General features: G+C 41.5%; 43 protein-coding genes and 2 pseudogenes (1 of these 45 running past the window's edge). 32 read left to right on the top strand and 13 right to left on the bottom strand.

Annotated features, from left to right (window positions below):
- The 8 genes from V7L29_RS31600 to V7L29_RS31565 form a co-directional block, all read left to right on the top strand.
- Positions 1-56, top strand: the final stretch of a protein-coding gene (locus V7L29_RS31600) for a hypothetical protein (RefSeq protein WP_334737969.1). The gene continues 163 nt to the left of window position 1, outside the view; 56 of the gene's 219 nt are visible here — the last part of the coding sequence; its start codon lies beyond the left edge, outside the window; it ends in the stop codon at positions 54-56.
- A 446-nt stretch (positions 57-502) separates the two neighbouring features.
- Positions 503-1,570: a response regulator gene (locus V7L29_RS31595; RefSeq protein WP_334737968.1), complete on the top strand. Its 1,068-nt coding sequence runs from the start codon at positions 503-505 to the stop codon at positions 1,568-1,570.
- 66 nt (positions 1,571-1,636) lie between these two features.
- Positions 1,637-2,014, top strand: a complete 378-nt coding sequence (locus V7L29_RS31590) for a response regulator transcription factor (RefSeq protein WP_334737967.1) — start codon at positions 1,637-1,639, stop codon at positions 2,012-2,014.
- A gap of 4 nt (positions 2,015-2,018) precedes the next feature.
- Complete coding sequence (locus tag V7L29_RS31585; protein WP_334737966.1) at positions 2,019-2,516, top strand: chemotaxis protein CheW; 498 nt, start codon at positions 2,019-2,021, stop codon at positions 2,514-2,516.
- Between the two features lie 60 nt (positions 2,517-2,576).
- Positions 2,577-5,405 carry a methyl-accepting chemotaxis protein gene (locus tag V7L29_RS31580; RefSeq protein ID WP_334737965.1) on the top strand — a complete coding sequence of 943 codons (2,829 nt, stop codon included), beginning with the start codon at positions 2,577-2,579 and terminating at the stop codon, positions 5,403-5,405.
- 97 nt (positions 5,406-5,502) lie between these two features.
- A complete protein-coding gene (locus V7L29_RS31575; protein ID WP_334737964.1) occupies positions 5,503-8,643 on the top strand; it encodes a hybrid sensor histidine kinase/response regulator in 3,141 nt (1,046 codons plus the stop codon).
- A 440-nt stretch (positions 8,644-9,083) separates the two neighbouring features.
- A complete protein-coding gene (locus V7L29_RS31570) occupies positions 9,084-9,686 on the top strand; it encodes a Uma2 family endonuclease (RefSeq protein WP_334688048.1) in 603 nt (200 codons plus the stop codon).
- A gap of 83 nt (positions 9,687-9,769) precedes the next feature.
- Positions 9,770-10,468 (top strand): hypothetical protein, encoded by a 699-nt coding sequence (locus V7L29_RS31565; protein WP_334737963.1) that lies wholly within the window; start codon positions 9,770-9,772, stop codon positions 10,466-10,468.
- 140 nt (positions 10,469-10,608) lie between these two features.
- Here the strand turns inward: V7L29_RS31565 and V7L29_RS31560 are convergent, their stop codons facing one another.
- A complete protein-coding gene (locus V7L29_RS31560; protein WP_334688046.1) occupies positions 10,609-10,893 on the bottom strand; it encodes a DUF427 domain-containing protein in 285 nt (94 codons plus the stop codon).
- Positions 10,894-11,972: 1,079 nt separating this feature from the next.
- On the opposite strand from V7L29_RS31560, the gene V7L29_RS31555 reads away from it, so the two are divergent.
- On the top strand, positions 11,973-12,374 hold the full coding sequence (locus V7L29_RS31555; RefSeq protein ID WP_334688045.1) for a hypothetical protein: 402 nt from the start codon (positions 11,973-11,975) through the stop codon (positions 12,372-12,374).
- Between the two features lie 484 nt (positions 12,375-12,858).
- Here V7L29_RS31555 and V7L29_RS31550 read toward each other — a convergent pair whose 3' ends face one another.
- On the bottom strand, positions 12,859-15,054 hold the full coding sequence (locus tag V7L29_RS31550; RefSeq protein WP_334737962.1) for a lytic transglycosylase domain-containing protein: 2,196 nt from the start codon (positions 15,052-15,054) through the stop codon (positions 12,859-12,861).
- Positions 15,055-15,560: 506 nt separating this feature from the next.
- Between V7L29_RS31550 and V7L29_RS31545 the strand changes: the two genes are divergently transcribed.
- Positions 15,561-16,172 (top strand): hypothetical protein, encoded by a 612-nt coding sequence (locus V7L29_RS31545; protein WP_334737961.1) that lies wholly within the window; start codon positions 15,561-15,563, stop codon positions 16,170-16,172.
- 420 nt (positions 16,173-16,592) lie between these two features.
- Here V7L29_RS31545 and V7L29_RS31540 read toward each other — a convergent pair whose 3' ends face one another.
- Together V7L29_RS31540 and V7L29_RS31535 are read right to left on the bottom strand one after the other, a co-directional pair.
- Positions 16,593-17,987: a carotenoid oxygenase family protein gene (locus V7L29_RS31540; RefSeq protein WP_334737960.1), complete on the bottom strand. Its 1,395-nt coding sequence runs from the start codon at positions 17,985-17,987 to the stop codon at positions 16,593-16,595.
- Between the two features lie 334 nt (positions 17,988-18,321).
- On the bottom strand, positions 18,322-20,316 hold the full coding sequence (locus tag V7L29_RS31535) for an MASE1 domain-containing protein (protein WP_334737959.1): 1,995 nt from the start codon (positions 20,314-20,316) through the stop codon (positions 18,322-18,324).
- A gap of 225 nt (positions 20,317-20,541) precedes the next feature.
- Between V7L29_RS31535 and V7L29_RS31530 the strand changes: the two genes are divergently transcribed.
- Positions 20,542-21,162 (top strand): Uma2 family endonuclease, encoded by a 621-nt coding sequence (locus tag V7L29_RS31530; RefSeq protein ID WP_334688040.1) that lies wholly within the window; start codon positions 20,542-20,544, stop codon positions 21,160-21,162.
- Here the strand turns inward: V7L29_RS31530 and V7L29_RS31525 are convergent.
- The 3 genes from V7L29_RS31525 to V7L29_RS31515 form a co-directional block, all read right to left on the bottom strand.
- Positions 21,144-22,421: an FAD-dependent hydroxylase gene (locus tag V7L29_RS31525; protein ID WP_334688039.1), complete on the bottom strand. Its 1,278-nt coding sequence runs from the start codon at positions 22,419-22,421 to the stop codon at positions 21,144-21,146. The genes V7L29_RS31530 and V7L29_RS31525 overlap by 19 nt on opposite strands.
- A 187-nt stretch (positions 22,422-22,608) precedes the next feature.
- The gene (locus V7L29_RS31520; RefSeq protein ID WP_334737958.1) at positions 22,609-22,788 is read right to left on the bottom strand and encodes a hypothetical protein; all 180 of its coding nucleotides are present in this window, start codon (positions 22,786-22,788) and stop codon (positions 22,609-22,611) included.
- Between the two features lie 239 nt (positions 22,789-23,027).
- Positions 23,028-23,786, bottom strand: coding sequence for a YebC/PmpR family DNA-binding transcriptional regulator (locus tag V7L29_RS31515; protein WP_334737957.1), 759 nt, complete (start codon positions 23,784-23,786; stop codon positions 23,028-23,030).
- A gap of 56 nt (positions 23,787-23,842) precedes the next feature.
- Between V7L29_RS31515 and V7L29_RS31510 the strand changes: the two genes are divergently transcribed.
- Entirely contained in the window at positions 23,843-24,067 is a 225-nt protein-coding gene (locus V7L29_RS31510) for a hypothetical protein (protein WP_334737956.1), read from the top strand.
- A gap of 64 nt (positions 24,068-24,131) precedes the next feature.
- On the opposite strand, the gene V7L29_RS31505 is transcribed toward V7L29_RS31510, so the two are convergent.
- Positions 24,132-25,700: a metallophosphoesterase family protein gene (locus V7L29_RS31505; protein WP_334737955.1), complete on the bottom strand. Its 1,569-nt coding sequence runs from the start codon at positions 25,698-25,700 to the stop codon at positions 24,132-24,134.
- Between the two features lie 583 nt (positions 25,701-26,283).
- On the opposite strand from V7L29_RS31505, the pseudogene V7L29_RS31500 reads away from it, so the two are divergent.
- Together V7L29_RS31500 and V7L29_RS31495 are read left to right on the top strand one after the other, a co-directional pair.
- Positions 26,284-29,001: pseudogene (locus tag V7L29_RS31500) on the top strand (beta strand repeat-containing protein); the annotation flags it as partial.
- 165 nt (positions 29,002-29,166) lie between these two features.
- Positions 29,167-29,370, top strand: a complete 204-nt coding sequence (locus V7L29_RS31495) for a hypothetical protein (protein ID WP_334737953.1) — start codon at positions 29,167-29,169, stop codon at positions 29,368-29,370.
- 142 nt (positions 29,371-29,512) lie between these two features.
- On the opposite strand, the gene V7L29_RS31490 is transcribed toward V7L29_RS31495, so the two are convergent.
- Together V7L29_RS31490 and V7L29_RS31485 are read right to left on the bottom strand one after the other, a co-directional pair.
- A complete protein-coding gene (locus tag V7L29_RS31490) occupies positions 29,513-29,938 on the bottom strand; it encodes a type II toxin-antitoxin system VapC family toxin (RefSeq protein WP_104906391.1) in 426 nt (141 codons plus the stop codon).
- Between the two features lie 7 nt (positions 29,939-29,945).
- The gene (locus V7L29_RS31485) at positions 29,946-30,161 is read right to left on the bottom strand and encodes a hypothetical protein (protein WP_334692910.1); all 216 of its coding nucleotides are present in this window, start codon (positions 30,159-30,161) and stop codon (positions 29,946-29,948) included.
- Between the two features lie 507 nt (positions 30,162-30,668).
- On the opposite strand from V7L29_RS31485, the pseudogene V7L29_RS31480 reads away from it, so the two are divergent.
- From V7L29_RS31480 to V7L29_RS31425, 12 genes and pseudogenes are all read left to right on the top strand, one after another.
- Positions 30,669-31,823 (top strand): annotated as a pseudogene (locus V7L29_RS31480) (sulfate ABC transporter substrate-binding protein).
- 85 nt (positions 31,824-31,908) lie between these two features.
- A complete protein-coding gene (locus tag V7L29_RS31475) occupies positions 31,909-32,910 on the top strand; it encodes a PstS family phosphate ABC transporter substrate-binding protein (RefSeq protein ID WP_334692912.1) in 1,002 nt (333 codons plus the stop codon).
- 48 nt (positions 32,911-32,958) lie between these two features.
- Entirely contained in the window at positions 32,959-33,900 is a 942-nt protein-coding gene (gene pstC, locus V7L29_RS31470) for a phosphate ABC transporter permease subunit PstC (RefSeq protein WP_334737952.1), read from the top strand.
- Positions 33,901-33,906: 6 nt separating this feature from the next.
- Positions 33,907-34,806: a phosphate ABC transporter permease PstA gene (gene pstA, locus V7L29_RS31465; protein WP_334737951.1), complete on the top strand. Its 900-nt coding sequence runs from the start codon at positions 33,907-33,909 to the stop codon at positions 34,804-34,806.
- A 51-nt stretch (positions 34,807-34,857) separates the two neighbouring features.
- Complete coding sequence (pstB, locus tag V7L29_RS31460; RefSeq protein WP_334737950.1) at positions 34,858-35,685, top strand: phosphate ABC transporter ATP-binding protein PstB; 828 nt, start codon at positions 34,858-34,860, stop codon at positions 35,683-35,685.
- 615 nt (positions 35,686-36,300) lie between these two features.
- Entirely contained in the window at positions 36,301-37,089 is a 789-nt protein-coding gene (locus V7L29_RS31455; RefSeq protein WP_334737949.1) for an AraC family transcriptional regulator, read from the top strand.
- Positions 37,090-37,098: 9 nt separating this feature from the next.
- The gene (locus V7L29_RS31450; protein WP_334737991.1) at positions 37,099-37,296 is read left to right on the top strand and encodes a helix-turn-helix transcriptional regulator; all 198 of its coding nucleotides are present in this window, start codon (positions 37,099-37,101) and stop codon (positions 37,294-37,296) included.
- Positions 37,297-37,568: 272 nt separating this feature from the next.
- Positions 37,569-40,268: a TonB-dependent receptor gene (locus tag V7L29_RS31445; protein ID WP_334737948.1), complete on the top strand. Its 2,700-nt coding sequence runs from the start codon at positions 37,569-37,571 to the stop codon at positions 40,266-40,268.
- 463 nt (positions 40,269-40,731) lie between these two features.
- Positions 40,732-41,040, top strand: coding sequence for a TonB-dependent receptor plug domain-containing protein (locus tag V7L29_RS31440; RefSeq protein WP_334692921.1), 309 nt, complete (start codon positions 40,732-40,734; stop codon positions 41,038-41,040).
- Positions 41,041-41,841: 801 nt separating this feature from the next.
- The gene (locus V7L29_RS31435) at positions 41,842-42,810 is read left to right on the top strand and encodes an AraC family transcriptional regulator (protein WP_334737947.1); all 969 of its coding nucleotides are present in this window, start codon (positions 41,842-41,844) and stop codon (positions 42,808-42,810) included.
- A 69-nt stretch (positions 42,811-42,879) separates the two neighbouring features.
- On the top strand, positions 42,880-45,636 hold the full coding sequence (locus V7L29_RS31430; protein ID WP_334737946.1) for a TonB-dependent siderophore receptor: 2,757 nt from the start codon (positions 42,880-42,882) through the stop codon (positions 45,634-45,636).
- Between the two features lie 257 nt (positions 45,637-45,893).
- Positions 45,894-48,005: a single-stranded-DNA-specific exonuclease RecJ gene (locus tag V7L29_RS31425; RefSeq protein WP_334737945.1), complete on the top strand. Its 2,112-nt coding sequence runs from the start codon at positions 45,894-45,896 to the stop codon at positions 48,003-48,005.
- 102 nt (positions 48,006-48,107) lie between these two features.
- Here V7L29_RS31425 and psb30 read toward each other — a convergent pair whose 3' ends face one another.
- Positions 48,108-48,251: a photosystem II reaction center protein Ycf12/Psb30 gene (gene psb30 / locus V7L29_RS31420; protein ID WP_069068686.1), complete on the bottom strand. Its 144-nt coding sequence runs from the start codon at positions 48,249-48,251 to the stop codon at positions 48,108-48,110.
- A gap of 275 nt (positions 48,252-48,526) precedes the next feature.
- Between psb30 and V7L29_RS31415 the strand changes: the two genes are divergently transcribed.
- The gene (locus V7L29_RS31415; protein WP_334737944.1) at positions 48,527-49,156 is read left to right on the top strand and encodes a hypothetical protein; all 630 of its coding nucleotides are present in this window, start codon (positions 48,527-48,529) and stop codon (positions 49,154-49,156) included.
- A 484-nt stretch (positions 49,157-49,640) separates the two neighbouring features.
- Here the strand turns inward: V7L29_RS31415 and V7L29_RS31410 are convergent, their stop codons facing one another.
- The gene (locus V7L29_RS31410; protein WP_334737943.1) at positions 49,641-51,404 is read right to left on the bottom strand and encodes a mechanosensitive ion channel family protein; all 1,764 of its coding nucleotides are present in this window, start codon (positions 51,402-51,404) and stop codon (positions 49,641-49,643) included.
- A 237-nt stretch (positions 51,405-51,641) separates the two neighbouring features.
- Here V7L29_RS31410 and V7L29_RS31405 point away from each other — a divergent pair, with 237 nt between their 5' ends.
- The 3 genes from V7L29_RS31405 (at position 51,642) to V7L29_RS31395 (ending at position 52,960) form a co-directional block, all read left to right on the top strand.
- A complete protein-coding gene (locus tag V7L29_RS31405) occupies positions 51,642-51,992 on the top strand; it encodes a YkgJ family cysteine cluster protein (protein ID WP_334689131.1) in 351 nt (116 codons plus the stop codon).
- Between the two features lie 124 nt (positions 51,993-52,116).
- Entirely contained in the window at positions 52,117-52,545 is a 429-nt protein-coding gene (locus V7L29_RS31400; RefSeq protein WP_334689132.1) for a TMEM165/GDT1 family protein, read from the top strand.
- Positions 52,546-52,657: 112 nt separating this feature from the next.
- Positions 52,658-52,960, top strand: coding sequence for a TMEM165/GDT1 family protein (locus V7L29_RS31395; protein ID WP_323201043.1), 303 nt, complete (start codon positions 52,658-52,660; stop codon positions 52,958-52,960).
- A 31-nt stretch (positions 52,961-52,991) separates the two neighbouring features.
- Here the strand turns inward: V7L29_RS31395 and V7L29_RS31390 are convergent, their stop codons facing one another.
- The gene (locus V7L29_RS31390) at positions 52,992-53,918 is read right to left on the bottom strand and encodes a cobalamin-binding protein (RefSeq protein ID WP_334689133.1); all 927 of its coding nucleotides are present in this window, start codon (positions 53,916-53,918) and stop codon (positions 52,992-52,994) included.
- A 713-nt stretch (positions 53,919-54,631) separates the two neighbouring features.
- Here V7L29_RS31390 and V7L29_RS31385 point away from each other — a divergent pair.
- Complete coding sequence (locus V7L29_RS31385) at positions 54,632-56,824, top strand: hybrid sensor histidine kinase/response regulator (RefSeq protein ID WP_334737942.1); 2,193 nt, start codon at positions 54,632-54,634, stop codon at positions 56,822-56,824.
- Positions 56,825-57,138: 314 nt separating this feature from the next.
- Positions 57,139-57,636, top strand: coding sequence for a hypothetical protein (locus tag V7L29_RS31380; RefSeq protein WP_334737941.1), 498 nt, complete (start codon positions 57,139-57,141; stop codon positions 57,634-57,636).
- Positions 57,637-57,671: the final 35 nt, after the last annotated feature.

The raw sequence follows: 57,671 nt of genomic DNA, 5'->3' as shown, positions 1-57,671 counted from the left end.
AAGCTACGCGCAGCGTCTCTAAGAGTTGCTATGCCGTAGGCTTTACGCTGCGCTAACACCAACGCAGTGGCTCCCCAACCTACGTAGATTAAGGTTTTTGGTTTTAACCCAAGCGTATTGAGTTAAGGACTAGATTTTACTTAAGTGTAAATACAGAAGTTCAAATATATTACTGTTTACAAAATCAGTATTATTCCTGTGGTCAGATTGGGGTTACTCAATGGAAAGTGGCTTCATCTACTCTTAGCATTTTTATGTCTTATTCTCGAAAAATGTTTATAAATCTCAGTAACAGTAAGTAAATTAATCACGATTTACGAATTTACTAAGATTTGCTCATCTGAAAATAACGCTACTGTCGTTAAGCTTCACCACAAAGCTAGATGTCAACTGATGTACATGAAAATACAAAAGTTTGATGCTTTTTACTTGATTTAAATTGTGGAATAACTCTGCACGAATTTAGCTTACACATATTGAATTTAGCTGAAGTAAAAGCAAAATGAGCACAACTCCTATAGGTAGCTACAGGTTGTTCCAGAAACTACATCCGCTATCTCTGTTGGCACAATTAACCAGTCGGCGTGCTACAGGTTGCTTAAGCGTATTTACCGGGATAATTTCTTGGTCAATCTATCTAGAGGACGGTAAACTTACTTATGCCTCCTATTCAGATAAACTGTTTGAGCGCCTTGACAGTCACTTGCGACGCTTGAGTCAGCAAATTCCTGCTCTCAACAGCGCCACTCGCGTGCAGATGCGGCTGATGTTTGAAACGAAGAATGAACATCAATCAATACCAAATGCGGATTACCAAGCTATTTGTTGGTTAGTAAATCAGGATTATATTACCTCTGTGCAAGCAGCAAGCCTGATAGGCGAATTGGCAAAAGAAGTACTGGAATCATTTCTGTGTTTAAAAGAAGGTAGCTATGAATTCAGTCCAGAAAACTCTTTGGATGAACTACCAAAGTTCTGTCGTCTGGATTTGCGGTTGCTTGTTGAACATTGTCAAAAGCAGTTACGAAATCGGCAAAATATTCAATCATCAATTCCCGCTGGTGGGGGTTCCCAAGTTTTGTCTACAACACAATCGTCTCCAGTTCAGCCACAACTGCAAATAAAACTTGGGCAAAAACTACCAAGACTAATCAATTTTGATATTCCTGAGAATAATAAAAATACTCAGCTACCTGTTGAGAAAAAACTGTATACAATTGCCTGCATTGATGATAGCCAAACAGTTTTGAATTCTATCAAACATTTTTTGGATGAAAATACATTTTCAGTTGTGATGATTAATGATCCGGTAAAAGCTTTAATGCAAATTCTCCGGAATAAGCCCGATTTGATTTTGCTAGATGTTGAAATGCCAAGTTTAGATGGCTACGAACTATGTTCCTTATTACGGAAACATTCAGCTTTTAAAAATACACCGATCATTATGGTGACTGGTAGAACAGGATTTATTGACAGGGCAAAGGCTAAGATGGTCAGGTCATCAGGATATTTGACCAAGCCTTTTACACAATCAGAATTGTTAAAAATGGTTTTTAAGCATCTTGGTTAATTTAGTAAAAACCAATAACTATAACCAAATTTAATCGCCTTAAGTTACTTTTTAGGAGATTTAATAGTGAGCCTGACTTTGCTTGGCACAATTCTGATTGTAGAAGATTCTCCCAGTGAATTGGAATTAATGAGCCATTATCTTAAAGAGAGTGGTTACAACGTAATTAAAACTTCTGGTGGAAAAGAAGCTTTAGAAAAAGCTGTGTTAGAAAAACCAGATGCGATCGTTAGTGATGTAGTAATGCCAGAAATGAGTGGATTTGAATTGTGTCGTTCTCTAAGAAGAAATCCGATTACTGCAAAAGTGCCGATTGTGATTTGTAGTTCCAAAAATCAAGAAATTGACCGTTTGTGGGCGCTGCGACAAGGTGCAGATGCTTATATAACTAAACCTTATACCCGCGAACATCTCCTACGTACTATTAAATCAGTAGTAATTTGAATCAATGACTAGTACAAACATTACTCTTTCTTCAAAACCAACCCCAAATAACTTAGCAGATGCTTATCTGAAGTTTCAGTTAAATCAACAAACTACTGCTGTTTTATCAATGAGGCATACGCAAGAAGCAATTATTGTGCCTGTTGAATCTATTACCTCAATGCCTAATATGCCTCCTTGCATATTAGGATTAATGAATTGGCGGAGTCGGATAATTTGGGTAGTTGATTTGCCAAGAATGCTCAATTTAGAATCTCTAGATTATCGACTGCGGCAGTACAATGTAATCGTTATCCGAATGGAATCATTGGTGTTGGGCTTAGTTGTGCAAGAAATAAAAGGTACAACCAAGTTTGTCGCCGATGATATTCATTCTCCTATAGGACAAGTGGCATCCAGTTTAGTTCCTTATTTATGTGGGTGCGTTGTGCAACAGAAAGAAATATTATTGATATTAGATGCACAAGCGATTGTGCAGTCTTCTATTCTCCGCAGTGATTAGGATGTACTACTAAAAAAGATTTTTAGTGTTCTTATTCACAGACTTAGGAGAACTACTTTTATGTTTAATAAAACCAACACAAATCAAAATAATGGCGCTCAAAATCGAGCATCACTGATTTCATCCCAAAAAGCCATTGGGACTGTAGTAAAGCTATCAAGTAAACCGACTACTGAAACTGCTAATAATTCTTCTTTGAATCAAGCTATTGCCTATTTTACAAGGCTGGGATTAGTTAAGAAAGCGACTATTTTAGCGATCGCAATCGGTACAATACCAGTATTGGGCATAGGCGCGATCGCTTTTAGTTTTGCCAACAAGTCGATTATTAAGCAAATTACTCAATCTCAACAAGCCGAAGCCACTGGCTTAAGTGATAAAGTAAACCGTTTCATGCTGGGACGCTACGGTGATATTCAGGTAATATCAAGTTTGCCATTTTTGACGAATCCCCAAGCTAGTGTCAGTATCACCACTCAAGAAAAGCAAGCAGTCCTAAATCGCCTTGTTGAAGCTTACAAAGCTTATGACAGTGTTGGTGTTTTTGATCGCCAAGGTAACTTGATTGTGCAATCTACTGGCGAACCCCTGGATAATCAAAAAGACCATAACTATTTTCAAGACGCTTTGCAAAAAGATACTCCTGTGATCAGCAAACCGGAAGCAGCAAAAAATACTGGTGTAGTGAGTATCTATATAGCTGCACCTGTAAAAGAGACAGGAACGGGCGAAACTATTGGCGTGGTACAAGCACGTATGCCCGTAAAATCTTTAGAGGAAGTAATCAAAAACTACGTAGCTAATGGACAACAATATCATTTGCTTGATGCTTCGGGAACAGTTTTCTTAAGTCCACAAAAGGAATTATTGGGGAAACAGGCAAAGGGAGAGTATTCTAGTTTAGCTAAACTGCTAGCAGCCAAAAAGGTAGATAGTTTTATAGAAGTTCCCAAAACTCACAAAAAACAAGAATTAGTCAGCTACGCACCAGCTAGTAAGCTAGATGGCCTGCCAAATTTAAACTGGCAGGTACTTTTATCCACAGACACAGCAACTGTATTTGAACCGCAAAGACAATTGTTGTGGACTATAGCCATCGGCACAGCACTGACAGCATTTATTGTAGCTGCGATCGCATCTCGGTTAGCTAAACTTACTACACAGCCAATTCTGAATGCGACTGCGGCATTAGCAAAGCTTGGTCAAGGAAAATTCAATACCCGTCTGGAAATCGAAACAGAAGACGAATTAGGGTTATTAAGTGCAAATATCAACCAGATGGCCGAACAATTGCAGGTTTTAGTTAAGGAACAAGAACTGGACGTTGAAGGGGCAAAATTACTAGCAGATATTACCCTACGAATTCGGAGAATTCTCAAAACTGAAGATATTTATCACGCAGCAGTGAAGGAAGTTCAGCGAGCACTAAAAACAGACCGGGTAATTATTTATAGTCTGAATCCAGATACTTTGGATGGCGTTGTCGTTGCTGAATCGGTAACTGGTAATTGGCCGAAAATGCTAGGAGTGCAAATTGACGACCCCTATTTTCGGGAACGTTATCTAGAAACTTATCACGATGGAGAGGTGCAAGCAGTTGCCAATATTCATCAAGATCAAAGCCTGAAAAATGCTGACAGTTACATTCAACTTTTGGAAAAATTTGCCGTCAAAGGTAATTTGATCGTACCAATTCTTGTCCAAGACCAGCTTTTATGTTTATTAATTGCTGATCATTGCGAAACTCCTCGTGTTTGGCAACAGCCAGAAGTTGACTTGTTTCAACAAATAGCAACTCAAATCGGCTATGCCTTAGAACAAGCCAAGTTATTAGAAAAGATAGAACAAGCCAGAAGTATTGCTGTAACAGGGTCAGACGAAGAACGGCAAGAAAAAGAAACACTTCAACAGCAACTTTTAGAACTGCTCAATGACGTAGAAGGTGCAGCTAAGGGTGACTTAACAGTACGTGCAGACGTGACAGCTGGGGAAATCGGCACTGTTGCCGACTTTTTTAACTCCATTGTCGAAAGCCTCCGGGATATTGTTACTCAAGTTAAACAAGCTGCTACCCAGGTGAATACTGCCATTGGCTCTAACGAAGGAGCCATCCGCGACTTAGCACAGTCAGCACTTACACAAGCTGCTGAAATCAACCACACTCTTGATGCTGTTGACAAAATGACCGAATCCATGCAATCCGTAGCCGAAAGTGCCGAAAAAGCTGCCTTCATTGCCAACCATGCTGCTCACACCGCTACCAAGAGTGGACACGCGATGGATTTGACAGTACAAAATATTCTGTCTTTGCGGGAAACCGTTGGTGAAACTGCTAAGAAAGTGAAACGTTTAGGAGAGTCTTCTCAACAAATTTCCCGCGTAGTGTCCTTGATTAACCAAATCGCCATCCAAACTAACTTACTAGCCATCAACGCCGGTATTGAAGCAGCGCGTGCGGGTGAAGAAGGTCAAGGTTTTGCCGTAGTTGCTGAAGAAGTCGGCGAACTAGCAGTACGCAGTGCCGCAGCAACTCAAGAAATTGAACAAATTGTGGAAAATATCCAACGAGAAACCAGTGAAGTGGTGCAAGCGATGGAAATAGGAACTACTCAAGTGGTGGAAGGTACCCGCATTGTAGAGGAGGCTAAACAAAGTCTGAGTCAAATTTTGGATGTATCGCGTCAAATTGACTCCTTAGTGCAGTCAATTTCCACTGCAACTACATCTCAAGTGGAAACATCGCAAACTGTTAGCCAATTGATGAAAGATATCGCTGCTGTATCACAACGCACCAGCGATTCTTCTTGCCAAGTTTCCAAATCTCTGCAACAAACTGTGGAGATTTCCCAGCAGTTGCAAGAGACTGTCGAGACTTTCAAAGTTAGTTAAGTTTGTCATTAGTCATTTGTCCTTTATCCTTTGTCTAAAACTAATGACCAATGACCAATAACCAATGACCAATGACTAATGACTAAGGACAAAAACTATGCCACAAAACAAAGAACTAGAAATCCAGATGCAGTTTCTGGAAGAAGCAACTGATTACTTAAATACTTTAGAAGGGATATTGCTGGAAATCGATACTACTAACCGCATCGATTTAGATAAAATTAATGCTGCACTCCGGGCTACTCATTCTATCAAAGGTGGCGCGGGGATGATGGGATTTAGATCACTAAGTGATTTAGCTCACCGTCTGGAAGATTCCTTTAAAGTTTTAAAAACTAAAAAAAATTCTCTAGAAATTGATACTCAGTTGCAAAGTTTATTGCTATCTGGAGTTGACTGGCTGCGTCAAATTGTAGAATTGCTTGCAGAAGGAAATGTTGTCGAAGATCAGTGGTTAGCAACCTTTTGTTTCCCAATTTTTGATGAGCTGCACGATCGCTTGGGCGACCCCACCCCTGAGGATGCCTCAACCATGCTATCCCCAGAAGATGGGCAAGACGTTATCCCCTTGCTATTTGGAACAGAAGTAGAAGAGTGTTTGCAGCGTCTAGAATCTGTATTGGCAGATAGCCAACAGCCCGGTTTGCATGAAGAAGTTGTGATCATGGCAGCTGAATTGGGCGGTTTAGGGGAAATGCTCCAGTTGGCAGCTTTTACCAAACTTTGTGAGTCAGTAACGCAGCAATTAGAAACTGTTAGCAGCTCACGCATTCCAGAAATTGCCCAGTTAGCATTGCAAGCATGGCGGCGATCGCAAGCTTTGATACTGACAAATCAACTAGATAACTTGCCTACAGAACTTGACTTAAATATTTATACGCAATCTCAGCCACTATTACAAGCAGAAATAATACCACAGTTTATCGCTACAGATATAGATAACACAGATGTCCTCGATCCAGAAGTAGTGTCAACATCTGTTTTGCAACCAGAAATAACTAAAGATGAAGTGTTGGCTGCGCCAACACTTCGACCATTCTCTACGAGAGGTTCCGCCAACGACAAATCTCAAGGCAACGCAGGCTCAGTCACCGCCGCAGGTATCGCTGCCAATTTTACATTTTTGGATGCAGAATTTACCGATGACGTTAATGCTGTCAATGTCACAGAGGATAATATAATATTTGCTAAAGAAAATAATCCTCCAGATGCCAGATTTGACGAAGGTAAAGGAGAGCCAATTGGCGTTGGTAAAGAGCGGGAAAGTTATGAAAATAGCGTCCGAGTTCCTAGCAAACAACTAGAGCAAATTAATGATTTATTTGGGGAACTGATTGTTCAGCGGAATGGATTAAACTCACAACTAGAAAGATTACGTAAACTCGTTCATAACCTGAAGGGGCGAGTACAAATTCTCGACCGAGAAAACCAGAATTTACGTACAGCCTACGACAAAATTTCTACTCAAGCTGCCATGTCTAGTGGGGTGCATAGACAAGAAGCGGCTTTTCAACAGACATCGCTAGCTGAAAATAGCCACCAAACACAAGGCACACACAGGGAATTTGATGCCTTAGAAATGGATCGCTATAACGATTTAAACCTGCGATCGCAGGAAGTTATGGAAACCATTGTTCAGGTACAGGAAGTCACAACTGATGTGCAACTCAGTGTAGATGATACAGATCAAATTGCTCGGAAACTAAATAAAACATCGAAACAGTTACAGACCAAACTAAATCACATCCGAATGCGACCGCTGTCCGATTTAGTCGAACGTTTTCCTAGAGCTTTACGCGATTTAAATGTAGAGTATGGGAAAAATGTCCAGTTAAAAATTGAAGGTGGCAACACTTTAATTGAACGCAGCATTTTAGAAGTATTAAATGAACCTTTAATGCACCTGTTAAGGAATGCCTTTGATCATGGGATCGAAGACTCTGCCACTCGCCGCCTTTTGGGTAAACCAGAACAAGGATTGATTGAAATTACAGCTACCCACAGCAGTAATCGCACCCTGATTACTATCCGTGATGATGGTTGGGGCATTTCTCTGGAGAAAATTCGCACCCGCGCCCTAGCTATGGGATTGGATACTTCTCTACTTGCTAATGCTAATGATGAAGAACTGTTATCACTAATTTTTGAACCAGGTTTTAGCACTTCCGAACAAGTGACAGCATTATCTGGTCGCGGTGTCGGTATGGATGTGGTTCGCAACAACCTCAAACTAATTCGAGGAGATGTCAAAGTTGATACGGAGCCAGGAGTTGGTACTACTTTCACCTTATCAGTACCGTTTACACTTTCTGTCGCGCGAGTTCTGCTGGTAGAAATCAACAAAATGCTGTTGGCATTACCCACAGATGTCATTTCAGAAATATCCTTACTCCAAAACGAGCGAGTTTTCCAAATGGCTGGTAGCGAAGTCCTAAATTGGCAAGGAACGATGCTACCACTGATTCGCCTGACTCACTACTTAGAGTTTAATTGCCTGCGCTACGATATCTCAGAGTTAGAGATTCCGGCAGCAATTAATGCTAGCAGTGTGTTAGTAGTCAAAGGTAATAATCAGCCAGTAGCAATCCAAATAGACCGTTGCTGGGGTGAACAGGAAGTTGCTATTCGCCAAGTCGAGGGAAATATACCTTTACCTGAAGGCTTTAGCAACTGCACAATTCTCGGTGATGGTCGAGTAGTGCCATTAGTTAATGTCAATGAGTTGCTGTATTGGATTGCTACAAATCGGCGAACTTCCAAAGGCACTCAATTACCATCAGCAAGGTTAAAAACACCCTTCCTAATCTTTGATGAAGACAAAATATCAGCAGCGTCTGTTAAGCATAAAGGTACAATTTTAATCGTAGATGACTCGATTAATGTTCGCCGCTTTTTAGCCCTGACCCTTGAAAAAGGAGGGTATCAAGTAGAACAAGCTAAAGATGGTCAAGATGCCTTAGATAAACTCCATAGTGGATTGAGGGTTGAGGCAGTAATTTGTGATATTGAAATGCCTCGCCTTGATGGTTATGGCTTTTTAGGTAAGGTAAATTCAGACGTGGATACAAAAAATATTCCAGTTGCGATGCTGACTTCTCGTAGCAGCAATAAACATCGCCAACTAGCTATGCAATTGGGTGCTAGGGCTTACTTTTCTAAACCTTATAACGAACAAGAATTACTCCAAACGCTAGAGGAAATAATTCGTACTGTAGCAGAAAAGGCAGCGTCTAATTAAAAATTAATAATTGATAATTGATAATTCATAATTAGGTTTCAGATATTTGTTTTGTTACGAATGCTTATCCGTTGGTAACGACAACTTATGCGTTTATTATCAATACAACTTGTTTCGTTACAAATGTTTATCTATTTGTGACAAACATTTATGCGTTTGTTATCAATACAACCTGTTTCGTTACGAATGCTTATCTATTCGTGACAAACACTTATGCAATCATTAACAACACAACTTGTTTCGTTCAGAATGCTGATCTATTTGTGCCAAAGCTTATGCGATTGTTACCACAGCTTAAGCAAAACTTATAAATACAAGTCCTAACCACAGCTTACAGCTATTTTTAGGTAAGCAGCAACATCAAGAAGAATAGACTCGTTCCCAAAAATCCAAGGACAGAAAATGCTAAGATTCCAATCAAATATGGCATTTGCACAGCTATGAAAACCATGCTGCACAAATCAATCTCCTTAGTAGAGTTCCTCAAACTGCCAGAAACCCAGCCTGCTAGTGAATTTATCGATGGTCGTATCTACCAGAAACCAATGCCACAAGGCAAACATTCTCGACTACAACTAAAACTTTGTAACGCAATTAGCCAAGTTGCTGAAGAACAAGAAATTGCCTTGGCTTTTCCAGAATTACGTTGTACCTACCCTGCGGGAAGCCGCTCTTCGAGCGTCTATGGCGGACGTTCGATTGTCCCAGACGTGAGTGTATTTGCTTGGGAACGGATTCCCTTTGATGCTAATGGGGAAATTGAAAATACCTTTGTAATTTATCCTGATTGGACAATTGAAATTCTTTCACCAGAACAGAATACAACCAAGGTAATTATAAATATTCTTCACTGTCTAAAACACGGCACTCGATTAGGATGGTTAATCGATCCAGATGAACGCTTAGTATTGGTATTTTTGCCAGGTCAGCAACCTATAGAAATGATTGGGGATGAAGTATTGCCTGTACCTGAATTTTTGCAACTTAATTTAACAGTTACGCAGGTTTTTGCATGGCTAAAACCAACAAAAATTAATTTATGAAGATGATTAATATTTAGTTAAAAGATATAAGACTAATATCGCAGACTTTTTGAATTTTGAAAAATTAATCCAAGGAGTTTTAAGTGGTAAAAAACAATAGAAAAAAGGCTGTAGCTCAAGCTATTTCCACAGCCGTTGCTCTGGGCTGGGTGATAATGCAAGTAGAATCAGCACAAGCTGCTACCTTGACGGTTAACAATAGCACTATCAGCAGCAAGAATAATATTGAGATTAATGCTAGTCGAGTGAGTTTCAATGATCATAGTAACCTAGTCGGCGGCGACATAACTATTACAGCCGCCGATAGCATTGAGGTGATAAATCCGGGTACTCAGGTAACGATTCCCATCAGCACCGTTAAAGGCAATTCTGGGCAAATTAGCAGTGGTAGCAAGAATTTAGGAGCAGGAGGCGACATAACTATTACAACCAGTCGTCTTACAGTGAGACCCGGTGCTTTTATATCGAAACCAGTAACCGAACCTAGTGCGATCGCTGCTAGTAGCAATCATTCAGGAGCAGGAAGTAACATAACTCTTACAATCCCTAACCTCATTATATTGAAACCAGTACGCAAACCAAGCGCGATCGCTGCTGGTAGCAATAATTCAGGAGCAGGAGGCAACATAAGTATTCAGGCTGATTTTTTACTACTGAAAAATGCTACTTTTATACCGAAATCAGTACCTGAACCTAGCGCGATCGCTAGTAGTATACTTGCTGTTAGTCTGGCTTGGCTGGCGAAGAGAAAGCAAGCAGCATTTCGCAAGGCGAAGGTATAATTACGTCTTAGAAGAAATTTGCAAATACTTTAAATACGAAGCCCGCTCAGACTTCTCTCTGTGCGGGCTAATTATTTTATAGGCAATTAGCCGGACATAATATCAATTCCCTGAAACTAAAATACTTCCAGGAACCTCTATTAAGCCTCAACTTTTACACCCTTCCAGAAAGCTACATAACCTTCAATATTCTTAGCTTTCTCTTTGGCGCTGGGATAGTACCAAGCAGCATCTTTGTTGATTTGCCCATCAACGTCGATACTGTAGTAGCTGGCGACACCTTTCCAAGGACAAGTACTGTGGGTGTTACTGTCTGTGAAGTACTGCTTGTTAATGGTGTCAGCAGGGAAATAATGGTTATTTTCCACAACTACGGTATTATCACTCTCAGCTAAAACTGCGCCATTCCAAATTGCTTTCGGCATAAGTGAGTTTGCAAATAAACTATACACTTAACATTTTGACACTATCAGCTTATTTTATCCTCCTGAACCGCTAACTTACACGAGAGTTCATCCAAGCTCAAATGAATGGTCAGTAAGGTTTATAGAAAACATTGCGATGCCAGGATTAATTGTAATCACTTTTATTTATCAAATTAAGAATTAAATGTATTTGTTTTTATCAGAAAGGTTTTCTAGCATATTGGTATGCAAAATTAATTAGTCAAAACACAGTCGGATTTTAGTTTATAGCCTAAAGCAAAAAATATATAGAAGAGAAGACCATAATTACACATATGTGAGCGATCGCACCTTCTATAAATGCTTGCGAATAAGAGATTTTATGTGGCGCAACTTGGCATTTTCTGAGTTTTTAGTTACTAAATCTTCTACGAATTCCCAATTTATGATATTTTGGTCAACTTGACTCAAATGTTTAGCTAATTAAGAATCAAGCTAGAAAATGAACTGAGTGTAGAAGGTTGAAATTTATAAAACAGTGGACTCTATTACTAAAGAACACTGATTGATTGTAATTTGTTCTAGTTGAGGATAACTTTATTAAACTTACAAACTTGATAAATTATGTACATATTCTTGCTGGGATTAATTCTATGCCTAAAATCACTAGCTTTCATATAGCCAATAATAACAGTGGCGCATCAATAAACACAGCCGTCAACTCTGACACTTTATATAGCTATTCCACGAATGTAAATTACCTCAAACCTTTTGATACTGCTTTTCTTGCGTATCACATGATAGGTCTTAGTAATTTTAAATGATCTAAGTTTACCTCTATGCTTTTGAGTTGTAAATTACATCCTTTTACAAATTGCAATTTTCTTGGAGTTTAGAAATATTTTATAACCTGTTGAATTACCCTATATCTACTTTATTAAAATCTTAATTATTAAACCTTTAGCAAATCATTTAGACCAAATTAATGAAAAATAAATGAATTGATATAGTGACCTAATATCCAAGACTTTAGATTGCTAAAAAATAGAATTTTATTAATAGTTAACAATAATTAAGCTAGTTTAATCGAGGAGAAAATTATGAAAATTACAAACTTGGTAAATTTTGCACTTCTCGTTGCTTGTATTGCTTTTATACCTGGAATTGTTGGCGCTCAAACAGTTAAGAACAATAATGCCGGACAAATCAACACAAATGTAAACTATAATACTTTACGTACTAATTCCGCAAATGCCAGCTATCTCCAACCTTTCAATACTACCTTTTTAGCTTATCAAGGTTATTTCAAAGAGCAAGGTATTCCTAGTGGGGGCGCTTTGATATCTGAATTCCAAATAGGAAAACTGACTGCCAAAGATGTGGTTCAGGCTGCTGTCAAGGCTAACAAGTTACCAGCACAAGTTTTGGATGATCGAAGTTATCTCTATGCGGTCGAGTCGCAGTTGACATCATTGAGCAATATTGATAATTTAAATAACTAACTATAGATGGGTCAAAGTTTGTAGATACTTTATTAGGACTTACGCATCAAGTACGAAATTTAGGGGCAATTCCTGAATTGCCCCTACGGTAAATCAAGGCTTTCACTGCCTTTTTGCGTAAGTCCTGTTTATAAAAAAAGCGGTCGCTCCTGCCTCTTCATAGCAAAACAAGCGATCGCTGTACTAAAATTTTTGAGTGTAATGTCTGGCGACATGTTTAAGAATTTTTTTAGCTATTTCAATTGCTTGACTATAATTCGGCATTGATTTTGTCACAAAATATTAGCGATGTCTACGACGGGCTGCGCCTACGCCTGACCCTCTCAATAGAGATAAACAGCGTTGCAAAACAGTGGAATGAATTGGGGGAGCAGGGGAGGCAGGGGGAGAATTTTGGAAGTGCTGGTAGGGAGTTATTAATCTTCCCCTGCTCCCTCTGCCCAAGAGATCCCTAACTCCTCATTTCTACCTTCATACAGCAAAATCACTGGGTCGGTAGTTTTGGGTGTGTAGTCGAGTACTTTGCGACGATGCCAGAAATCTCAGGGTTGTAAAGCCTCAGATAATTCCAGTAGTTGCCAAATACTTGACGCACATAATTTTTAGTTTCATCAAAGGGAATTTCTTCAACAAACTCGTCTGGATCTTGTGTAGTTTGAGTTTGCAGCCATTTGGAGACATTGCCGGGACCAGCATTGTAACTGGCGATCGCGAGCAAGGAGTTATTGTTATATTGCTGATGGGTATGATCCAAATACCATGTACCCAGCATGATATTGTCGTTGGGATTTTCGAGGTTTATTGTTTTGATATCCAACTTAATTTGTGGGGCGATCCATTTAGCTGTAGTCGGCAACAATTGCATTAAGCCAATAGCGTTAGCGACGGATTTGATTTTTGGCTCAAACCGCGACTCTTGACGGATGAGAGCGGTGACTAGCAGAGGATTGAGTTTACGCTCAATAGACCACTTTTGAATCTCTCGCTGATAGGGAAACGGATAACGCGCTTGCCAGTAGGTGATCTGTTTACTCAGAGTCTGATATTGGGCAAGTTCAGCTGGTATTTCTCGATCTTCCAATTTAGAAATTTTATCAATTCCGATGAGATTTTCTCCCTTTGCCTGCCGGACTAACCCTTCAGTAAATTGCTCTGCTACCGTTGGCTGAATTTTGTTCTGAAATTCTGTTTGCCATTGTAACCAGGCATCGCGGTCTTGACCCAGCAGATATAATTCTTTGAAAGTCTCAGAACCAGCAGGCGGTAATGGACGCTGGGGTGCGATTACTTCCGGGTTCATGACGCGCACGTTGTCAAAGTTGCCAACATTTAGCCCCAGCATGGCCGCTGCTCGCCATGCATAGTAAGAGTAAGGAAACTGGCTAATCACATACTCATAAGCAGTTTTAGACTCCTGCTGTTTCCCTTGCGAAGTTGCCCATTTTCCTACCCAAAAGCCTGCTCTCGGAGCCAAAATACTGTTGGGATTGTTAGTGACAATTGGTTGTGCCCATTGCCAAGCACCAATGTAATCTTTGGCTTTGGCTTTATCTTGGGCGATTTTCCAGCGATACTCTGCCGCCTCGTCAGAATTTCCGTACTTGGCTATGAGTAATTGCCACGCCTCGCTAGCTGACTTTTGATTATTGAGGGCTTGGAGAGTTTTGGCTTTTTGTACCAGTGCAGTAGCAGCTTGTTTAGGAAATTTACTAATTACCTGCTCAAGATAGGGTAAACCGTCTTTACTTGTTTTTGCAGTTTCTGCTAACCGGAGTAGTGCAGTCCCAGTTTCCTCAGTATTTGGAAATTGCTGCACTAATTGTTTATAGGTGGCGATCGCCTTTTCTTTATCTTTGCCTCCTACCTGTAATCCTCGTGCAGTGCGGTAGAGGTTGCGCGATGTCTTAGGTGCTTTGGCATAAGCATTCGCCGCTTTCAGAAATTGACTATTTTCCCAATAGCTTGTACCAATGAGTTCCCACTCTTCGGGTTTGAGTGTAGGCTGTTTTACTAGCTGATCTAAAACGCCTACTATGCCTGGTTGGTCATAAGCATATTTAGCCAACATTAATTGTAATTGTGGCTGATTGGGATTATCTTGCAAGCGTTTGCGGATAATTTCCCAAGTCAGAGGATTAGAAGGAAATTGAGCGATCGCGGTTTCTTGTTGCTTCGGTTGGGCAATCAGATATAGCGCTTTCACTGCGGCTGCTTCTTTGGGATACAATTTCAGCACCCTTTGCCTAAGATCCGAGGCTTTGCCGTCTTCGCCCAGGATATCCTGTGCCTGAGCTTGTTTGAGCAAAATGTAGGGCGCGAGAAGGGGATAGTCTTTCTCTAGTCCGTCCAGTAAAACCAGCGCTTTTTTAGCTTGGGTTCTTTCAATGTAATCACTCGCTAAAAGATAACGAGCGCGATTTCGGTCTGGCGATCGCGATTGCCCGGCGATCGTTGCTAGTTTTGCTGCCCGTTCTGGCAGGGATTGTGAAATCAGTGGAAAGACGGCTGATTGGGCAATGCTACCCTCTGATGTTTGCCCTGCTTGATTCTGACTCAGTTTGAGCCATTTCCCCAGAGATTTGCCAATCTCAGGTGCTGATACCATTGCCCCAGCTAAAAAGGCAAACAGTGCTGCACCCGCAATTATCGAAATTTGCTTTTTCTGTAGTTTCTTCAGCATGAATACCCGCTGAAAAGTTCCGGTGAATTTCTTGAAACTCTAGCACTCCTAACCATCAGTGTTACCAATTTTTCATTTGAGATTTTTAATTTTATGTAGAAAAATCCTAATTTTCAATCCTACAGTTATCAGTACTGTGTAAATAGCACATATTAGATACTATTACATCTATCTGATGACAGAAGCACTATCCTTTGGGTGACGCTCCAACGCTAAGAGTCTTCCAATAAATAAATGATCCAAAGTCTGTCATTGTGTAGGCAAAGCCTTCCTGTAGGGTACGCAACACAGTGGAGCAAAGCAATCACAAAGACTCAGAGATTGCTACCCTACGGGAACACCAAAGGCGAACATTCCGCTTGGTTCCCGCAATAACAATTGGGCATTTTTTTACTTGGATTACTTTAAGAGTTAAAGTTTTGTAACATGTATGCTGCTAATAAACGCTAGTTAGATGTAATGTTAGTTGATTACAAAATCAACGCAGTAATTTTTCACTATCAACTATGAAGACTATAAATAAGGTAATTGCTTGTACTACAGCTTTAACATTAGGTATTACACCTAACTGCCTTGCTAGTACTTTCACTCCAGTTAATTGGACAATATCTGGGCCAGGAACAACTAATACCCAACAAGTCAATTTAGATGAATATAATTTAAGTTATAATCTACCTGGGACAGAAGGTTTTGATACAAACACTTGGACAATTTCGACAGTAGCAAAAGCTGATGGTAATTATAATTTTGACTGGAACTATACAGGTTTCCATTCTTACTTTGAAGTAACAGCCTTTCTCAATACTTTTAATCCAAACACAACTTTATACAGCGCGGGGCCGACTGACTGCTGTAGTTCCCCATCTGCTGGATTTAATGAATCTGGTAATTATACTTTTAGCAATATTTCTGCTGGTCAGACATTTGGCTTTACAATGGGTGGTAGTCATTATGATTCTGCACTTAGACTTGAAGGAAATTTAAATTTAAAACAAATTGCTGGTCCAGTTTCTGTTCCGGAAAGTAATTCTATCGTTCCTCTCATTACTCTGGGATTATTTGGAGCTTATAGCACTTTAAGAAAAAAAGAACTACAAACTAAATTAACTAGAATTTAAAGCCTTAAAACGTCAGCTAAAAGCCAAGTCAAACTAACTTCCACACCGCCCAAAAACCGCCCAAGACCCATCAAACCCATAGACCCACATATCCCCAGGAGCGATCGCATAAGTTGAAGTGTGATCGCTTTTGGGTGGGTACTTAAATTTTTAAGTTAAAATTTTAACCTCCGTCCGCCGACCCCAAATCTAAAATACATAGCCAAGGGTGATTAATTTAGACTAAGAATAATTTTTTGACTGAATCAGTTAATTCTATCAACACTCCTCTCCACCCAAAAATTAAAGTGCCAATTAAATTTATTACAAAAAGGGGTAAGGAGAAGCAGCCGACGGCTGCTTCTCCTTACCCCCTCACAATAATTATCATTCTTGTACTTGGTGATTTTATTGCTTGGAAGTCCCTAACGTTAGTTTTGCTCAAGTTTGGAATTGCGCTTCATCAATCCAAGCAGCATGGAATCCATAGGGTACTCGCTGGGGAATTAGCACCTGCGCTATAGGCCCGGACGTGACATCTTGGGCATTTACTACGATTAATTCAGAAGTTTCTGAACCCTCATCATGAACTAAAGTTAGAAGCCAGCCATCATCCTCTGTTGTTGCGTGAGGACGTGGTACAAAAACGATATCTCCGCCATAACGCCCAACTCGGAATTCTAATGTTTCGGATTTACCACGATTAAAATCGTACTTGATGAGCGCATCAAACAAGAGAATTGGATTATTAGCGACTCTTGCACTGTAGCCGTATCGTGTTTTTTTCCCTAGTAGCTGTTCATTGACACGGGGAAATTCAATGGGTACATTATCTAACATTGTTTCTTTAACAAAACCAGTCTTGAGATTGAATCGCCACTCGTATAGAGGTCTGTTAACTCCTTCTTGTTCATCAAAGCTTTGGACTGGTTCTAGAAGTCCTGAGTTCTTCATTCGACAACCGCTTAAGACTATCTCTTCTCCTTCTTCGTAAGCATTGAGAGTATGAGGTACAAAACAAGCTGAACTCTCGAACCAACGGACATCACCATTATTTCCATGACGTGGTAAGATGCCAAAGCGACTGGGGCGATCGCTCTCGAATAATAGCAGAGGCTCTCCTCGTTGTGCCCGTTGTGGATTAAAAGTTAGGGGCAGATCCATAAAAATTGTATAGTTTTCGCTGATTGCAAAATCATGCATCAACACTCCTATTGGCAAGTCAATTGGCTCAGTCCGTAACAACTTGCCTGCTGCTGAAACCACGCCATATTGTAAGTAAGGCGGTGTAAATGGAGAGTAGCCAAAAAACATCATCTCGCCCGTAACTGGGTCTACTTTAGGATGGGCAGTAAAGGCAGAAGCTAGCTTGCCATTGTAGGTGTACTCGCCAATTGTCTCTAACTCAGGCAGCTTAATAGCATGAGGCGCTCCTCCTTCCCATAATGCTAATAGTTGACCCGCGTGCCAAGCAAGAGCTGTATTAGCAGTATTTTTATATGGCCCATAAGGATTATCCATTTGCGGTGGTTCCATCAAACCAGACCAGATGGCCTTACCCTCTGCTTGCTCTATTTTCCATCCTTTGGTTTGAACGTAGCGATTGCAATAAATTGCTTTGCGATTGTGAATTCGCACACCATGCAACATCCCATCTCCATCAAACCAGTGATACTGACCAATTGGCTTCCACTGTGGATTAGCACCATTGCGGACAAATATTCCCGATAAATCCGGTGGTAGTTCACCTATTACTTGCAAGGTGTCAGTGGTAATTTCTTGATGGATTGGTGCAAAGTTACCATCAAGATAAGGATTGATTGCTGTTATTACCATTTGTTTTCCTGATGAAAGCGCCTAATTTTCTAGCTTGGTGTTTGCTTTTTATTGTAGACATCACAAATTGCTAATGTCTCAGCGAATAACAAATGCATACGCGTAGCCAGCCGTAGGCATCGCTTATCGAAATTCTCTAAATTGTGCTTATACCAATTCTCTAAAATAAGGCAACAGACGTAAGCAGGGATTACCTTGCGGCATCTAAATTTCTCAATTGCGAATTGCGTTAGCGTTCGTGTAGCGTCTCGTAGCGAAGCGGTAGCGAGTCTTGCCTACGGCACGCTGCGCGAACGAGCGTTATTGCGAATTGCGAATTGCGAATTGGTATTACTCAAGTAATCCTCTTAGCTTTTAGAGGAATCTCAATCACAAACTTTGTTCCTTGTCCCAGTGTGGAGTCACACCAAAGATTACCGCCATGCTTCTGGGTAACAATTTGATAGCTCATAAACAAACCCAAACCAATGCCTTTGCCAACGGGCTTGGTGGTGAAGAAAGGATCAAATAGTTTAGAGCGAATCTCTTTTGGAATGCCTATTCCATTGTCAGAAATCATTATCATCACTTGGTTTGTATCGATTTGACGAGTCTGAATCTGGATGGCATTGGGATTGGCTGAAATGTCTTGGAACGAACGCCCCTGATTAGATTCTTCTAATGCATCAACAGCATTGCCTAAAAGATTCATAAACACTTGATTAAGGGAGCCAGCATCACATTCAATCAGTGGTAACTGACTATACTCTTTAATAACCTGGATCTGGGGACGATTGGCTGTCGATTGCAATCGATGTTGTAAAATTACCAAGGTACTATCAATCCCTTGATGAATGTCTACTGCTTTCAATCCTACCTCATCCAAGCGCGAGAAGTTCCGCAGGGATAATACAATAGTAGAGATCCGCTCGGTACCGATTTTCATCGACTCAAGAATCTTGGTAACATCTTCCTGTAAAAAGTCCAGTTCAAGTTTATCTAATTCTGCGTGCAGGGATTGAGGTGGATTTGGATAGTGCTGTTGGTAAACTTGCAATGCTCTCAGCAGACTTTGGATATACTCAGAAAGATAAATTAAGTTGCCATCAATGAAATTAACCGGGTTATTGATTTCATGGGCAACCCCTGCCACCATCTGTCCCAATGCAGACATTTTTTCACTGTGAAGCATCTGTAATTGAGTTTGTTTAAGCGTTTGTAGGGTTTGCTGAAGAGTCGTATTCTTTTCATTTAATTCTTCAGTTCTCTGCTGAACTCGAACTTCCAGAGTTTCATTGGTTCTGGCTAATTCGGCAAAAGCTAAACGCAGCTTGGTTTCTGCCTGTGCTCGTTCGGCGATCGTTGCTGTTAGCACAAGAATGGTGAGTGTAATCACGCCAATAAATGATTGCAGTTGCATCAAAGATTGGTTGAGATCCGCAGCCACAAAACCACCTTTGCCATTGACGGTTGCGATCACAGCGATCGCAGCCACAAAAAAAGTTAACAGCGTTGCACCCGGTTGCCCCAGTCGAAAGGCAGACCAGATCAACATCGGAATCAACATATACTCCAGGTGATATCCCTCACCAAAAGCAACTTTACTGATGAAAATGACCAACCCCATCAGAATAACTGGCTCTACTAGAATTAACCAGAATCTTAAAGGGCGTGAGTTTGCTCTTGAGTGTCGAATATCAGGGAGATTTTCACAATCCTCTGAGGTTGAACTGAGGGATAACCATTGCCAGATTGGATGTCGGTTTTTTTGAATGAATTGCCCCCAACTAAGCAGAATCGGGGTGACGATAAAAATTCCCGAAACATTAGAAATCCACCAGGTTAACCAAACTGTCCCATAAGCTGTCCAGGGAACTTTACCACTCAACGCCAAGGAAGCCACTCCAACAGTTGCATTGATGCTCGGCCCCACCATGCCGGTTAAGATCAAAAATTTAAACACGTCGGTGACACGTTCTAAGGGATAGTAAAGATTGGTAGTTTTCCGCAGCAGGAAGACACCCAACATAGTCCCCAAGGTTGTTGCGATCGCAATTAAGAGAACTGGCAGCGTTGAAATCACCAGGGATAAGAAATTTGTTGGATCTCGGAATGCCCAAAAGTTGGCGAGAAATGAACCCAGCAAAACACCGTACCCGATCCAGTTACCAAACAACAAAACAGCCCCAGCAGCAATTCCATCCGGGGGCCAAACTGGAGTCACATTGTTCGGTGTGGAAGCAAGATGCCGTGAAATTTCAGCCATTTCATAGTAGGCGATCGCCAAAACAACGATACCTCCGATTTGCCTTAGCCCATGAGGGAATATAGGGGATTTTTGTTGAATCATCTGTTTAGTGGCTGGTTGATATCAACGTTGCTTGTCTTTAGATAGAATGCCCTTTTCCCTTAAAGTCGGAACATAAATGACATCCCCACTGTACAGAAATTACTCAAACACAAATATGTGAAAACTACAATGATTTATGCCTACGTTCTTAACCGTGGTGAAAAAGCTGTCCGCAGTCTCCTAGATTAGAGATAATATTTCTATCATCAGTAATTCTCAAAAGTCATGACTCAAGCCATACCCAAGCTAGTAACCTTTGAGGAATTTGTCGATTGGCTACCCGAAAATCGACGAGTCCGCTACGAACTACATAAAGGAGAAATTGTTGAGATGGCACAACCAGTAGGGGAACACGAGGAATTAAAAGGTTTTTTAGCAAGAAAAGTAACAGTTGAATTTTACCGATTAGACCTCCCCTACTTCATGCCCAACCAAGCTATAGTTAGACCTCCTGAAAAAAATTCTGGTTACATCCCAGATGTGTTGGTGCTAAATCGTGCAAATCTGGCAAACGAAAAATTATGGAAAAAAGAATCTATCGTCAGTTTGGGTGCATCGATACCTTTGGCAATTGAGGTTGTATCAACCAACTGGCGGGACGATTACTATTTAAAATATGCTGAGTATGAAGAGATGGGTATCCCAGAATACTGGATTGTCGATTATGCTGCCTTGGGTGGACGTAATTTTATCGGTAATCCCAAACAACCAACAATCTCCGTTTGTAACTTAGTTGATGGGGAATATCAGATAAGTAAGTTTCGAGATAGCGATCGCATTGTTTCCCAAACTTTTCCCGAATTGAATCTCACCCCAAACCAGATTTTTCAAGCTGCTGTGGTGTAGCGTTTATCTTTTGCCAATTCTGGAATCCGCCCCTTCAAGCCAATCATCAGCTTCAGGATAAACACTTTTAATAGAGGTACTCGCTGCAAAAACCATAAACCCAGGCGACGAACCACCACTACAGGTAAGAAATTATTAGAAAACATCCGATCTAACAAATCGGTGAAACCTAAAATCGTCAGGTTTTCCAGTTGGCGCCAGCGTTCATAACCTTTAAGAATCTGAATGTCGCCAATATCTTTACCCGCTTGGTGCGCTGCTTGGATTACTTGCGCCAAAGCCGCTGCATCCCGAATACCTAGATTTAAACCTTGTCCGCCAACGGGATGACAATTGTGTGCTGCATCACCAATTAATGCCAATCGGGGGAGAACATAGCGATCGCTTTGCATGAGTTGTACCTGAAATACAAAGCGATCGCCCACTAATTCCAATTTCCCCATCTGATTGCCATAGCGACGGGTGAGTTCTCTTAAAAATTGCTGATCATCTAAAGCACATAAAGCTTTTGCTTCTTCGTGGGGGGCTGTCCAGACAATGCGGCAACGGTTCCCCGGTAAAGGTAAAATCGCAAAGGGCCCGCTAGACCAAAATCTTTCGTAAGCGGTGTTGTTGTGTGGTTTTTCTGGTTTGACAAATGCAACTATGCAAGACTGCCAATATTTCCACCCCAGAGTTTTGATCCCAGCAGCTTGACGAATCGGCGATCGCGCCCCATCTGCTGCTATCAGTAATTTGCTCTTGACTGACCGTAACTGATCGGCAACTTTAATATCTATCGTTACTATATCCTTCTGGTACTGCGTATTTACCACTTCAGCCGGACATAGATAAGTCACATTGGGACAATTTTGGACAAACTCCTGCAAAGGCTGCAACAGCGCTTGGTGTTCCGCCACATAACCCAACTCTGCTGTACCTATATCATCTGTGGCAAATTCCACCACATTGGGATAATCGGCATCAGAAAGACGAACCCGGCAATATTTGGCGATTTGAGGCAACATTTTGTCCCAAACTCCAATTCCTTGGTAAATTAGTGACGAAAGCATGTGAACTGCATAAGCTTGCCCTTTAGCTACCGCAGCTGATGCCACTTTTGCCTCAATCAGCAACACACTCAACCCAGAATCTTTTAAAGCAGAGGCTAGAGTTAACCCAATAATCCCACCACCGACAATTACCAAATCATATCCATATCCCCGCTCATCTGGCGGTGTTGGTTGAGAGGAAATTTGCTTAAGCTGCGTTATCGCCATTGTTAAGTTAGGTTACAGCGTCTTAACTCTTATTTTGACGCGATCGCGCCTTCATAAGCAAGTTAATCAAAAAAACCCGCTGATTGGTGGAGATTCCAGCGGGGTTAAATAATACAATTATTTTTTCAGACAAACCAACACTAAACTTTATTACAGAGTTACTAGAAACTTTTGCGAGTAATAGTAACTATCTTTGAATTGGCTTTTTAGCATGATGCATGTGATGTTTGTGATTGTGATATTTATGGTATTTACCAGCTTTGACGCTACCAGTATGGATAGTTTTAGCTTGAGCAACAGAAGTAAAAACGGTTACAGGGGCAGCAAATATTAAAGCCAAAAGTAAAACTTTACCGAACTTATTCACTCGAAAATCCTCATCAGGTAATCAACAATCCAACTATCCAATAGGCATATGTCATCAGTTTGTAATTAATATGAATCTTTCATGTCTATTTTTACATCCGTAAAATTTAGGACTTACGGGGAATACTTGGCTAGAAAATACTCACAGCCATAATACTTGCTGGCATTTCAAAGATTAACATGATATTTTATACTTTTTATGAATAAGTGCTATTTGCGATGATGGCTGTTTAATTTTGATTAAGAAATGCTGAAAGCCATCAATTCTTCTGCTATGTCAAAGTTAGCTGTGACATTTTGCACGTCATCCAAGCCTTCTAGAGTATCAATTAACTTGAAAAGCGATCGCGCCTGATCCGGATCAGTAACTTCTGTACTATTACTGGGAATCCAACGCAATTCGGCGTCAGTCACTTTAATGCCTTGATCTTTGAGTGTCTGGCTAAGGGTTTCTAAATTTGCAATCTCAGTAAATACCTCAGCCATCTCATCTTCAGTCATCTCATAAGACTGAGCACCGCCTTCGAGAGATGCTTCTAAAAGCTGTTCTTCGTCAACCACACCCTGCACTACACAAACGCCTTTTTGGTCAAACATCCAGCTAACGCAACCTGTTTCACCAAGATTGCCACCATTTTTACTAAAAGCTACACGCAAGTCAGCAGCAGTGCGATTGCGATTATCTGTGAGGGCTTCGATTAAAATCGCTACACCACTAGGGCCGTAACCTTCGTAGCGAATCGCTTCAAAGGTAGCATTATCTCCGCCAAAAGTGCCTGCACCTTTAGCTATCGCTCGTTCAATATTATCATTGGGGATACTCGCAGCCTTTGCCTTGTCAATTGCCGTGCGAAGTTGAAAATTCAGCGCTGGATCTGGTACGCCGCTTCTAGCCGCAACGATAATCGCCCTAGATAACTGAGTGAAGGTTTTTCCTTTTTTTGCATCTACTACCGCTTTTTGGCGCTTAATATTTGCCCATTTACTATGTCCTGCCATAATCTGAAATTATCAAAACTCTATTCAAGATTAAGATATAAACGCTTGCAATAACCATGACTTCAGATAATTGTGCAAGGCTAGATCACAGTCACAAAGTTGTTGTCAGGGAACTAAGAGAATTGACCAATCATTTTAATCAACATTATGCACGATTTTTTCCCCTCCTCGCCGTGCCAAGTGAAAAAGAAAGTGTCACACTACTTTCGGAGGTTGCTGCTTGTGTAGGTCGGGCGATTGAATCTGTATTATTGGGTAACGGAGAAGCAAGCTACGCGTAGCGTCTCGTAAAGAAGGACGCAAAGGAACAGAAGGAAGAAATGCTTAACTCAACTGTATTGCGGTTTAAATCACAAAAGGTTCAAGTTCGCGGTTATACCATTCATCTTCAATACGTTCAGCGATCAGTGGTCTGATGATAAACTTGGGTGGGCTACCATCCAGAACATCAATCCGCACACATGAGTAAGGTAGTCGGTTGTAAAAATTGTAGTCATGACGACCCACAAAAAGCATTGAATCTGCAACTTTTCGAGTGGGTTTACCTGCAATTTCAGCAAAAGTCTCCATCAATTCAGTCCCCCCTCGCCGTTGATAGCGAGGACGATGACCACTACCACCAGAGATAATGCAGTTAATGTGGGAGTCAGCAAATCCGGTATCAGTTGTGCAAAGATGCTCCAAACAGTGAGCGTGACCATTTAAAATCAAATCAACTATGGGACGCTCTTTAATTAGGGAACCAAGAGTTTGTGCCACTTGTTCAAACACCCAGCGCAAACTGTGGCGAACCGCCAAGGTTTGTGCCTGATTCCACTTAGTAGCTTCTGTGACGTAGGGTGGATGGTGGAAAAAGATTACACGTCCGCGCACCTCGGAGGTGTTCCAAGATTTAATTAGTCTGCTTCGCAACCATTCAAGTTGTTCAAAGTCGATCGCAGGCATTTTCTGAGATGCCAATTGTTTCTCAATATCGATTTTGATCTCGTTTATTTGGTCTAATTTGGCGCTAAGGTCATCAAGTTGTTCTGCTTCGGTGGGTTTATCTGGGTTGAGGCGATCATATATTCCCAAAATCTGCAATTCTTGTTGATCTATTTCCTGGCGACGCTTTTGCAATTGGCGGCGGTAAATTTCTCCCTCTTGAGTTGCAGGCAAAGGTGAAGGTGTATTAAAGGTATTAGAATCCAGTGCGAAAAAGTCAATACCGCCGTAACGAAAAGTGTAATAGCGATTGGGTAAACGGGTAAACTGTCCAGGTTGATAACGCAAACAGCGTCCTGTGTCGGTCTTAGCAGTATAGTGTTGAGCTAAATGACGTTCTAATTCTGGGGAAGACATCGCTTGGGTGTAGTCCATAAATGCTCGTGCATAGGCATTACCTTGATACGAACCATGCCAGCCAATCTCGATATCTTTGTAGCGTAACAAGCGACGCAGTGACGATGTTGTTCCAGTAAATAAACGGTATATCAACGGTACATCGTAGTAATCATGATTACCAAGTACTGGCAAGAATGGTAGATTAAACACCATGCGGTCATAGGGAATGCCTTTTGGGTTGTCGCCACCTACAAGAAATTCCCGGTAAGGCTCAATAAAGTTTGTTGAATAATACTCTTGGGAACCCACCACATAAATTACATCGCCTGTGTGCAATACAAAACTGCAATCATCGCGCTGAGAAAGCATTAGTTCAGCAACTTTTCGTTGGGGATGGTGTCGAGAATGGGATTTGGTGCCGGAATCACCGATAACCATAAAGGAAAATTCTGGACTATCCTGCCTGCGATCGTCAATAACCATGCTGGTTTGGTCAATTCCCCGTTGCACAAAACTTGGATGCATCCACCGCACCCGTTCCTTCATCTTTTGAATTTTTACAGGAATTGGTGGATCGGAAATCAATTTCATGGCTGATAACTCTTGAATGCCTAATGCATATGCCGATTGTAACGAAATAATAAGGTTTTAATTGGGGACTGGGGAGTCCTTGGCTGTCTAATCAGTATTTAAGAGCATGAGACTTAAGTACAGTGGGAAGTTACTGATGTTAGTTGACCAAAGCATCTATCATTATCCTTATTTTTTAGTTTGTCATTTGTTAAATGTGAAGAGTATGCAAAGATGACTATTTCCGCATGAACATCTAAGTAATATATTTACTGTGTAGTTATTGCGAGATTATTCAGATATTATCTATTTTCAAGCTAAACACCCATACAGAATAGCCCACAAGGAGGGTATAAAAATCTTTTTCCCGTCAACAGTCAACTGTTAACCATTTTCTCTTCTAGTAGGACTTAAGCGCTGGCAGAAACCAAACATGAAGGATGGATTTTAGGCATTCAAGCTGAATTTTTCGATCCTTGTTTAATGATTTCTAGTGAATAAGGATGATTAATTTAGCCTGAAAGTTTTTGTGCCTGAAAACAGCACTCAACTTAAGGTTGAGAACTGAAGTTACTGAAAAAATCGATTTAGGTAGGTAAAAGTTATGGCAAATATCATTGGAACCAACGGTAATGATACCTTAAGGGGTGGTGGTGACTCGGACACGATTAACGGTAAAGCAGGCAATGATACCATATATGGTGGCGGTGGCAACGACACCTTGACTGGTGGAGGCGGCAAGGATGAATTTGTCTACGATTCCGAGTACGATTATATCATCACCGATTTTGGTGGCGTAGGTAAAGGAATAAACCCGACAGCAGCAGTCATTGCCGAAGTGGACACTCTAAATTTCCAGGGCTATAAGTTCACAGCGCAAAATCTGCTGCTCACCCAGAATGGCAACAATCTGGAAATCAGGTTTGAAGGTAATCGTGATGCCGAAGGTACGGATAATGCCATAGTCATCCTGCAAAACTTCAAATTAGAAAACTTGGAAAACCTGAAAGCTTCTGGAGCAACACCAGCTATCGGTAATATCCTGTTTGATGGGCAAACTAGCATCACGGACAGTTTTAATGTCCTCGATGCCAATTCCACTGATACTAGCATTGGCATCAAGAACACAGTAACCTTTCTCAATGACCTTTCTAACAATATTGTGGGTTTAGACAACTCAGATGATGTCATTAATGGTCAGGGCGGTAATGACGAAATTGATGGCTTGAGTGGCAACGACATTTTAAGAGGTGGCGCGGGGAATGATACTCTCATTGGTGGTGTGGGGAATGACACCCTAGAAAGTGGTGAGGGCAAGAACTCCCTTGCTGGTGGTATTGGTGACGATTACTTGAATGCTGATTTATCAACAGGTAATAACACCCTTAACAGTGGTGTTGGTAACGATACCTTAAGCGCTAGCGGTTCAACAGGCGATAACCTGCTCTTTGGGGGCGATGGCAATGATTCTCTCTCCACCTCTTACCTTTTTGCTGTGGGCTATTATAACTATATTTCCTCCTCAGGCAATAACACTCTCAATGGTGGCGCTGGTGACGATACCTTAAATGCTCAGTCTCCAAAAAGCGGCAATAACTTACTCTCTGGAGGCGATGGCAATGATTCTCTCTCCACTTCTGGCATTTATGCTTATAGAGAGGATAAGTTTAGCTCTTCAGGCAATAACACCCTCAACGGTGGCGTTGGTAACGATACCTTGAAAGCTGAGTATTCAACAGGCAATAACTTCCTCTCTGGGGACGATGGCAATGATTCTCTCTCCATCTCTGCCTATTTTTTCGAGTTCAGCAGTGGCAGCGGTTATTTTTCCTCCTCAGGCAATAACACCCTCAACGGTGGCGCTGGTGACGATACATTGGGGGCTGAACATTCAACAGGCAGTAACTTCCTCTCTGGGGGCGATGGCAATGATTCCTTCTCTCTAAGCCCCACATTTCCAGATACTGCCCCCTCTTATTTAGTGACTCAAACGGTAGATGGGGGTAAGGGTGACGATTTGTTGTCTGTGGATTACACGTTAGCTACAGGGGGGATCATAACGACAATTAATCCTACTACTACCATTGGATCGATTAAGGCGGGCAAGTATGGGGTTAGTTACAAGAATATCGAACGATTAAATATCTCAGGTACAGCCTACAATGACAATATTGTTGGCAACAATGGCAATGATACGCTTTCCACAGGCACGAGTGGCAAAGATACCATCGATGGGGGTGAGGGTGACGATGTGTTGTCTGTCGATTATAGCAATGCTGCTGGGGGTATCACAACCACTTTCAATGCCACTACTAACATTGGAGCAATTACGGCAGGCACAGGTCAGGTTAGCTACAAGAATATCGAACGATTAAATATCTCAGGTACAGCCTACAATGACAATATTGTTGGCAACGGTGGGAACGATACGCTTTCCACGGGCACTAGTGGCAAAGATACCATCGATGGGGGTAAGGGTGACGATGTGTTGTTCGTCGATTACAGCAATGCTACTGGGGGTATCACAACCACTTTCAATGCCACTACTAACATTGCAGCAATTACGGCAGGCACAAGTCGGGTTAGCTATAAGAATATCGAACGATTAAATATCTCAGGTACAGCCTACAATGACAATATTGTTGGCAGCAATGGCAATGATACACTCGGTGGGGTCAATGCTTATGGCAATGATACGATAGATGGGGGAGCAGGTGACGATCGCTTGATTGTTGACTATTCATCAGGCAATAATCTCCTCTCTGGAGGCGATGGTAATGATACTCTCACAGTCTCTTCAGCAAATGGTAAGAACACCCTCATAGGTGGTAATGGCGACGATCGCTTGATTGTTGGCAATTCATCAGGTGGCGATAATCTCCTCTCTGGAGGCGATGGTAATGATACTCTCACAGCCTCTGGTGCATATGGTAGGAACACCCTCATTGGTGGTAATGGCAATGATTACCTCACAGGTGGTTCTGGTAATGATAGCCTTTATGGAGGAACTGGTACTGATACCTTTGCTTTCAATGATTACAATGGAGGTGTTGATAGACTTTATGACTTCAACGCCACTAATGAATTGATTCAGGTATCGGCTACTGGTTTTGGCGGCGGGTTATCAATAGGTTCACTTCAGAAAAGTCAGTTTACACTCGGAACATCTGCAACGACAAGCAATCAACGATTTATATATAACAATATTACAGGTGCATTGTTCTTTGATCAAGATGGCAGTGCGTCTGAGTTTACTCAGGTAAAATTTGCACAATTATCTGCTGGTGTGACACTAACCATAAACAACTTTGTGGTTTTTTAATCATAATTAGCGCTCTTGGATCACTTGAGGTACGGAATGAAAGGTATATTTTAAATACCTTTCATTAAATTTTTCAATAGAGATAAAAGTGAGAAAGAATGTAGAGACGTAGCACTGCTACATTTATACAAAGGTTCTGGATAACGCATATTTAATTTCACTCCTATGTCTATTGGTTTCCAGCAATTTGTGGCGATAGTAATTCTTGCTCTACGAAATAACAATAGAACTTCCAAACTACCAGTAGAGATTTTTCTGAATGAATATAAGGTATCCCTGCTAAATCAATCCCTATTAGAAAAGCTAAATTTTGATGAATTACATACATACCATGTCAATTATCTAACTTTTTTAGTCATTATCCAATAGTCATAAGGTCGCGATCGCAAACTGAGAGTTGCAGATTTTTCTGATTCCCGATTTCTTTCCACCTCCAAAATATTCATTTTCTCAATACTTAATCCCAATATCTCATCCGTAATTCCTAATCCCAGTTGCTAATCCCCAATCCTTAAGGTAAATTTTCTCGCAGTAATGCTCGAAAGCCTGCTTGTTGAAAATGCTCATCAGCAGTCAGTGCTTCAGTGATTCCGCTATATTGCATCACAATAAAAGATACGCAATCCACAAATCCCCATTCTTTCTCTGTTCGTTCCCGATATAGCTGGAAAGCACGTTCGTAGAGTTCCTGGGAAAGAGGGACGATTTCTACTTTGGAGTCTGCTACTAGAGAATTTAATAATATGATTGCCGCCTGACGATAAGGTTGTTGAGATAAGGCATTGCCAATTTCTAACATTACCGCCTGTGTTGTCACTAAACGAGTTTCTGCCGCTTGTAACATTTTAGCCAGATGTAAGGCTCGGTCATGCAAGCGATCGCTCGGTGCAGATAAGGCAATGGCAAATGATGTATCAAGGAAGACTTCAGAATGCATGGAAAGTTTACTTACCGTATAAATATTTATCTATATTGGTAGACCAGTCAGGTGGCCCATCTAGGTTGAGCGATCGCGCCGTTTGCAGAAATGATACTGTTTCATGTTCACCTGGCGGTAAAATTTCAATATTGATTCGCACGCGGGTATTGATTGGCAGTGCGATCGGTTCAGCCGGATAGAACACTTTGCCATTAAACACTGCTGTGATTTTTTCTACCATTGTTTGCAAAAAGTGCTTTTAGTCTATCCTAAGCTAGTTGTAGCAATAGGGGTAGAGTAGACGACGCAATAACTAGTGAAGATACTTATACCTGTCTTACGAATTATATCGATTTTTTAGAATTGCCTAAGTCACCAACTGAACTAATGTTGGTTAAATCCCTGCTCTCAGCTATTTATCAGAATCCGAGATTCTGGGTCTGTGAAGTTGCAGTAGTCTTGATTTTTTACAGACAAAAGGAAAAAAAATTTTCGCTTTTCCCAATTCTTGGCAACAAATTGTTGTGGCAATTCTATACACAAATAACCTATGTAGGCTGTAAATAAATCAGCTTTTTGGAGTTGGGCAGAACACAGAGCTTATACCCTACCTTTGCTACTTTGATGATCAACTCCTGACTTAATAAAAAAAATTGAAGCCAGATGAGAACTAATGTTCTATATATCCTATAATTCTTTTAATTACGGTATCTGTCTAGAAACACCGTAGATTTAGGGGTGTATTCTGATGAGCAAGTCGCAACAACTGACACAATTAAGTAAATTCCTGACTGAGGGAATGCAGGCTTATGCCATGAAAGCTTTGCAAACCATACAATCGTATAAACAGACAACTAAAAGTTGGTTGAATGGACACACCGTGCAAAGCTTTGTGAGTCTGTTTTTAGTAGGTGCTTTTTTGAGTATAGCAGTTGCCTCCTGCTCTGGAAGCAGTTCAGCTAGTAAAAATGATGTCAAGCTGAAACTGGTTTCTTTCTCTGTTACCAAAGCAGCTCATGACCAGATAATTCCCAAATTTGTAGAAAAATGGAAGCAAGAACACAACCAAAACGTCACATTTGAGCAAAGTTATGGGGGTTCTGGCGCTCAAGCGGCTGCCGTCATTGCTGGTTCGCAAGAAGCAGATATAGTACATTTGGCACTTCCTTTGGATGTCAACAAAATTGCTCTTGCAGGTTTGATTAAATCGGGTTGGGAAACCAAAGCTCCGAGAAATGGTATTGTTAGTAAATCGGTTGCTGCGATCGTCACCCGCGAAGGCAATCCCAAAGGCATCAATACTTGGGCAGACTTAGCAAAAGATGGCGTGAAAGTGATTGCGGCTAATCCGAAAACTTCTGGTATTGCTATCTGGGAATTCTTGGCTTTTTGGGGTTCCGTGAGTCTAACGGGAGGTGACGAAGCCACAGCATTAGATTATGTCACCAAAGTTTATAAAAACACGCCTATTCTGACAAAAGATGCCCGTGAAGCAAGCGATTTATTTTTCCAAAAAGGTCAGGGAGATGTCTTAATTAACTATGAAAATGAGGTAATTTTGGCACAAAGAACTGGTACGAAATTGCCTTACATCATACCAAAAGTCAATATTTCCATTGATAATCCTGTAGCCATAGTCGATAAAAACGTTGAGAAGCACGGTACAAGGGAAGTTGCACAAGCATTTGTTGATTTCCTTTACTCGACAGAAGCTCAACGAGAATTTGCAAAATTATAATATCGTCCTGTTAACCCCACTGTTACCCAAGAAGTAGCGTCACAACATCCCCCAATTGAAACTTTATTTACATCTCAAGATTTAGGTGGCTGGGATATTATCCAGAAAAAGTTTTTTGCAGATGGGGCAATCTTTGACAAAGTTAAGGCTGCTAGCAAAGCATAATATCTATATTTTTCATGCAAAATTATCTCTTAGCAGATAGCCAAGTATAAGAAATTCTTCAGTCACTTTACTCAATTGATAACTTATGAGCTTTCGTAGCAGATTTCAGAATAGCTTTTTTTTAACATTTTTAATGATTCTTGCCAGTAGTATCACTGCTTGTAGCAGTAATGAGGAAAAGAAAAGTCAGGTAAGTCTCGATGGTGCAGCTGTGGGTTTTCCTATTTCTTTAGCAGTTGCAGAAGAATACGGTAAAGTTAAACCTGAAGCTAAAGTAAGCGTTGCCTCAAGTGGTACTGGTGGTGGTTTCAGTAAATTTTGTAATGGTGATATTGATATAGCTGGTGCTTCTCGCACCATTAGAGATGAAGAAATCAAAAAATGTCAAAGTAAGAATATTAAATTTGTTGAGTTGCCTGTAGCTTTAGATGGTATCGCCGTGATTGCCAACCGCAAAAATAACTTTGCCAAATGTTTAACTATTAAGGAACTGGGTAAGATTTGGGGCGGCAAATCAGACGGTAAAGTATTGAGATGGAATCAAGTTAATCCCAAGTTTCCTAACCAAAAACTGAAGCTGTATGCTCCATCTTCTGATACGGGAACATTCGATTATATGACTCAAGCTGTGACTGGCAAAGCCAAGAATGGCCGTACAGACTACACTGCCACTCAGAATCAAAACCTTCTCGTCCAAGGAGTCTCAGGTGATGTAACAGCCTTGGGTTATGTAGGGATATCTTACTACATTCAAAATCAAGAAAAATTAAATCTAGTTGCTGTAGAAAGTTCCACAGGAAAGTGTGAAAAACCAGTGCCAGTGGATAATGTGATCAAAAATATCTATACACCTTTGTCTCGTCCTTTGTTTATTTATGTCAGTAAAAAATCCTTAGATACTAAGCCAGCAGTCAAAGAATTTGTAGATTTTTATCTAGAAAATTCTTGGAAGTGGGTTGATAGTGTTGGTTATGTGGCACTACCGGATGAAGCTTATCTCAAAGTCAAACAAAAATTTGCTACTGGTGAAACTGGGACAAAATTCAAAAAAGCAAAACCAGGTGAACCAATCACAAACTTTATTTAAATAAAGTCTCAGTAATTGTAGTTTACTTATAGTCAAAAATCCCTGTTTATGCAGAACACCAATTATCAAGATGAGCCTTATCTACTATCCAGAGAATCACTAGAGAAAAATGCATCTGAAGATATTTCAGAAAAGATTGTTGCGGCAATTTTATTTGCTTGTGCTTTAGTCTCGGTTTTAACTACCTTTGGTATTGTCGTAATTATTTTTCAGGAGACATTCAGTTTTTTCCAAGAAGTCTCCTTTACCAAATTCTTTCTTGATACTAAATGGACACCTTTATTTGCAGATAAACATTTTGGCGTTTGGCCATTGATTAATGGCACTTTCTTGACTACAGCTATTGCGATGGCAGTTGCTATTCCTTTAGGTTTATCTTCTGCTATTTATTTGAGTGAATATGCTGAACCTAAAGTGGCAGCAATTTTACGTCCAGCGGTGGAACTTTTGGCAGGAATCCCAACAGTAGTATATGGTTACTTTGCGCTGTTGTTCCTTACACCATTGCTGCGGAATTTTTTCCCTCTGGAAATATTCAACGCTTTGAGTGCGGGGTTAATGATGGGGGTAATGATTACTCCTACTGTTGGTTCTATCAGCTTAGATGCTATCCGAGCAGTTCCCCGTTCTTTGCGAGAAGGAGCTTATGCTTTAGGTATCACTAAACTGGAAACAATTTTTAAAGTAGTTCTACCAGCCGCGCTTTCTGGAATCATAGCCTCGATTATTTTGGGTATTTCTCGCGCTGTGGGTGAAACAATGACTGTCCTCATCGCCGCCGGACAACAACCAAGATTAACTGTTAATTTTATGGAATCAGTAGAAACCATGACAGCTTACATGGCGCAAATTTCTGGTGGAGATAGTCCGCGTGGTAGTCTCAATTTCAAGACATTATATGCTGTAGGCGCTGTTCTGTTTTTACTTACCCTTGTTTTGAATATTGTTAGTTATTGGATTGCTAATCGCTTTAAAGAAAAATACGACTAAATAGATATGGCTACAAGTTATCAACAAGATGATTCTTTAGAATCTGCGGCAGAATTTACCGATAATGTTGAGAGTAGAGATAAATTAGGGAAAGTATTTGAAGTACTTTTCTTGTTAGGATTGCTAATTGGTTTATTTATCCTAGCGTTGCTACTTTTTGATATTTTGAAAGACGGATTAGGCAGATTTTTATCACCTGGCTTTCTGACGGAAACTCCTTCTCGTTTTGCTGACCAAGGTGGTATTCGTCCTGCGATTATCAGCAGTATGCTTTTAGGAGCTGTTGTGATTTTAGTAACTGTCCCAATTGGTGTTGGAGCAGCTTTATATCTAGAAGAATATGCACCTAAAGCTTGGTGGACAGCGATTATTGAGATTAATATCAGTAATCTGGCAGGTGTGCCTTCTATTGTCTATGGATTATTAGGTTTAGGAGTTTTCAATTATTTACTTGGGTTTGGCCCGGCTTTGATTTCCGGTGCATTGACTTTATCTTTGTTGTCTTTACCAGTAATTATTGTGACAGCTAGAGAAGCAATTCGCGCTGTCCCAGATTCCCTAAGAAATGCTTCCTACGGATTAGGTGTCACAAAATGGCGAACTATCAGCAGCCACGTGTTGCCCTATGCTGTTCCTGGTATTTTGACGGGGGTGATTATTTCTATATCCCGCGCTATTGGTGATGCAGCCTCTCTGATTGTTGTAGGTGCTGTGGGTTTTCTCACTTTTAACCCTGGTTTGTTTCAGAGATTTATGGCATTACCCATTCAAATTTACAGTTACATAACTCGTCCTGAACCGGGTTTTGCTAATGCAGCAGCAGCGACAATTATTGCGTTGTTAATCTTGATTTTAGTTTTAAATGGTGTAGCAATTTATATTCGACAACGCTTTTCAATAAATTAGGTAATTAAATATCTAATTGGATACATTCACGGATATTAGGAGAACAGCCAAATGACTTATAGCAATAGTAGAAGTAAATCAGATAGTGCCACAATCGACCAAGGCAAGGGTGTATTCAATGTTGAAGGTGTGAAGGTCTACTATGGGGGATTTTTGGCACTTTTAGATGTTTATCTAAAGATTCCTGATAAACAAATTATTGCTTTTATTGGGCCTTCAGGATGTGGTAAAAGTACCTTACTGCGTTGCTTCAACCGGATGAATGATTTAATTCCTGGAGCTAAGGTAGAAGGGAGACTAAATTATCGCAATCGCAACATTTACGATCCTAAGATAAATTCTGTAAAATTACGCCGCCAAGTCGGAATGGTTTTTCAAAGACCGAATCCTTTCCCCAAGTCAATATACGAAAATATTTCCTTTGGGCCGCGTGCTAACGGTTATAAAGGTAACATTGACGAATTGGTGGAAGATTCCCTCAGACGCGCTGCTATCTGGGATGAAGTCAAAGACAAACTCAAAGAGAAAGGAACTGCATTATCTGGCGGACAACAGCAACGGCTTTGCATAGCAAGAGCGATCGCGATGAAGCCAGATGTATTATTGATGGATGAGCCATGTTCTGCTCTCGACCCAATTTCTAGCCGCCAAGTCGAGGAACTCTGCTTAGAACTCAAGGAGCAATATACCATCATTATGGTGACACACAATATGCAGCAAGCTTCCAGAGTCGCAGATTTCACGGCTTTCTTTAATACAGAAATTGACGAACATGGTAAACGTCGGGGAAAATTAGTTGAGTTTAACCCTACAGCCCAAATGTTCAGTTCTCCTCAAACCAAAGAAGCTGAGGATTATATCAGTGGACGTTTCGGTTAAAGAGACATCACAGCAAAAGGGAAAGGTAAAAGCCAAGTTCAGTTGTGAGCGACTATTATTCCTTTGCCCTTTGATTTAAATTTAGTTAACTCAATAGACATCTTTGGAAATTAATTATGCATTCACCAAAACCCTTGTAGAGACGCGAAATTTGGCGTTTCTAGATTCTTTTCCGGAAATGTCTAATGTCCCCTAAAAAAAATCCTTCAGTCTACTGAAATTAAAATATAAGCTTGCCATTGCGGCAAACCGTTTCTTTAAGTCATATTTTGTTTACGAATCAGCTCTTATTCAGCTAATAGCTTAATTTGCCATAGTGTCAAGCGATCGCGGTACGATAATTGAGAATTAATAGCATTGATAGTTTGTCGCAACACTTCTACATGGGAGAGTTCATCTGGTGTTAATCATTTTAAAGATATCTGCGCTCTGTGATTTGAGCATCTGCGATCGCAGATTATACAAAATCTCAGTTTAATAGAAATTTAATCAATAAATTTATCTTGAAGTTTTAACATTTTCAATCAAGAGTGATAGTAACCTCTGCAATCTTCTTCTCGTTGCTGTAAAATTAATGCTAATTATTAGCAATAAATTTACTGTCAATCGCCAGCCATGACTTTTACAATGACAGCGCAAGAAGAAGGGGAAATGTGGGCTGAGGTCGCTCAGAGTGTTGTCTGTGATGCTACCTCAGAAACCTTTGAATTCACCCATGAAGTGCCTAAGAAACTGGGTAGGGGTGGTTTTCGCGGTGTACAAGTCCATCCCAATATCTGGCTGGCGATTACGGACTTTCAATATCATGATGATGTCATTTTCCTAATTCCCGAATGGGAACACCCCTTGCAATTTGGCGTTTTGCTTTCAGGTAGCACCATAGATGAATACGGAGGGAAGGTAGGAGAAGGATATACCTGCATTTCTGGTAGTGGTATCCAACGCCAAATGTCCTGTAAAGTTCCGCAAACGCGACATATGGGTGTAGATATTCATATGTCCCCTGATGTGTTGAGAACTTTTTTCCCGACAACAGATGGTGAAATTTTGCCCCAGTTGCGTTTCTTAACCCAGGGTAATGATTGGCAAAGTTTAATTTATCCAGAAATTACACCAGCTATCCAAGGTGTGGTGCAGCAAATAATTAATTGTCCTTACCACGGGATAGCTAAGAGAATGTATTTACAAGCGAAGGTTGTGGAATTGATGACATTGCAATTACTCCCGATTTTATCGCATCAAGGGGGATTGCAACCATCACCGAAATTAAAATCAGGAACTATTGCTAGCATCCATCACGCTACAGAAATTTTGCACTCTAATTTAGAAAATCCACCTTTATTAGTAGAGTTAGCACAAATGGTAGGAATTAGTGACAGGACTCTCAGACGCGGATTTCAATAACTCTTCGGTATAACAGTATTTGGTTATCTCACAGATAAGCGCATGGAGTTAGCAGAACAGTTATTACGTCAGGGAAGCATAACTATTGGCGAGGTTGCCCACAAAGTCGGTTATTCTGATCCAGGACGCTTTGCTGCTGCCTTTAAGCGCAGATTTGGCATCATGCCCAGTGAATGTTTATCGGGTAAAAAGTCCGTTTTAGCCTAACGATGCCGTTTTTGCGCTAGACTCGTCAACCTACTCTTGTTTATACTCAGTCTCATTAATAAATACAGCAGATTGCAATCAGTGAGATTTGACTCAAATCCTGGGCTGGTATGCATATTCAAAAAAAGCACAGCAATTTAACTTTCTGGTAAAGGGAAGTTAGTTTTTGGTCAGCCAAGGAGTTGAACTATCAATTGCTACTCTTTGAGATGCTCTTGATATAGAGTGTCAATAAGTTTAGGTTTAGTAAATTAGGTGTTTGAGGAGTTTTGATGAAGAGTTGGTGGTCATTTAGCGGTTCTCAGTTGTGCCTAGCACTGAGTATATCAGCATACTTGAGTGCTTTAGTTATTACGCCTACCTCGGCACAGGTTAAATCAAAAAGTAATATAGATTTCCCCGTTTTCAGTAAGGCTGCTGAACTTTTTCAAGTTGAGAGAGGCGATGCTAAAGGCGGGCAAACCATAAGCAATTCTCGAAGAATTAGACAATTAGGTGAGGATGAACCCACCATTAACAAAGCCCAACCGTTACTGGCGCAGTCACCAACCTCAGCAATTACCGAAATAACGGGAGTCAAGGCAAACCCGACACAAAAAGGTGTAGAGGTAATTCTACAAACCACCCAAGGGGAACAATTACAACTCATAAACCGCAGCACTGATAATAATTTTATTACCGATATTCCTAATGCTCAATTGCGTTTACCTGGGGGTCAAGGTTACACATTCCGCTCAGAAAAACCCCTAGCGGGAATTACAGAGATAATAGTTACCAATTTCAATGCCAATACTATTAGAGTAAGGGTAGTTGGCGAACAGGGTTTACCAACAGTTGAATTATTTGATAGCAATGAGGGTTTAATTTTTGGTGTCGCATCCACTGCAACTGCAACACAGCCAGAACCAGAAAAGCCAGCAAGTCAGACAGCGCCAGAACAACCAACCGCAGAGGGTGATAAGCCGATTGAGTTGGTGGTGACAGGGGAACAAGATACTTATCGCGCAACAGATGGATCAACTGCAACCAAAACTGACACACCTCTGCGCGACATTCCCCAATCGATTCAGGTAGTTCCCAAACAAGTGCTACAAGATCAGCAGGTAACAAACCTGGGCGATGCACTCAGAAATGTACCCGGTGTGTCGCAAGGAGGTCAGCCATTCTCACGCTCAATTTTGGTTGCACCAATAATTCGTGGCTTTAACTCTACAACCAATGTTTTGACAGATGGGTTGCAAAATGGCACATATTATTTTAGTAGCTTCTTTGAGCCTGCTGGCATCGAACAGATTGAAGTCCTCAAGGGACCTGCCTCCGTTCTCTATGGTCAAGGTCCTCTGGGAGGAATTGTCAATTTAATTACTAAAAAACCTCTCAGTGAGCCTTTTTACAGGGTGGAAGCTACGGCTGGAAGCTTTAATTTCTATCGTGGCGCTGTTGACTTGTCGGGTCCGCTCAACAGTAGTAAGACTGTATTGTATCGCCTAAACGTTGCGGCTCAGACGACTGAAAGTTTTGTTGATTCCTTTAATGGAGAACAATATTTTGTTGCACCTGCGCTTTCCTGGCAAATCAGCGATCGCACCAAGCTAACTCTACAGGCGCAGTATTTTAAGCAACGTCTAGATTTTGGTCAACAGGGACTCCCCCTCGTGGGTACCGTCCTGCCAAACCCTAACGGCAAAATTCCTCGTGATCGCTACTATGGTGAAGATTTTTCCCAAAGGCGTCTAGAGGTGTTTCAAGTTGGCTACAATCTCGAGCATCGCTTTAGCGACAACTGGCAGCTGCGTCATGCATTCAGAGGTACATGGGCTCCTTTAAGGGATAACTTCATCGCCAACCTTGATCTAGCTAGCGATAACCGCACCCTTGACCGAGGATACTTTAAAGGTGGTAATAACGAGCGAGGTTTCAACGTTGATACGTATCTAGTCGGTAAATTTGCTACAGGCAGCATCCAGCATCAACTCGTCACTGGGTTTAATTACATTAGGTATGATGCCGAACAGTTACCTAGATTTTTCGCGCCAGCAACTCCAATTGATCTGTTCAATCCTGTGTATGGTCAACCACTCCAAGGTACTCCCACTCAGGTAGCCGCATCAAAATTTCATAGCAATGCTTTTGGCATTTATATCCAGGATCAAATTGCGCTGTTTGATAATCTCAAATTGCTGTTAGGCGGACGCTTTGATATTGCAAACCAGAGAAAAAATGCAATTTTTCCTTTACCTGCAAGCACTGAGTCTAAACAACAGGAAGTATTTAGCCCGAGAGTCGGTGTCGTTTATCAACCAATTCCAGCTATTTCACTCTACGCCAGCTATAGTCAATCATTTGTACCATCTCAAGCCTTCAATAGTGACATAATTCCTCTACCGGAACGTGGTCGGCAGTACGAAGTTGGAATCAAGGCAGATTTGAGCGACAGACTTTCTGCAACCCTAGCGTTTTATGACCTCACTCGCACCAATGTATCAACCGACGATCCGAACAGACCAGGATTTTCGATTCAAGTCGGCGAACAGCAAAGCCAAGGCATTGAATTGAATCTAGCTGGTGAAATCTTGCCTGGATGGAATATTATTGCTGGTTATGCCTATACCGATGCTCAAATCACCAAAGACAACACCTTTGCGGTTGGCAACTTGTTGAATAATGTCCCCAAACACAGCTTTAACGTATGGACAACCTACGAAATTCAATCGGGTAGCTTGAAGGGATTTGGCGTAGGTGCTGGGGTGTTTTACACAGGTGACAGGCAGGGAGATCTAGAGAATACGTTTGAATTGCCCGGTTATTTCCGTACCGATGCTGCCATCTTTTACAAGCGGGATAACTTGCGAGCAGCGATTAATTTCAAGAACTTGTTTAACGTTGACTATTTTGAGTCGGCTTCAAACAGATTAAACGTTTACTATGGTGATCCATTCACGGTGCAAGGAACGATTTCGTGGGAGTTTTAGCAGTAGTCCGTAGGGTGGAATGGCACTGACTTAAGCAAAAGTTGCCGCCCAGATCCCCGACTTGTTTAAGGATTCGGGGAGCTAAATCTAACCCACTGGCTCCCCAACATCAAATTTATATCTCTAGTTGGTAATTTGCGTAGGCATCGCCGCACCACCTTAAGTACAGCCCATGATAAAATGGGTACGTAAATCTTACTGCTAGACACAATTTGTGTGAGTTTTTAACCTAGCGATCGCAATTATAAATAGAAATAGAAGTAAAAATTAATTTTGCTAAGACATCTAAGGGCATTTTGCACATTTGGGATGCTCCCGTTTTAGAGAGGGCGAAAAATTAGCAATAAATTATTTTCCGTAAATTCTTGGTAGTTGCCCGAATTCAATAAACAATGACGATAACATTGGTTTAGCTGTGTTCAGCACTAGTACAGCGTGGCGTAAATAAACAGACCATCAGGTTATACCCCAGCAAGTGCTGCGGGATCAAAACGTCACTATCCTGGTTGAAGCCCTTAGAAATGTCCCTGGTGCAGGATTTACAAATACCGCCAGATCACTGTTCGACTCAACTATTATCCTCCGAGGTTTTAGTTCTGGCAACAATGTCTTGAGAAATGGGTTAAATGAAAGTCCGCATAACAATAACATTGGCTTTGAGACGGCAGGGATCGAACGGATTGAAGTGCTTAAGGGACCTGCCTCCGTTCTGTATGGTCAAGCTGCACTAGGAGGAACGGTTAACTATGTCACCAAGCAGCCCTTGAGTTGAACCTTCATACACCTGTTGCGTTAGCGTAGCTTACCGTAGGTATCGCTGTGTATCGGTTAAATAAGCTATTGCTTGCAACGCCTGCTTAATTCTTCAGACACCTGTTGCGTTAGCGTAGCTTACTGTAGGTATCGCTTTGTATCGGTTGAATAGGCGATCGCTTTGGTGTTAAATAAAAGCAAATTTGCTAAGTTTCTATATTGAATTCGGGCAGTCGTTTATTGAATTCGGGCAGTCGTTTATTGAATTCGGACAGTCGTTTATTGAATTCGGACAGTCGTTTATTGAATTCGGGCAGTCGTTTATTGAATTCGGGCAGTCGTTTATTGAATTCGGGCAGTCGTTTATTGAATTCGGGCAGACTACAAGATTTTACATAAAATTATTCAAAAATTTTGTAATAAATAATTTAAAATATACTGAATAATGCATGTGTTAAATAACCCCAATAAAGAACGGGAAACACCGGATGGCACATGGTGTGGGCTTTGAACCCTTTTGCGCGATCGCGCTGTTTCGATTTAGTAAGAGTGCGTTAGCGTACCCATACGGGGAAGCAAACTACGCAAAGCGTCTCCGACAGGAGAAGGTATCGCCCCAATAGCAGCAGGTGATTAGACTGCTGCTATTTCCACCCTGCTTTGCTGCATATATCTGCAATCACAAAGCCTATCCTGAGTCGTGCGTGAGAGTGCCAATGATATATGTTGAGTTGTGCTGTTGTCAATAGTTAGGGATAAATCGCGGTAAAATTATTGAAATTAATTAACATCTATTTTTACTATCTACTAGTCGCCAACTATGACAATTACCCCCACAATAGCAGAATGGGATGAATGGTGGGCTGAAGCTGACAAAAACAGCCTGCAAAACTCATCAGAGCCATTTGAATCTTATTGTCAAGTACCCAAGCAACTAGGCAAAGGCTATGGGCGAGATATTGAGGTGTATCCCCAACTGTTGCTTTCAATTGGGGATTGTGAATATTACGATGATATATCGATGAAAGTTCCTGAATCGAATCATCCACTGCAATTTGCTGTCCTGCTTTTAGGAAATAACGCAAACAATACACTGATTTCTGGTGGCGGCGTTCAACGCTCATGGATGTCGATGACTCCAAAACCACGGAGTGTAGGCGTTAATATTCATATGCCACCTGAGTTATTGGGAACCTTTTTCCCGTTAGCAGGTGGCGAAATTCCTTCCCAGTTCAGCCTATTGGCGAAAGGTAATGATTGGCAGACAATATTAGAGCCTAAAAAGACTAGTGCTGTCAACTCTGTAGCACGAGAAATCATCTATTGTCCCTATCAAGGAATCACCAAGTTGATGTATTTGCAGGTAAGAGTGCTGGAACTGATCCGCTTGCAGTTAACTCCTCTGCTAGTGGATCGAGATGGAGTGCAAAGCTCGCCACGACTCAAGCCTGAAACTATTACCCGAATTTACCATGCCAAGGACATTTTACTCTCCCGTCTAGATAATCCACCATCGTTACTAGAATTGGCGCAAATGGTGGGAGTGAGCGAGCGCACTTTGCGTTATGGGTTTCAAGAATTATTTAATACAACAGTGTTTGGTTATCTGACTGAGCAACGTATGAAACAAGCAGAGCAGCTTTTACGAGAGGGGAAGCTGAGTATTGCTGAAGTTGCCAATTTGATTGGTTATTCCCAGCCAGCAAGTTTTGCTACTGTTTTTAAAAGAAAATTTGGAATTACACCTAGAGAATGTTTGTCAGGGAAAAAAAATATTTTCGGAGTCTAATGCCGTTTTGCAGTTGAAATGCCGTTTTGCAATAGACATAATTACAAATGCCACTTTAGACTAAGCTTCATGGCAATTAATAAATATCTGCATAAGCCTTGGAATCAAAATTGTGTGGGGAGTGGCATGAAAAGTCGGCAGTTTAATATCTCTTTATGGCTGGCAGCAACTTTAGTGGGAATGATCGGCACTCTAGTAACTCAAGTAGCCTCAGCAGAGGTGAAATTTGAAAATAATACTCAAAAAGCCTCTCTTTTGAAGGAGAAGCGTGGTCATCGAAAAATCCGGCAACTGAGCAAGTTAGAAATTCCTCTCAGCAGCGCTCAACATTTACTAGTGCAGTCGCCCACGCCGATTAATCCTCCTTCCGCCCCTGCTTCACAAGGAGAGAAACAGGGGGATATTATACCAATTACGGGGGTAAAAGCTAATCCCACAGACAAAGGTGTGGAGGTGATTTTAGAGACACCTGTTGGGACTCAACTGCAAGTCACAAATCGCAGTGCAGGTAATAATTTTATTGTCGATGTCTCAGGTGGGCAGTTGCGTTTAACTGACGGCAATGCTTTTACATTTCGTTCTGATAAACCAGTTGCGGGAATTACCCAAGTAACAGTTACGAATATTGATGCAAATACTGTGCGGGTGACGGTAGTAGGTGAGAAGGCTTTACCTACGGTTGAGTTATTTGATGATGATGCAGGGTTAGTTTTTGCAGTAGCAACTACAGCAACTGCAATGCAGCCACCTCAAACACCGCAAACCGAAGAAAAACCAGCACCCTCTACACCGCAGCAGACACCATCGACACAAGGTGATGAGCCGATTGAGTTAGTGGTGACAGGGGAGCAAGATGGTTATAGTGTACCGAATTCTTCCACTGCAACGCGGACGGATACACCCTTACGCGATATTCCCCAATCGATTCAGGTAGTGCCGCGACAAGTGCTGGAAGATCGCAACGTCAGAAGTTTAGACCAGGCAATAGAAACAGTCAGTGGTGTTGTTCAAACCGCAAGCACATTCGCTGGTGAGCTTTCAGGAGGCAAAATTATTAGAGGTTTTTTGCAGTACGGTAATTTCCGCAATGGTTTTCAAGATGTTGGCTACTTCGGTCTGACACCCATCGGCACAATCGAGCAGGTGGAAGTGCTCAAAGGACCCGCTTCAGTTCTATTTGGACAAGTAGAGCCTGGTGGAATTATCAACATAATCACCCGACAACCCTTGAGTCAACCTTATTACAATCTGGCATTTGAGGCGGGAAGTTATGGCTTTTATCAGCCCAGCATCGATTTATCAGGCCCTCTGACAAAAGATAACACACTGCTTTACCGCTTCATCGCCAGTTATCAAGGTGCAAAGAGTTATCAAGATTTTGCTAACACTGAACAAACTACCATCGCCCCATCAATTACCTTGAATTTGGGAGATCGAACAAGTCTGAATTTGTATTACGAGTACGCTCACCTCCTCGCCAATCCTCCCAATGCACCGATTGCGCTTCTGAGCAATGGTAGCTTTACACCTCGGAGTTTTTATACTGGCTATCCTGATTTAAATTTATTAGAGGTGACAACTCAAAAGTTTGGCTACACCCTAAACCATAAGTTTAGCGATAATTGGCAAATTCGTAATAATATCGCTATCTCTCTTGATGATATCAAACGTGACAATCGAGCCTATGCTGGCGGACTAGAGGGCGATCGCTTTTTGACAGGCTTTACAGTCTATGGAGAAGATAGTGGCTATGAGTTCAACAACTATTTTGGGCAGATTGACTTACTTGGGAAGTTTAATACCGGATCAATTACACATCAACTCTTAGTGGGCTTCGATGCCAATCGTCTTGTTGTACCCAGCGAACCAGGAGTTTTCAGTAACGATGTGCCTCCTTTAAATCTTTTTAACCCAAACTACAATGTTCCAAGACCAAATTTTGAATTTAGTTTTCAAGCCAGCATTGGCACAACTCAATCTTATGGGGTCTACCTTCAAGATCAGGTTGCGTTTAGTAACAGCCTGAAACTTCTAATTGGTGGTCGATACGATTGGATTTCATCAGAGAATAATACATTTGGAGACGGAATTGATCCGGTAGTAGAGAATAATGGTGCCTTCAGCCCTCGTATCGGCTTGCTGTATCAACCCAATAACACGGTTTCGCTCTATGCCAGCTACAGTCGCTCTTTTGTACCAACCGGAGGACGCAGCGCAAATGGTGAACTATTTGAGCCAACCAGAGGAACCCAGTATGAAGTTGGGGTTAAAACTGACTTTCTTGACGGCAAGCTTTCGACTACCCTAGCAGCCTATCATCTCACCAAAACAAATATTACGACTACCGATCCCAATAACCCTCAGTTTTCCATTCAAATCGGGGAGCAACGGAGTCAAGGGATTGAGTTGGATATTGCAGGTGAGATTTTCCAAGGGCTGAAGGTGATTGCCTCTTATGCCTACACTAATGCCCAAGTCACTGAAGATAACATTACTCCAGTCGGCAACCGATTGTCAAATGTGCCAGAGAATCAAGCCAGCCTCTGGACAACCTATACAATTCAAACAGGAGATTTAGAAGGTTTGGGATTTGGTCTAGGATTGTTTTATGTGGGTGAGCGAGAAGGAGATTTAGATAACTCATTTCAATTAGATGATTACTTACGTACCGATGCAGCAATTTATTACCGCAGAGGAGGTTTTAAGAGTGCGATCAACATTCGTAACCTCTTTGATATTGACTATGCAGATGCTTCCTACAGTCGAGTCGGTATCAATAGAGGTGACCCCTTAACAATTGTTGGCTCTATCAGCTGGGAGTTTTAATAATCATTTGTAGATTTACGGATAAGATGTCATGAGGGTGTAAGGTCAATACGGTTCGGTTAAAAGGGAAAGGGGAAGAAATAACTTTTAACCCTTCACATTGCGACTTGAACTCCGTCCGACTTGGCACTCTCCGGGCGATCGCTTGTTATATATTATGGATAAAAGTGTTTTAAATAGTAAATAATGTTATTAGTTGTGAGTTGAGAAACAACTTTCAATTCAATACTCATAACTAAAAACTCCTAACTTTTATTGTGCTAGACCGACCTATATCTGAACTTTCAAAACCTAGCAGGCGCTTACCTAATCAGCGCTGGCAAATTTATCCGCAGAAACCAGAATTTGCCCAAAAGCTGGCGGTTTTGACAAATATTTCCCCCATTATCAGTCAGCTGCTGATTAATCGGGGTATGGAAACACCAGAACAGGTACAAGCATTTTTAAAGCCAGAGTCTTTAGTCTTACCTTCGCCGTTGGAAGAATTCCCAGATTTGGCGATTAGTTTGGAGTTGTTGCAAAATGCGATCGCTTCTCAAACAAAAATTGCTATTTGTGGTGATTACGATGCTGATGGTATGACTAGCACTGCTCTACTTTTACGTAGTCTCCGCACTTTAGGCGCACAAGTAGATTATGCTATTCCCAGCCGGATGCATGAAGGCTACGGTATTAATAAACGCATAGTTGAAGAATTTCACAGCGAAGGTGTAGGATTAATTCTGACTGTAGATAATGGCATATCTGCGTTTGAACCAGTTGCTAGAGCTAGAGAACTTGGTTTAGCAGTGATTATCACCGATCACCACGATATCCCCCAAAAATTACCGCCAGCAAACGCTATTCTTAATCCCAAACTAATAGCCGAATCCTCACCTTATCGGGGTGTTGCTGGTGTTGGTGTTGCCTACATTTTGGCAGTGTCTCTAGCACAACAGTTAGGGGAGACTAAGGGGTTGATCCAGCCGATGCTAGCACTATTTACACTGGGAACGATCGCAGATTTAGCTCCCTTAACTGGTGTAAATCGCCGCTGGGTAAAACGTGGTTTACAGCATTTACCCAAATCCAACTTGGCTGGGGTGCAGGCGTTGATTCAGGTAGGTGGCGTGCAGGCGAGGAGAGATGGGGAGATGGGGAGCAGGGGAGCAGGGGAAAAAAAATTTAATATTCCTAACTCCTCAAATCCAAAATCGCTCAAGCCTGAAGATATCGGGTTTCGCCTGGGGCCACGAATTAATGCTATTGGTCGGATTGGTAATCCCCAGACTGTCATTGAATTGCTAACTACGGATGATATGGGGGTGGCGCTAGAAAGAGCAATGCAGTGCGAACAAATCAACGCCTCTCGCCAGCTAATGTGTGAGCAAATTGAGCAAGAAGCGATCGCCTATGTAGAAACACAATATATCACGTCTCTACAGCAAGACCGTGTATTAGTTGTAGTTCAACCCAATTGGCATCACGGCGTTATTGGTATTGTCGCCTCCCGGTTGGTAGAACGTTATGGCGTTCCCGTGTTCATCGGTACCTATGAGGATGAAAAACATATACGCGGTTCAGCACGCTCAATTCCAGAGTTTCATGTATTTGAAGCTTTGGAATATTGTCACGATTTACTAGCTAAATTTGGTGGACACAAAGCAGCCGGGGGATTCTCTCTAGCAGCAGAGAATTTACAGGTGTTGCGATCGCGTTTGATTGAGTTTGCTAACCAGTGTCTTGAACCCCAGCATCTCAAGCCTCTGCTCAAAATTGATGCCGAAGTCAACCTCAATCAAATTAATCAGCAGCTTTACCAACAACTTAATGCTCTACACCCCTGCGGTATGGACAACCCTGATCCAGTTTTTTGGACACCTAATGTTCAAGTGGTTGAGCAAAAAATTGTTGGTAAAGGTCACATCAAACTGACAATTGCCCAAACTATTGATAATCAGGAGTATAGAATTAAAGCGATCGCTTGGCGTTGGGGCGACTATTTCCGCTTACCACCGCGAGTGGATGTCGCTTACAAACTGCGAGAAAATTACTTTAACGGTAACACTACCATCGAGCTAGAGTTAATAGGAGTCAGACTGCCAATTCAGCTTCAACAATTTTTTGCTTCGCCACCTACCCCATCAAGCACAACTTTTGAATATAACCAGCGACATTATACTTGTGGTTTCTATAAAAACGGTATTCAAGCAGAATTAAGAATTAAAAATTCTGAAGGCAAAGTCTTAGCCATGCAGCCAGGACATACAATCGGTTTGCTAGGCACTAATCGTCAAAACGCCAAAGAAGTTGATATTTCTCAACCACAGTATGACAATATTATCCAAGCTGCCCTTCAGGCGTTATCGGTATTGAGCGCTGAGTCATGAGTTATGAGTTATAAGTTATGAGTTTTAAATTCCAAAATTTTCTTCTACTCAACACTTCACACTTCTTCTCACTCAGTACTCAGCACTCAGTACTCAGCACTGTTAAAGGTTGCCGTTGCGAAATGCCAGCACAAAGATTACTGCTGGCCCAGCAATCACAATTAGCGCCACGGACAGCAATTGGAAAATCACTTCCCAATTGATACTGGTAAAAGCGTTAAACAAGTCAGACACAGCGTCAAACATTTTTCCTGTTCTCCTCCCAATTGTCTTGAAAAATTCAATAACTTAGTTATAAAACCCGCAATCGATCATATCTGGCAATGGCCTATTAGATTTAATTTACTTAACAAAATTATAAGAAAAGACATAAAAAACTAAAATAGGGGATTAGGCATTGGAAATTAATTTCTCCCTTGTCCCCCTTGTCTGTTTAAGAAGGGTTTGCAAATGTCAACTAGAAACACACATCTAGAGGATAATATAAAATGTCATCTTCGTTGTCATAACTCAGAAGTTTTATGGTAATTAAATCTTCAAATTTGTTTTTAGCGGTAGTACTGGCGATCGCTTCTTTAAGTTTTCCTATATCCGTCAAAGCCGATACCGTGAATGCCCGTTGCGATGTGTTCCCAAAAGGAGAAGACCGCGCCACATCCTCTGGTCCGTGTACCTTTTCCCAACGGCAGGGTGCGGTTAGCATTGAACTGGAAAATGGTCGTCGCTATGACCTACTCCCTGAGGGTAATCGACCCGGCAATTATCGCGATCAAAATGGTGATGCTGCCTATCGACAAGCTGGACTGGGTGACAAGGGACAGATTTATCGCCTCGCCACTGAGTCGATTTTTGTCTATTGGGATACAGCTTATAATAGACAAAACTCAGGTAACAGAAATCGTAGGGCTGCTGCTAGGCGTGAGCCTGAAGCAGGTACTACCGTTCCTCGGTTGAGTGATTTAGTGGGGGCAAGGGCAGGACAGGCAGAAAACACAGTGAAAGAACGGGGCTATCGATGGGTCAAGAGTGATGATTCGGGCTACAGCTACTGGCTAGAAGGCAAAACCAACTACTGTGTAACAATCCAAACAGACCAAGGACGCTACCAATCGATTGTTTACACGGGGGGTTCACAGGATTGTAAGAATTAGTTGCTATCTGGACAAACAATCCAATTTGGAAGGCACTGAGAGGATGTCTTAAAAGGTAGCCGAGAAAGCTGAAACCTGCATTCTTTAGTTAAAGCACAATGTCTCAAACGCTGATTATTTCGTGAATAAGCATCGTCCAGGGGACTTCTCAGACATTGTGCCCTAATGAGTGGATGTTACGTATCGGCTCAATAAACTGGGGTAGCAAAGAACATAAAAAGGTTCGCGAGGTATATGCAGCGTTATCAAATATGACACATGACGCAAAAACTTCTTAAAAGTTTTGCCAATCGCAATCAGCAGTAGGAGAATTTTATCATTTCTGCGCTTTTCGTTTTTCAACGTCAACAAATGTTTGACAATCTATTTTTAATGGTAAATCGTCTGACTGAATTAAACTTAATAAGCAAGTGTGAGGGACCAAAAGGCGTGAAAGCTTGGTTTTAGCAGTTATGATAAGTGATTCATTTCCGGCTGACAATCTTCAATTTGCGTCAATCTGAATCTTGTTAGCTTCAAAGGCTTGCCGTACCCGTAGACGGAACTCTCGCCCAACGTTCCATTGTTCCATAGGTGCGGTTTTAATCCAGACGCGCACTAACATACCCATGTGGGATAGGTCATCAATCCCCAACACTTGGGGCGATTCTAGCAGGCGATCGCGCCATTCTACTTCGCTATACAATTGTTTGCATACTTGCTTGAGAATCTTTAAAACCTGCTTTGGGTCGTTTTCATACGCCACTACAATAGAAAAGTCTACCCGTGACCAGAGGCGAGTGAGATTGCTGACATTGGTGATATTACTATTAGGAATAGTAATTAATTTACCTTCGTTATTACGTAGTTGAGTTACCCGCAGGTTGAGATTTTCCACCAGTCCGCTTTTATCCCCAATCTCAATTACATCTCCCACAGCAAATTGATCCTCCATCAAAATCAAACAGCCATTGACCAAATCTTTAATCAAACTTTGGGAACCAAGAGAAATGGCGATACCAATGACAGCACCCCCTGCCAAAATTGAACTGGTGGGCACATCAAACATGTTTAGAGACCGCAAGATACCCAAGGTGATGAAAACAAAGGTGATTAATCCTTTGAGTGCCCCGGAAACTGTTGCAGCTCGTAGCGCAATCCGTTGAGTTTCACTCAAAGGCAGAGAGGAATGGGTTGTCCAGACATCAGTGAGGCGGTCAATTAAGGTTTTGCCGATCCGAATAACAAGACTGATGAAAAACCAAAGAATCAGTAGCGCCAGGGGCCTGGCTAAAGCCTGCGTCCACCATTTCATGAGGTAGGGGACGCGAGACATGATCACCACAATCCCGATGTACCACATCAGAATAAATGCCCAAAACACTAGCCATGTCAGTAGAGAATAGATCCCCAGTTGGCGCTTGAGGCTGAACTGTCGCCGGATCGTGTCTAGAAACTGCGATCGCCCATCGGCGATCGTGTCTGCATCTGTTTTCTTTTCACTGGTCTCTATTGTGTCAATAGTTGTGGATGTTTCTGCCTCAGTTCGCTTGACCACACCCTGTTTTACCGCAGCTATCTGCTCTTGATGGCTAACTTGCAATGCCGTCTGTTTGCGAATTAGAGTTCGCCGCAGTAACCACAACACAACACTCCCCAACATTAAGCCGATGCTGATTTGCAGTGCCTGTCCAATCCGTTGCCACAATACCTTATGCGAGAAGAATGTATTAATGCGTTCCACTTCTGCTTGTAATATTTTTTGCCACTCTTGCGCCAATTCCTCCAGAGTTTTCCCGTGGTAGTCAGCATCTGGCTCTGTTACAGTCACCAGCCTTAAAGGACGGGTCGTTTGATCGTCACTGAGTTGGAGGATTGAATCCTGATTCAGAATGGCAATAGAAACCAAAGGAGTTTGTTTAGCTTTGTTAGTTCGGTCGAGCGCTCGCATCAGCCGTTGTGTAATTTCTTCGGCACGTACCTCTACTGGAAGAGATCCGTCTGGCGGTTGGCTACGATTAAAAACAGTGGGAGAGACAATCTCAAACAATAAGTCTCTGTCTAAGGGTGAATACACAGAGGCAATTTCATACATACCGAGGCGGGTAACACCACTAGGTGGCTGGTGCGGATCGTTGGAGGCTGCGGTAGGTAAGGAAGGCAGTTGACTGTGAATGATCGCACTCCAACCAAGCACCATTGCGATCGTCATCACACTGACTAGCACAAACCGAATTATTGAATGGAGGAAGCGATTAAATAGGAACATATCTATGGGAAAGTGATTGAGTAGCTGATAGATGTAGGAGCCGCGTTTGTGATCAATCCCACTTTTTCTCCCAATGCAGCGTGCAGGGAAGCTTTGAAAACTAAGTTCGTGCTGCCTGCAACTTCCTCAAAGTAGGTTATCATGGAGCATCTTGCTAAAGCCAATGTCAAAGACCGTGACCGATTCTAGATGATACGTTACTCGCCTCATCCCCTACTCCCCACTCCCTAATCCAAAATGGCAACTTGGCAATGTGTAAAGCAATGTGGAGCCTGCTGTAATCTTGATCCAGCAGAGCGTCCAGATTTGGATGAGTATCTCTCACCACCAGAACTAGAACTCTACCTCAGCATGGTAGGTGAAGGGGGATGGTGCGTTAATTTCGACCATACCACGCGAGAATGTCGCATCTACCCTAATCGTCCTCGCTTCTGCCGTGTGGAATCAGAAGTGTTTCAAGATATGTATGGGGTTGAACCAGAAGAAGTCAACGATTTTGCTATTGACTGCTGTCGCCAGCAAATAGAGGGAGTATATGGCGATCGCAGTCTGGAAATACTACGCTTCAATAAAGCTGTTGGGCTGTGATGAGTATGCAAGGACGCAAAGACGCCCGATCATTTTTTTATATTTATCTGTAAAGTTGCAATTTATTAACAATCTGAGAATATGATAGAAATATGAAAGCAACCTCACAACAAAACTACTGCCCGTGAAACTTGACTCTGCTCCTTTGGACATTTCTGGCATATCTGAGACTGAGATTGAGCTAGAATTGAAAGACAGCACTGATTTTAACTTCATTCCGGCGATCGCCCAGCCAGTTCAGCCTGTAGTTGCCGATAGTCCTCAAAAGCAGCAATCAGTGCTAGTAGTTTTTGGTACAACTTTTGTAACCATTTTTCTAGCAGAAATTGGAGATAAGACTCAGCTATCCACTCTGTTAATGAGTGCAGAATCTCATTCGCCGTGGGTAGTATTTGTCGGATCAGCGGCTGCGCTGATAACCACTAGCTTATTAGGTGTGCTTTTAGGTAGTTGGATAGCCACCCGACTCAGCCCGAAAACTATAGAAAAATCAGCAGGCGTGATGTTGTTGGTGATTTCCCTGATGCTGTTTTGGGATGTATTCCAAGGTTAGTTAGGAGTAGAGACGCGATTAATCGCGTCTGTACACGAGTTAGTAGTTATTCTCTACCTGCCTCCCCTGCCTCCCCTGCTTCCCCATCTCCCCCACTCTCCCCCTTAATTATATGGATTGGCATCTTTTAGGACTGAGCTTTATTACAGTTTTTTTATCAGAATTGGGTGACAAAAGTCAGCTAGCAGCAATCGCACTTTCAGGGCGTTGTAATTCTCCGCGTGCAGTATTTTTTGGTGCAGCAGGCGCACTGCTGTTGACAAGCCTTTTGGGAGCATTAGCAGGGGGAGCAGTAGCAGAATTATTACCTACACGCTTGTTAAAAGCGATCGCTGCTGTGGGATTTGCCATCCTCGCTGCACGCCTGCTGTTATTTAACAATGAACCATCGACAGATTCTGAACAAACACCGTAACTAAATCATCTAGTTTTCACATTCAGCTAAATTACAAAGCTTCCCAACCAGTTCCTTTGTAGCCGTATTGAAAAATTTCTGGATGCAAAATTTCTGCCAAAATTTCTAGAGAATCTACCAGTCGTGGCCCTGGACGATTGAAATAAGAATTGCCATCAGTGATGTATACCCTACCAGTTTCGGTAGCGTGCAGTTTTTCCCAGTCTGAGCGTTGAGTTAACAAATTGGCTTCTTGGCGAGTCCGATTTAAATCAAAGCCACAAAGCATAAAAACAATTACATCTGGATTAGTTGTTAATAGTGTTTCCCACGGCAAGATCGGAGAAGGCTGACCTGTAACGCAAAATAGAGAGTGTCCTCCTGCTAAGTTAACTAATTCCGGAATCCAATTCGCGGCGACCATCAAAGGATCAGTCCACTCTATACAAACAACACTAGGCACTTCATTTAAAGAAAGTCCTTGGATTTTTTGTTGACAAATTTTGACGCGAGCTTCTAAATTTTCTATGACTTTTAATGAGTCTACGCCAAAGATGTTGCCGACTCGCTCAATGTCAGCCCAAACATCCTGGAGAATATTGGGTTGTAAAGAAATAATCTGGGGTTTACTGTCAATGAGTGTAGCAACTGCCTTTTCAACTTCTTCTAAGCTGACAGCACAAACATCGCACTGGTCTTGCGTGAGAATGTGGGTAGGCTGCAACTCCTCTAAAACATCTGTTTTGATTTGATAAATACTGAGAGCAGATTGCAATAAATCGTTCACATCATCATGAATTTGGCTGCTGGAGGCATTGGAGTTTAAGCGTGCTTGGGTACAAATCGGGCGATTGAGGATTTCTGGAGGGTAATCGCATTCGTGCGATCGCCCCACAATAGCATCAACCAACCCTAGTGTCGCTAAAATCTCTGTTCCGCCCGGAATCAGGGAAACAATTCTCACATTACTATCCGTCATCGCTCCACCTCCACAAAAGCTGCCGTCACCTTAATTTTGACAAAATTTAAGTCTTTAGGCATCTTTCTCTAGGAGAATCAAGAGTGTTTTCGTAGTCAGCACTAAGCAAGAAATTGAACTGGGGATTAAGAATTAGGGATTGGGACAACTTTGATGGGGATTCAAACCTCAATCAAATTATGAGTCAGCGCGGTCTTCTGCCATGCGCGGCATCGTCTTGTAGTGAAGGGAGACGATGCCGCGCATAGGGTTTACCCTTAGGAGCAAGTGGCGTGAGACGTTTTATTTTTCAAAAATTCCGTATATTTGAAGCTTAAGTGTAGGGTGGGCATTGCCTCCCCTAAGTGTCTTTCAAAAATAAGATCCGAATCTTATATATAGGAATGGTAAATTTTTTTGAAAAATTTAAGTAATTTTGTCGGGTGTATTTCACAAATAAAATAATAGTCCTATACTACTTGATAGTGGAATTACTTGATAGTGGAATTATTTTAAATGCTAATTATACCCTGGCAAAAATCACTAGCATAATGTAATAGAAGTGATTAGCAAAATTTAGTTTAAACTTGTTATCCAGAATTCTAAGATTTAATTATAAAAAAAAATACTTTCCGGTTATGAAAAACCCGATGAAGTAATTGTAGTTATACAAAGACGGTTCTACTTTTTGCGTAGAACTGTAAGGCAAAATTATTTCTTCTTGAGGGTAACTAATGCAGGTGATGTCAGTTAGAGATATTACAGAGCACAACCAGGCTCAAGAGGCTTTACAAATCAAAGAAAATAATCGGCGAAAACAAAGCCAGACGCTGGTGCAACTAGCAAGGAGCAAGACATTTCAGCAAGGTAATCTCAATGCGGCGTTAAGGGAAATCACAGAAACTGCTGCTCAGACGCTGTTAGTCGAGCGAGTTGGGGTGTGGTTATATAATGAAGAACGTTCAAAAATTGAATGCATCGATTTATATGATGTCAGCACTAAGGAGCATACCTTTGGTAACTCGCTTTTAAAAACAAATTATCTAGCTTATTTCCAGGCTTTAGAAGAGGAACGTAGCATTGTTGTACATGATGCCGGAAACGATACAAGAATCCAAGAATTATCCGAGTCTTATCTTTCTGTGTTGGGTATCACATCCCTGCTAGATGTACCAATTTGGCTAGAAGGACATTTGGTGGGCGTAGTGTGTTACGAACACATAGGCAAAGCTCGCCAATGGACTTTGGAGGAAGAGACTTTTGCTGGCTCGATTGCGGATTTCGTGACGCTGGCTATAGAAGCGAGTGAGCGAAACGTCATACAGTCAGCACTGCAACAGAGTGAGGCGCAATTCCGGGCGATTTTTGAGCGTTCCTCTATCGGCATTGGACTTATAGATATGAAAGCGCAGATAGTCGATACTAATCTGGCACTGTGCGAGATTTTAGGATATAGCCGAGAGGAGCTATACGGCAAGCGCTTTACAGATTATATTTCTACACAAAAGGGGGATTTAAAACTTTACAAACAACTGGTGTCAGGAATTCGCACAGACTTAGAGAGAACTTCGAGGGTCGGCTTCCAACCCTCTGAACATCACGAACAGGTTGTCGAAAGACATCGGATTGAGATCGAAAGACGCTGCCTGCATCAAAATGGTAGCTTAGTTTGGACTCATATCTCTGTTTCTGTTATACCAGGCAGCAATGGTGAACCTGAGTTTTTTCTAGCGATGATTGAGGACATTACTGAACGCAAGCAAACAGAGTTGAAACTTCTTGCCTCTCAAGAAGCAACAGAAGCTGCCAATCGGGCAAAAAGTGAATTTTTAGCAACCATGAGCCATGAGTTACGGACGCCTTTGAATGCAATTATGGGTTTGTCGCAGTTGCTGCAACAACAAATAGTTGGCTCTCTCAATGAAAAGCAGAACGAATATGTAAATTGTATATATAGTAGTGGTGAACATCTGCTGACACTAATTAACGATATTCTTGATTTATCTAAGGTAGAAGCAGGCAAAGAGGAACTGTTGCTGTCACCTTTACCAGTATTAGAGATATGTAATTATGCCATATGGACAGTGCGCGATCGCGCCTTAGAAAAGGGATTACAACTCACACATGAAATTGACTTAGAAGCGGATATTTGCATTGCTGATGAGCGACGCATCAAGCAAATGCTACTCAACCTGCTCACCAATGCGATTAAATTCACCCCAGCCGGTCAGGTATCGTTGGTAGTCAAAAAAGTACCGCAAGGAATAACGTTTACAGTTTCAGATACTGGAATTGGTATAGACTCAAATCAGTTTCAATTTCTATTTGAACCGTTTAAACAGCTTGACAGTCAGTTAAATCGGCAGTATGAAGGCACTGGTTTGGGTTTAGCTTTAACACGCAAATTAGCGCATTTGCATGGTGGAGATGTGACTTTTACATCGACTTTGGGAAAGGGTAGTCAGTTCACTCTGTTTCTACCAAATCCAGTGCATCCGGAAGATGAGGGAGATGAGGAAGCAACATCCTGCCCAGCTATCCCCCAAAATCAAATGATTCTACTTGTGGAAGAAGAGGAAAATTCTGGCATAGTATTGCAAGATTATCTCCAGACAATTGGCTACCAAGTTAAGTGGATAGATAACGGAAATAAATTTTTGGAAGAGGTGCAAAATCTCCAACCAGATATAATTTTCTTGGATGTCCAGTTAACAGGTAATGCTAATGGCTGGGATTTGCTAAATATTCTCCAGCAAGAGCCTTCTTTGCAAGATATTCAGGTGGTAATGATGGGCTTTAGTGAACTTTCAGAAGATAAACTTTCGATTCTGCAAGCTGGTGCTAACGATTATCTTCTCAAACCCATTGAGGTAATGCAATTAGAGTCAATATTGACACGATATTTGAGCTGTAAGGGTAATTCATGAATTGCCCTAAGAAGAAAATCTTTCTTTTCGGTTATTGTTTGACTAAGTCTTAGCAAATATCCTCTTAGACGCTAGGCGATCGCATTCATATTTTTAGTCCCAAAGAGCTATTGTAGAATGATGCCAAGCGTAGGCTAGCAAGAACCGCAGGCATGGCTTAATCTTTGTCATCCCTTAGGCCTAGCCCAACTCGGACATCGCTGTAATCAATATAAAAATGTCAGGATTACATACATAAAAATAAGTATTTATATATACAGTTATCCCCAAATAATGTAAAGAATATTCAAAATCGATTCAGGAAGATAGAAGTTATGGCAAATATCATTGGAACCAACGGTAATGATACCCTACTGGGTACTAACAGCGCGGACACAATTAACGCTAAAGCAGGTAATGATACCATCACAGCTAACGAAGGCGACGACACCCTGACAGGTGGCGGTGGTAAGGATAAATTTGTTTATAACATCGATTACTTAAACGAGGACACTGATACCATCATCGATTTTGGTGGTGTAGGTAAAGGTACAAACCTAACAGCAGCAGTTATTGCCGAAGTGGATACTATCAAATTCCAAGGTTTTAACTTGACTGCCGAAAATCTGCTGCTTACCCAGAATGGCAGTAATCTGGAAATCACTTTTGAACGGGCAGATGGTGAAAAAGTTATCCTAAAAAACTTCAAACTAGAAAATTTAGATAACCTGAAAGCTTCTGGAACAAGACCAGCCACTGGGAATATCTTGTTTGACTCATATCTTGCACCTGGAAATATGGATGTCAAAACCACAACTACGTGCAAGAGGTAACAACCGCTCAATATTAAGTAACATATGAGACACTA

Source organism: Nostoc sp. (assembly GCF_036916575.1).
Taxonomy (GTDB): domain Bacteria; phylum Cyanobacteriota; class Cyanobacteriia; order Cyanobacteriales; family Nostocaceae; genus Nostoc.
The sequence above is the reverse complement of the archived record's forward strand: the minus strand, read 5'-3'. Positions and strand labels throughout refer to the sequence as shown.

Coding starts and splice junctions, on each gene's coding strand:
- V7L29_RS31530 (WP_334688040.1), top strand. CDS start 20,542: ATGACTCAAGCCATACCCAAGCTAGTAACCTTTGAGGAATTTGTCGAT.
- V7L29_RS31580 (WP_334737965.1), top strand. CDS start 2,577: ATGTTTAATAAAACCAACACAAATCAAAATAATGGCGCTCAAAATCGA.
- V7L29_RS31380 (WP_334737941.1), top strand. CDS start 57,139: ATGGCAAATATCATTGGAACCAACGGTAATGATACCCTACTGGGTACT.
- V7L29_RS31585 (WP_334737966.1), top strand. CDS start 2,019: ATGACTAGTACAAACATTACTCTTTCTTCAAAACCAACCCCAAATAAC.
- V7L29_RS31555 (WP_334688045.1), top strand. CDS start 11,973: ATGAAAATTACAAACTTGGTAAATTTTGCACTTCTCGTTGCTTGTATT.
- V7L29_RS31410 (WP_334737943.1), bottom strand. CDS start 51,404: ATGTTCCTATTTAATCGCTTCCTCCATTCAATAATTCGGTTTGTGCTA.
- V7L29_RS31575 (WP_334737964.1), top strand. CDS start 5,503: ATGCCACAAAACAAAGAACTAGAAATCCAGATGCAGTTTCTGGAAGAA.
- V7L29_RS31485 (WP_334692910.1), bottom strand. CDS start 30,161: ATGGTAGAAAAAATCACAGCAGTGTTTAATGGCAAAGTGTTCTATCCG.
- V7L29_RS31405 (WP_334689131.1), top strand. CDS start 51,642: ATGGCAACTTGGCAATGTGTAAAGCAATGTGGAGCCTGCTGTAATCTT.
- V7L29_RS31390 (WP_334689133.1), bottom strand. CDS start 53,918: ATGACGGATAGTAATGTGAGAATTGTTTCCCTGATTCCGGGCGGAACA.
- pstC (WP_334737952.1), top strand. CDS start 32,959: ATGCAGAACACCAATTATCAAGATGAGCCTTATCTACTATCCAGAGAA.
- V7L29_RS31540 (WP_334737960.1), bottom strand. CDS start 17,987: ATGGTAATAACAGCAATCAATCCTTATCTTGATGGTAACTTTGCACCA.
- V7L29_RS31415 (WP_334737944.1), top strand. CDS start 48,527: ATGGTAATTAAATCTTCAAATTTGTTTTTAGCGGTAGTACTGGCGATC.
- V7L29_RS31495 (WP_334737953.1), top strand. CDS start 29,167: ATGTCTATTGGTTTCCAGCAATTTGTGGCGATAGTAATTCTTGCTCTA.
- V7L29_RS31560 (WP_334688046.1), bottom strand. CDS start 10,893: ATGCCGAAAGCAATTTGGAATGGCGCAGTTTTAGCTGAGAGTGATAAT.
- V7L29_RS31385 (WP_334737942.1), top strand. CDS start 54,632: ATGCAGGTGATGTCAGTTAGAGATATTACAGAGCACAACCAGGCTCAA.
- V7L29_RS31550 (WP_334737962.1), bottom strand. CDS start 15,054: ATGCTGAAGAAACTACAGAAAAAGCAAATTTCGATAATTGCGGGTGCA.
- V7L29_RS31430 (WP_334737946.1), top strand. CDS start 42,880: ATGGCAATTAATAAATATCTGCATAAGCCTTGGAATCAAAATTGTGTG.
- V7L29_RS31505 (WP_334737955.1), bottom strand. CDS start 25,700: ATGAAATTGATTTCCGATCCACCAATTCCTGTAAAAATTCAAAAGATG.
- pstB (WP_334737950.1), top strand. CDS start 34,858: ATGACTTATAGCAATAGTAGAAGTAAATCAGATAGTGCCACAATCGAC.
- psb30 (WP_069068686.1), bottom strand. CDS start 48,251: ATGTTTGACGCTGTGTCTGACTTGTTTAACGCTTTTACCAGTATCAAT.
- V7L29_RS31510 (WP_334737956.1), top strand. CDS start 23,843: ATGACTTCAGATAATTGTGCAAGGCTAGATCACAGTCACAAAGTTGTT.
- V7L29_RS31545 (WP_334737961.1), top strand. CDS start 15,561: ATGAAGACTATAAATAAGGTAATTGCTTGTACTACAGCTTTAACATTA.
- V7L29_RS31595 (WP_334737968.1), top strand. CDS start 503: ATGAGCACAACTCCTATAGGTAGCTACAGGTTGTTCCAGAAACTACAT.
- V7L29_RS31435 (WP_334737947.1), top strand. CDS start 41,842: ATGACAATTACCCCCACAATAGCAGAATGGGATGAATGGTGGGCTGAA.
- V7L29_RS31395 (WP_323201043.1), top strand. CDS start 52,658: ATGGATTGGCATCTTTTAGGACTGAGCTTTATTACAGTTTTTTTATCA.
- pstA (WP_334737951.1), top strand. CDS start 33,907: ATGGCTACAAGTTATCAACAAGATGATTCTTTAGAATCTGCGGCAGAA.
- V7L29_RS31535 (WP_334737959.1), bottom strand. CDS start 20,316: ATGATTCAACAAAAATCCCCTATATTCCCTCATGGGCTAAGGCAAATC.
- V7L29_RS31570 (WP_334688048.1), top strand. CDS start 9,084: ATGAAAACCATGCTGCACAAATCAATCTCCTTAGTAGAGTTCCTCAAA.
- V7L29_RS31475 (WP_334692912.1), top strand. CDS start 31,909: ATGAGCTTTCGTAGCAGATTTCAGAATAGCTTTTTTTTAACATTTTTA.
- V7L29_RS31455 (WP_334737949.1), top strand. CDS start 36,301: ATGACTTTTACAATGACAGCGCAAGAAGAAGGGGAAATGTGGGCTGAG.
- V7L29_RS31445 (WP_334737948.1), top strand. CDS start 37,569: ATGAAGAGTTGGTGGTCATTTAGCGGTTCTCAGTTGTGCCTAGCACTG.
- V7L29_RS31525 (WP_334688039.1), bottom strand. CDS start 22,421: ATGGCGATAACGCAGCTTAAGCAAATTTCCTCTCAACCAACACCGCCA.
- V7L29_RS31515 (WP_334737957.1), bottom strand. CDS start 23,786: ATGGCAGGACATAGTAAATGGGCAAATATTAAGCGCCAAAAAGCGGTA.
- V7L29_RS31490 (WP_104906391.1), bottom strand. CDS start 29,938: ATGCATTCTGAAGTCTTCCTTGATACATCATTTGCCATTGCCTTATCT.